Origin of the sequence: Robertmurraya massiliosenegalensis JC6, from assembly GCF_000311725.1 — a bacterium.
Taxonomy (GTDB): domain Bacteria; phylum Bacillota; class Bacilli; order Bacillales; family Cytobacillaceae; genus Robertmurraya; species Robertmurraya massiliosenegalensis.
This window is the reverse complement of sequence record NZ_HE978517.1, coordinates 94532-152202: the sequence shown is the minus strand read 5'-3', so window position 1 is coordinate 152202 and position 57671 is coordinate 94532. Positions and strand designations below refer to the sequence as shown.

At 37.8% G+C, this 57671-nt stretch carries 57 protein-coding genes, 2 pseudogenes and 1 other annotated feature (1 of these 60 cut by a window edge); of the genes and pseudogenes, 46 read left to right on the top strand and 13 right to left on the bottom strand.

All coding sequences use genetic code 11. The features are described from left to right. The 5 genes from BMSHG_RS21600 to BMSHG_RS21580 all read left to right on the top strand — a co-directional run. Window positions 1-459, top strand: partial view of an MFS transporter gene (locus tag BMSHG_RS21600; RefSeq protein ID WP_019156554.1) — the 3' end only. 735 nt of this gene lie to the left of the window's left edge; 459 of the gene's 1194 nt are visible here — the last part of the coding sequence; its start codon lies beyond the left edge, outside the window; its stop codon occupies window positions 457-459. 13 nt (window positions 460-472) lie between these two features. Beyond that, window positions 473-634 (top strand): hypothetical protein, encoded by a 162-nt coding sequence (locus tag BMSHG_RS29425; protein ID WP_316245682.1) that lies wholly within the window; start codon window positions 473-475, stop codon window positions 632-634. Window positions 635-966: 332 nt separating this feature from the next. Then, window positions 967-1824 (top strand): AraC family transcriptional regulator, encoded by an 858-nt coding sequence (locus BMSHG_RS21590; RefSeq protein WP_019156552.1) that lies wholly within the window; start codon window positions 967-969, stop codon window positions 1822-1824. A gap of 40 nt (window positions 1825-1864) precedes the next feature. Beyond that, complete coding sequence (locus BMSHG_RS21585; protein ID WP_019156551.1) at window positions 1865-2221, top strand: VOC family protein; 357 nt, start codon at window positions 1865-1867, stop codon at window positions 2219-2221. Continuing rightward, window positions 2160-2567, top strand: a complete 408-nt coding sequence (locus BMSHG_RS21580) for a hypothetical protein (RefSeq protein WP_161601805.1) — start codon at window positions 2160-2162, stop codon at window positions 2565-2567. The genes BMSHG_RS21585 and BMSHG_RS21580 overlap by 62 nt, the downstream gene beginning before the upstream one ends. A gap of 3 nt (window positions 2568-2570) precedes the next feature. Here the strand turns inward: BMSHG_RS21580 and BMSHG_RS21575 are convergent, their stop codons facing one another. Continuing rightward, window positions 2571-2996 carry a ribosomal maturation YjgA family protein gene (locus BMSHG_RS21575; protein ID WP_019156549.1) on the bottom strand — a complete coding sequence of 142 codons (426 nt, stop codon included), beginning with the start codon at window positions 2994-2996 and terminating at the stop codon, window positions 2571-2573. 151 nt (window positions 2997-3147) lie between these two features. On the opposite strand from BMSHG_RS21575, the gene BMSHG_RS21570 reads away from it, so the two are divergent. The 4 genes from BMSHG_RS21570 to BMSHG_RS21555 all read left to right on the top strand — a co-directional run bounded on the left by BMSHG_RS21570 (window position 3148) and on the right by BMSHG_RS21555 (window position 7163). Further along, window positions 3148-3693: a cupin domain-containing protein gene (locus BMSHG_RS21570; RefSeq protein ID WP_026073582.1), complete on the top strand. Its 546-nt coding sequence runs from the start codon at window positions 3148-3150 to the stop codon at window positions 3691-3693. 190 nt (window positions 3694-3883) lie between these two features. Next, on the top strand, window positions 3884-4744 hold the full coding sequence (locus BMSHG_RS21565) for an AraC family transcriptional regulator (RefSeq protein ID WP_019156547.1): 861 nt from the start codon (window positions 3884-3886) through the stop codon (window positions 4742-4744). A gap of 143 nt (window positions 4745-4887) precedes the next feature. Further along, window positions 4888-6303: a polysaccharide deacetylase family protein gene (locus tag BMSHG_RS27230; protein ID WP_019156546.1), complete on the top strand. Its 1416-nt coding sequence runs from the start codon at window positions 4888-4890 to the stop codon at window positions 6301-6303. A gap of 80 nt (window positions 6304-6383) precedes the next feature. Further along, on the top strand, window positions 6384-7163 hold the full coding sequence (locus BMSHG_RS21555; protein WP_019156545.1) for a serine/threonine protein kinase: 780 nt from the start codon (window positions 6384-6386) through the stop codon (window positions 7161-7163). Window positions 7164-7612: 449 nt separating this feature from the next. On the opposite strand, the pseudogene BMSHG_RS26630 reads toward BMSHG_RS21555, so the two are convergent. Together BMSHG_RS26630 and BMSHG_RS21545 are read right to left on the bottom strand one after the other, a co-directional pair. After that, window positions 7613-8256, bottom strand: a pseudogene (locus tag BMSHG_RS26630) (response regulator). After that, window positions 8256-9083, bottom strand: a complete 828-nt coding sequence (locus BMSHG_RS21545) for a sensor histidine kinase (protein WP_019156544.1) — start codon at window positions 9081-9083, stop codon at window positions 8256-8258. The pseudogene BMSHG_RS26630 and the gene BMSHG_RS21545 overlap by 1 nt, the downstream one beginning before the upstream one ends. A 172-nt stretch (window positions 9084-9255) precedes the next feature. On the opposite strand from BMSHG_RS21545, the gene BMSHG_RS21540 reads away from it, so the two are divergent. Both BMSHG_RS21540 and BMSHG_RS21535 read left to right on the top strand, forming a co-directional pair. Further along, window positions 9256-9819, top strand: a complete 564-nt coding sequence (locus BMSHG_RS21540; protein ID WP_019156543.1) for a copper resistance CopC family protein — start codon at window positions 9256-9258, stop codon at window positions 9817-9819. A 3-nt stretch (window positions 9820-9822) separates the two neighbouring features. Then, window positions 9823-10914 carry a copper resistance D family protein gene (locus tag BMSHG_RS21535; RefSeq protein WP_026073580.1) on the top strand — a complete coding sequence of 364 codons (1092 nt, stop codon included), beginning with the start codon at window positions 9823-9825 and terminating at the stop codon, window positions 10912-10914. A gap of 55 nt (window positions 10915-10969) precedes the next feature. Here the strand turns inward: BMSHG_RS21535 and BMSHG_RS21530 are convergent, their stop codons facing one another. Continuing rightward, window positions 10970-11443 (bottom strand): DUF2062 domain-containing protein, encoded by a 474-nt coding sequence (locus tag BMSHG_RS21530; protein WP_019156541.1) that lies wholly within the window; start codon window positions 11441-11443, stop codon window positions 10970-10972. A 265-nt stretch (window positions 11444-11708) separates the two neighbouring features. Between BMSHG_RS21530 and BMSHG_RS21525 the strand changes: the two genes are divergently transcribed. The 6 genes and pseudogenes from BMSHG_RS21525 (at window position 11709) to rsgA (ending at window position 17021) form a co-directional block, all read left to right on the top strand. Next, window positions 11709-12080: a GntR family transcriptional regulator gene (locus BMSHG_RS21525; protein ID WP_019156540.1), complete on the top strand. Its 372-nt coding sequence runs from the start codon at window positions 11709-11711 to the stop codon at window positions 12078-12080. A gap of 4 nt (window positions 12081-12084) precedes the next feature. Further along, window positions 12085-12914: pseudogene (locus BMSHG_RS26625) on the top strand (ABC transporter ATP-binding protein). After that, on the top strand, window positions 12907-13512 hold the full coding sequence (locus BMSHG_RS21515) for an ABC-2 transporter permease (RefSeq protein ID WP_019156539.1): 606 nt from the start codon (window positions 12907-12909) through the stop codon (window positions 13510-13512). The pseudogene BMSHG_RS26625 and the gene BMSHG_RS21515 overlap by 8 nt, the downstream one beginning before the upstream one ends. Before the next feature lie 202 nt (window positions 13513-13714). Next, complete coding sequence (locus BMSHG_RS21510) at window positions 13715-14386, top strand: ArsR/SmtB family transcription factor (RefSeq protein ID WP_019156538.1); 672 nt, start codon at window positions 13715-13717, stop codon at window positions 14384-14386. A gap of 16 nt (window positions 14387-14402) precedes the next feature. Further along, window positions 14403-15692 (top strand): MFS transporter, encoded by a 1290-nt coding sequence (locus BMSHG_RS21505; RefSeq protein WP_019156537.1) that lies wholly within the window; start codon window positions 14403-14405, stop codon window positions 15690-15692. A 243-nt stretch (window positions 15693-15935) separates the two neighbouring features. Beyond that, the gene (rsgA, locus tag BMSHG_RS21500; protein ID WP_019156536.1) at window positions 15936-17021 is read left to right on the top strand and encodes a ribosome small subunit-dependent GTPase A; all 1086 of its coding nucleotides are present in this window, start codon (window positions 15936-15938) and stop codon (window positions 17019-17021) included. A 222-nt stretch (window positions 17022-17243) separates the two neighbouring features. Here rsgA and BMSHG_RS21495 read toward each other — a convergent pair whose 3' ends face one another. Beyond that, window positions 17244-18080 carry a MerR family transcriptional regulator gene (locus tag BMSHG_RS21495; RefSeq protein WP_019156535.1) on the bottom strand — a complete coding sequence of 279 codons (837 nt, stop codon included), beginning with the start codon at window positions 18078-18080 and terminating at the stop codon, window positions 17244-17246. A gap of 85 nt (window positions 18081-18165) precedes the next feature. Between BMSHG_RS21495 and norA the strand changes: the two genes are divergently transcribed. The 3 genes from norA (at window position 18166) to BMSHG_RS21480 (ending at window position 21015) form a co-directional block, all read left to right on the top strand. Beyond that, window positions 18166-19365: a multidrug efflux MFS transporter NorA gene (gene norA / locus BMSHG_RS21490; protein WP_019156534.1), complete on the top strand. Its 1200-nt coding sequence runs from the start codon at window positions 18166-18168 to the stop codon at window positions 19363-19365. 299 nt (window positions 19366-19664) lie between these two features. Next, window positions 19665-20381: a GNAT family N-acetyltransferase gene (locus BMSHG_RS27225; RefSeq protein WP_019156533.1), complete on the top strand. Its 717-nt coding sequence runs from the start codon at window positions 19665-19667 to the stop codon at window positions 20379-20381. A 16-nt stretch (window positions 20382-20397) separates the two neighbouring features. Then, complete coding sequence (locus tag BMSHG_RS21480; RefSeq protein ID WP_019156532.1) at window positions 20398-21015, top strand: NUDIX hydrolase; 618 nt, start codon at window positions 20398-20400, stop codon at window positions 21013-21015. Window positions 21016-21205: 190 nt separating this feature from the next. Here BMSHG_RS21480 and BMSHG_RS21475 read toward each other — a convergent pair whose 3' ends face one another. Beyond that, window positions 21206-21655: an AraC family transcriptional regulator gene (locus BMSHG_RS21475; RefSeq protein WP_026073579.1), complete on the bottom strand. Its 450-nt coding sequence runs from the start codon at window positions 21653-21655 to the stop codon at window positions 21206-21208. Between the two features lie 195 nt (window positions 21656-21850). Between BMSHG_RS21475 and BMSHG_RS21470 the strand changes: the two genes are divergently transcribed. From BMSHG_RS21470 to BMSHG_RS21460, 3 genes are read left to right on the top strand one after another with little or no spacing between them, the layout of a single operon-like run. Next, entirely contained in the window at window positions 21851-22411 is a 561-nt protein-coding gene (locus tag BMSHG_RS21470; RefSeq protein WP_019156530.1) for a DNA-3-methyladenine glycosylase I, read from the top strand. A 13-nt stretch (window positions 22412-22424) separates the two neighbouring features. Then, entirely contained in the window at window positions 22425-22739 is a 315-nt protein-coding gene (locus BMSHG_RS21465) for a nucleoside triphosphate pyrophosphohydrolase family protein (protein WP_019156529.1), read from the top strand. 27 nt (window positions 22740-22766) lie between these two features. Next, on the top strand, window positions 22767-23681 hold the full coding sequence (locus tag BMSHG_RS21460; protein WP_019156528.1) for a helix-turn-helix transcriptional regulator: 915 nt from the start codon (window positions 22767-22769) through the stop codon (window positions 23679-23681). 139 nt (window positions 23682-23820) lie between these two features. On the opposite strand, the gene BMSHG_RS21455 is transcribed toward BMSHG_RS21460, so the two are convergent. Continuing rightward, complete coding sequence (locus tag BMSHG_RS21455) at window positions 23821-24405, bottom strand: TetR/AcrR family transcriptional regulator (RefSeq protein WP_019156527.1); 585 nt, start codon at window positions 24403-24405, stop codon at window positions 23821-23823. Between the two features lie 145 nt (window positions 24406-24550). On the opposite strand from BMSHG_RS21455, the gene BMSHG_RS21450 reads away from it, so the two are divergent. The 5 genes from BMSHG_RS21450 to BMSHG_RS21430 all read left to right on the top strand — a co-directional run bounded on the left by BMSHG_RS21450 (window position 24551) and on the right by BMSHG_RS21430 (window position 29007). After that, a complete protein-coding gene (locus BMSHG_RS21450) occupies window positions 24551-25465 on the top strand; it encodes an ABC transporter ATP-binding protein (protein ID WP_019156526.1) in 915 nt (304 codons plus the stop codon). Beyond that, window positions 25465-27075 (top strand): ABC transporter permease, encoded by a 1611-nt coding sequence (locus tag BMSHG_RS21445; protein WP_019156525.1) that lies wholly within the window; start codon window positions 25465-25467, stop codon window positions 27073-27075. Before BMSHG_RS21450 ends, BMSHG_RS21445 begins: the two co-directional genes overlap by 1 nt. Window positions 27076-27298: 223 nt before the next feature. Then, entirely contained in the window at window positions 27299-27604 is a 306-nt protein-coding gene (locus BMSHG_RS21440; RefSeq protein ID WP_019156524.1) for a hypothetical protein, read from the top strand. Between the two features lie 3 nt (window positions 27605-27607). Continuing rightward, window positions 27608-28360, top strand: coding sequence for a glycoside hydrolase family 25 protein (locus BMSHG_RS21435; protein ID WP_019156523.1), 753 nt, complete (start codon window positions 27608-27610; stop codon window positions 28358-28360). Continuing rightward, the gene (locus tag BMSHG_RS21430; RefSeq protein WP_019156522.1) at window positions 28357-29007 is read left to right on the top strand and encodes a uridine kinase family protein; all 651 of its coding nucleotides are present in this window, start codon (window positions 28357-28359) and stop codon (window positions 29005-29007) included. The genes BMSHG_RS21435 and BMSHG_RS21430 overlap by 4 nt, the downstream gene beginning before the upstream one ends. Before the next feature lie 318 nt (window positions 29008-29325). On the opposite strand, the gene BMSHG_RS21425 is transcribed toward BMSHG_RS21430, so the two are convergent. Then, on the bottom strand, window positions 29326-30600 hold the full coding sequence (locus tag BMSHG_RS21425; RefSeq protein ID WP_019156521.1) for an MFS transporter: 1275 nt from the start codon (window positions 30598-30600) through the stop codon (window positions 29326-29328). 125 nt (window positions 30601-30725) lie between these two features. After that, window positions 30726-30947, top strand: a binding site (T-box leader). A 37-nt stretch (window positions 30948-30984) separates the two neighbouring features. Between BMSHG_RS21425 and argS the strand changes: the two genes are divergently transcribed. From argS to BMSHG_RS21350, 15 genes are all read left to right on the top strand, one after another. Continuing rightward, a complete protein-coding gene (gene argS, locus BMSHG_RS21420; RefSeq protein ID WP_019156520.1) occupies window positions 30985-32670 on the top strand; it encodes an arginine--tRNA ligase in 1686 nt (561 codons plus the stop codon). Between the two features lie 55 nt (window positions 32671-32725). Beyond that, window positions 32726-33427: a class I SAM-dependent methyltransferase gene (locus BMSHG_RS21415; protein WP_019156519.1), complete on the top strand. Its 702-nt coding sequence runs from the start codon at window positions 32726-32728 to the stop codon at window positions 33425-33427. A gap of 74 nt (window positions 33428-33501) precedes the next feature. Further along, entirely contained in the window at window positions 33502-34023 is a 522-nt protein-coding gene (locus BMSHG_RS21410; protein WP_051030972.1) for a nucleotidyltransferase family protein, read from the top strand. Between the two features lie 26 nt (window positions 34024-34049). After that, window positions 34050-34604 (top strand): GNAT family N-acetyltransferase, encoded by a 555-nt coding sequence (locus BMSHG_RS21405; RefSeq protein WP_019156517.1) that lies wholly within the window; start codon window positions 34050-34052, stop codon window positions 34602-34604. A gap of 78 nt (window positions 34605-34682) precedes the next feature. Continuing rightward, window positions 34683-35843, top strand: a complete 1161-nt coding sequence (locus tag BMSHG_RS21400) for a sensor histidine kinase (RefSeq protein ID WP_019156516.1) — start codon at window positions 34683-34685, stop codon at window positions 35841-35843. Further along, window positions 35821-36453, top strand: coding sequence for a response regulator (locus BMSHG_RS21395; protein WP_019156515.1), 633 nt, complete (start codon window positions 35821-35823; stop codon window positions 36451-36453). Before BMSHG_RS21400 ends, BMSHG_RS21395 begins: the two co-directional genes overlap by 23 nt. Before the next feature lie 126 nt (window positions 36454-36579). After that, window positions 36580-37512 carry a daunorubicin resistance protein DrrA family ABC transporter ATP-binding protein gene (locus BMSHG_RS21390; protein WP_019156514.1) on the top strand — a complete coding sequence of 311 codons (933 nt, stop codon included), beginning with the start codon at window positions 36580-36582 and terminating at the stop codon, window positions 37510-37512. Between the two features lie 16 nt (window positions 37513-37528). Next, window positions 37529-38788: an ABC transporter permease gene (locus tag BMSHG_RS21385; RefSeq protein WP_019156513.1), complete on the top strand. Its 1260-nt coding sequence runs from the start codon at window positions 37529-37531 to the stop codon at window positions 38786-38788. Then, the gene (locus BMSHG_RS21380) at window positions 38788-39888 is read left to right on the top strand and encodes an ABC transporter permease (RefSeq protein ID WP_019156512.1); all 1101 of its coding nucleotides are present in this window, start codon (window positions 38788-38790) and stop codon (window positions 39886-39888) included. The genes BMSHG_RS21385 and BMSHG_RS21380 overlap by 1 nt, the downstream gene beginning before the upstream one ends. Before the next feature lie 112 nt (window positions 39889-40000). Next, window positions 40001-41329: a spore germination protein gene (locus BMSHG_RS21375; RefSeq protein WP_019156511.1), complete on the top strand. Its 1329-nt coding sequence runs from the start codon at window positions 40001-40003 to the stop codon at window positions 41327-41329. Next, entirely contained in the window at window positions 41322-42404 is a 1083-nt protein-coding gene (locus tag BMSHG_RS21370; RefSeq protein WP_019156510.1) for a GerAB/ArcD/ProY family transporter, read from the top strand. The genes BMSHG_RS21375 and BMSHG_RS21370 overlap by 8 nt, the downstream gene beginning before the upstream one ends. Further along, window positions 42385-43446, top strand: coding sequence for a Ger(x)C family spore germination protein (locus tag BMSHG_RS21365; RefSeq protein WP_019156509.1), 1062 nt, complete (start codon window positions 42385-42387; stop codon window positions 43444-43446). The genes BMSHG_RS21370 and BMSHG_RS21365 overlap by 20 nt, the downstream gene beginning before the upstream one ends. Before the next feature lie 217 nt (window positions 43447-43663). After that, window positions 43664-44251: a GNAT family N-acetyltransferase gene (locus BMSHG_RS21360; RefSeq protein ID WP_026073575.1), complete on the top strand. Its 588-nt coding sequence runs from the start codon at window positions 43664-43666 to the stop codon at window positions 44249-44251. A gap of 311 nt (window positions 44252-44562) precedes the next feature. Next, the gene (locus BMSHG_RS21355; RefSeq protein WP_019156507.1) at window positions 44563-45288 is read left to right on the top strand and encodes a hypothetical protein; all 726 of its coding nucleotides are present in this window, start codon (window positions 44563-44565) and stop codon (window positions 45286-45288) included. Beyond that, window positions 45285-46028: a hypothetical protein gene (locus BMSHG_RS21350; RefSeq protein WP_019156506.1), complete on the top strand. Its 744-nt coding sequence runs from the start codon at window positions 45285-45287 to the stop codon at window positions 46026-46028. Before BMSHG_RS21355 ends, BMSHG_RS21350 begins: the two co-directional genes overlap by 4 nt. Window positions 46029-46765: 737 nt before the next feature. Here the strand turns inward: BMSHG_RS21350 and BMSHG_RS21340 are convergent. Both BMSHG_RS21340 and BMSHG_RS21335 read right to left on the bottom strand, forming a co-directional pair. Further along, window positions 46766-47719: a permease prefix domain 1-containing protein gene (locus BMSHG_RS21340; protein WP_019156504.1), complete on the bottom strand. Its 954-nt coding sequence runs from the start codon at window positions 47717-47719 to the stop codon at window positions 46766-46768. Beyond that, window positions 47716-48048, bottom strand: coding sequence for a PadR family transcriptional regulator (locus tag BMSHG_RS21335; protein ID WP_019156503.1), 333 nt, complete (start codon window positions 48046-48048; stop codon window positions 47716-47718). The genes BMSHG_RS21340 and BMSHG_RS21335 overlap by 4 nt, the downstream gene beginning before the upstream one ends. A gap of 268 nt (window positions 48049-48316) precedes the next feature. On the opposite strand from BMSHG_RS21335, the gene asnB reads away from it, so the two are divergent. Then, complete coding sequence (gene asnB, locus BMSHG_RS21330; protein ID WP_019156502.1) at window positions 48317-50200, top strand: asparagine synthase (glutamine-hydrolyzing); 1884 nt, start codon at window positions 48317-48319, stop codon at window positions 50198-50200. Between the two features lie 43 nt (window positions 50201-50243). On the opposite strand, the gene BMSHG_RS21325 is transcribed toward asnB, so the two are convergent. Further along, on the bottom strand, window positions 50244-51269 hold the full coding sequence (locus BMSHG_RS21325) for a FecCD family ABC transporter permease (protein ID WP_019156501.1): 1026 nt from the start codon (window positions 51267-51269) through the stop codon (window positions 50244-50246). Next, entirely contained in the window at window positions 51269-52294 is a 1026-nt protein-coding gene (locus tag BMSHG_RS21320) for a FecCD family ABC transporter permease (protein WP_019156500.1), read from the bottom strand. The genes BMSHG_RS21325 and BMSHG_RS21320 overlap by 1 nt, the downstream gene beginning before the upstream one ends. A gap of 139 nt (window positions 52295-52433) precedes the next feature. Between BMSHG_RS21320 and BMSHG_RS21315 the strand changes: the two genes are divergently transcribed. After that, complete coding sequence (locus BMSHG_RS21315; RefSeq protein WP_019156499.1) at window positions 52434-53429, top strand: iron-hydroxamate ABC transporter substrate-binding protein; 996 nt, start codon at window positions 52434-52436, stop codon at window positions 53427-53429. Window positions 53430-53472: 43 nt separating this feature from the next. Here BMSHG_RS21315 and BMSHG_RS21310 read toward each other — a convergent pair whose 3' ends face one another. Beyond that, window positions 53473-54309 carry a TetR/AcrR family transcriptional regulator gene (locus tag BMSHG_RS21310; protein WP_019156498.1) on the bottom strand — a complete coding sequence of 279 codons (837 nt, stop codon included), beginning with the start codon at window positions 54307-54309 and terminating at the stop codon, window positions 53473-53475. A 98-nt stretch (window positions 54310-54407) separates the two neighbouring features. Here BMSHG_RS21310 and BMSHG_RS21305 point away from each other — a divergent pair, with 98 nt between their 5' ends. Beyond that, entirely contained in the window at window positions 54408-57497 is a 3090-nt protein-coding gene (locus BMSHG_RS21305) for an efflux RND transporter permease subunit (RefSeq protein ID WP_019156497.1), read from the top strand. The last annotated feature ends 174 nt before the right edge of the window (window positions 57498-57671 follow it).

Here is a 57671-nt window from a genome sequence, read left to right as displayed (position 1 = left end):
ACACGCAATTATTTTGAAAAAGGTGTCGTAGAAGCAGGAATTGTGGAGAGTGTTTTTGCAATTGGGTTAATAGTTGGAGGTTCACTAATAGGTGTGTTAGGAGATCGTTTTAATAAAGTGAGCATGATGGCAACAGGGATGTTATTGATGGGGGCAACTTTATTTATATCTGGCTTACTCTCACCATCATACTTCTATATTTTTATTGTGTTGGCCGGTTTAGTCGGGCTGTCGGGCCCATTTTTTTCAGCACCATTTTATGCTCTTATTCAGACAGAAGTTGAACCGCAACTACTTGGGAGAGTATTTAGTTTTGTGACCAGCCTCTCACTACTAGCAACTCCGATTGGGTATCTAGTAGCTGGAGTCTTAATTGAATTTACAAGTGTAGCCATTCTTTTTTCAGTGTCAGGTATATTAATTGTCATTAATTCAGTCATAACATGGAAGGCAAAATAGAGGGGGTTGGGAAATAGAGGATGGGAAAGTAAATGAATATACATGTAACTACTCGGAATACTCCCGCCAAAAAGTGCTTGAGAAAAGGCAACAACAAGAGCAAAATGATAAATATATAAAAGAGAAAACACGTCTGCTCAAAGCTGCAGAGGACAAAAATAAGAAGGGCGGATAGGCAATTCGTTTAGTGTTGTGTCAGCTATTTTTGTAGGAAGGTACAATATATTAGTTTTAGATGAACCAACAAACTTTGAAGATATTTTCTGTATTGAAGCATTGGAATGCTTTTTAAAAGGATATGAAAGAACAGTTCTTCTTGTATCGCATGACCGTCCTTTTGTTGAGAGTGTGGCTGATATGTGTATGCCATAGAAGTACAGAATTTAGTAATCACACTGTTAAGTAAAATATAATTAAACATTAAACCCGACTGATATAAGCATGAAAAGTCGGGGATAAGGTGATTTCTCCTGTTATGTTATAAGTGAAAGGAGTGGAATAAAGGATATGTTAAAAGGGATGAACGAGGCATTAAGCTATATTGAAGATCATTTGGATAGCCATATTGACTTAAAAGAAGTGGCAAAGAGAGCGTATTGTTCTGAGTTTCATTTCAAACGACTCTTTTCCCTTCTATCAGGTATCTCGATATCAGAGTATATTCGTAGACGGCGGTTAACAGTAGCGGCTCTGGAATTGAAGAAGCAGCATGTAAAAGTAATAGATATTGCAATCAAATATGGCTACCAATCTCCAGATGCCTTCTCCAGAGCTTTTCAGAGTTTTCATGGGGTCATTCCAACCTTAGCTAGGAATCCAGAGCAAATCTTGAAAGCACATCCAAGACTGTCCTTTCAATTAACCATTCAAGGAGGGATCGAGATGAAATATCGTATTGTTGAAAGAGAACCGTTTAAAGTCGTGGGGGTGAACTATGCAGTTGAGATGGTAAATGGCATTCTTTCACCAACTTATGAAGATATGATAGCAGGCATTAGTGATACCAGAATGAAAGAATTGGAGTACATCTCTAATAAGGAGCCCTATGGAATTGTTCATGTTTCAGTCAATTATTCGGAAAATATGGAGGGAAAGGCAAATTTCGATCAATATATAGGAGCAGTCACGACGAAGGAAGCAACGGATGAGTATTCAACGTTAGAAATTCCGGGCTATTTGTGGGCAATTTTTGAAGTAGATGGAGACTGGACGCAAGTGGAAGAACATTGGCAACGAATATATTCTGAGTGGCTACCTTCATCTTCGTATGAGCTCGCAGAAGGACCTGAAATGCTAGTTAGTAAAGACCAGAAGAGTGAGATTTGGGTAGCTATCAAGAAAAAAAGATTAATGTCTCAAAGGTAGATGACAACTAAGCAATATATCTTCATTTAGAGGTGGCTATATGAGATTAAAACATTTAAACTTAACTGTAAATGATGTTGATGCTTCAAGGCAGTTCTTAGAAACTTACTTTGGCATGACATGTGTTGGTAGCCGTGGACAAGGATTCTCTGCCATGTTTGATGATGATCAATTTGTACTAACCTTGATGAAAGGAAGGGATGTTCTGTATCCTAAGACCTTTCATATTGGATTTCCGCAAGAGAGTAGAGAAAAAGTTAATCAAATTAACAAACGTTTGAAAAATGATGGTTATGAGGTGGATTCTCCGATCGAATCTCATGGGTATACCTTCTATGTTCAAGCTCCAGGTGAAGAAAGCAGGAGTGCTCTTCTTAACGACATTATTGTTATTTAGTTTAGTGGGTTGTTCAGGAGGATCGTATGCAATAGGTATTGGAGAGGTTGAATTCTCACAGAATAGTGTTGTTGGAGAATATAAGAGCTTTTCAGGGAACTACTTCAAAAAAGGAACGATTGCAGACGGGGAAAACTATACGCTCAACCTTGAAGTCGATACTAAAAGTGGAGAATTAATGGCAAAGGTGATAAATTCTAATGGAGAAACACTCAAAACTTTAGAAAATGGGGATACTTATACGCTCAACGAAGTGGGTACTTATAAGCTGCATGTAGAAGGAGAAAAGCATAGAGGAGGTTTTACATGGTCTTGGGAGTATGCCTGTGAAAAAGAGATAGGGTAATCCCTATCTATTAGACGTATGGTACAGGATGTATATCCTATCCAAGATAGCGGCAGTAATAATTCCAACTGAATATCGAATGAGATCTATGGTGAGAAACCCTTTGCCGAGAATCAATCCTCCGACAACTGTACGACGTATCTGATTAATCCAGGAAGCTTGATACAATTGACTGAATTCAATGCAAAAGCAAAATAAGAAACTAATGACAACCGTTGTGAAAAGATTTTTCTGGATCAGAAGGAAGCGAAATCCAAAATAGATCATCATTGCCCATATCATATCTCCAGCGTTCTCGGCGACAAAAAGTGGAAGCAAGTGAGCAATTTTTCTGGATGCTAGTCCTAATATCATGCAGAGAATAGTGGCAACTATATAGATCAATCTTTTATTCTTTAGTGTTGGGTAAGTTGTTTTGACTAAAGTCATGTGGGATCACTCTTTATAATGGAAATGGGTATCGGTTTCATCTTACCATGAGATAGGCGGTTCATTAAACTTCCACCTCTTATATACATACGTACATTATTCACCCACCAGCATATGATATTCCATCAAACTTGAGAAAGGTGGTTAGTAGATGTACGTTCGTCCTTTTATTTATCCGTTGCATCCCTATTATAGATACAACATGATGAGACACCATGGTTATAGGACTTGGCCCAATGCTACAGAAGATACTGAGAGGTGGTTTAGTTTGCCGACAACGAAAAAAAGCATGAAGTTAAAGGATTATGGCAAACAACCATTTGTTGTAAATATTAATGAAGCTACCAAACAAAATAAGACGTATCGAACTGCCATATGGACAGGAACTCATTTGCAGGTGACATTGATGAGTATTGCTGTGGGTGAGGATATTGGATTAGAAATGCATCCTCATGTCGATCAATTTTTGCGTATCGAACAAGGGCAGGGGGTTGTACAAATGGGGAAAAGTAAAGATCATTTAAGCTTCGAAAGAAAAGTGAATGATGATTTTGCGATGATGATCCCTGCTGGAACATGGCATAACGTAACGAACACTGGGGGCGTCCCTCTTAAACTATACTCCATTTACGCACCACCTAATCATCCATTTGGCACTGTTCATCGAACAAAAGTAGAAGCAGAACGTCTGTTTTGATATGGAACTGAAACCTTTTGAAGCTTCATCCCGTTTTAATGACGGGTATTTTTTATTGCTTTTTTATAGGAAAATAGGTCATTTATCTATATAGTTATGAACATAAAGAAGATCCTGTCATCAAAGAGCACAGATGAACAGGAATCATGATAACCTTATTGATAAAGTGAATGAGGAGAGGAGAGATGAAATGGAGGGGCTTCAAAGAATGTTAGATAGCATTACGTATATCGAGAGTCATCTAGAGGATGAGCTTTCTATTGATAACATTGCTGAAATTGCCTGTATGTCGAAATTTCACTTCCAGCGGATGTTCAGCATGTTAACAGGTTTTTCTGTAAGTGAATATATTCGAAATCGCCGTATTACAGTGGCTACACAAGAGTTGATTCAATCCAATTGTAAGGTCATTGATATTGCGATGAAGTACGGATATGAAAGTCCTGAAGCTTTTACGAAAGCCTTTCGAAGAATTCACGGGATAAGTCCTTCTGTTGCCAAGAAAAACAGTCAATTCTTGAAAGCCTATCCTAAACTCTCCTTTCAAATTCAATTAAAGGGTGATGTGGAAATGGAGTACAAATTGGTAGAAAAAGAGCGTTTTAAGGTTGTCGGAAAAAGCATTCAAACAAGTACGATTGGTGGCGAGAATAATCGAAGAATTGCAGCCTATTGGCAAGAGGCGAATCAGAATGGATTTGCCAAAGAGTTAGCTCAACATGGTGGCCCGCTTGGACTCATGGGAATTTGTTTGGAGTTTGATAAACAGCAAGAGAATTTAACGTATTTAATCGCTGCAGAAAAAATGAATGAAAATGTCCCTTCTGATTGGGAAGAAAGGGAGATTCCTGCTGCAACCTGGGCTGTCTTCCCAGTACATGGTGCCATGCCGGATGCGATGCCAAAAGTTTGGGGGCGGATTTTCTCTGAGTGGTTTCCTGCAACAGGGTATGAGCATGCGGAAGGACCAGAGATGGAAGTGTACGTAAGCGATGGAGATCCTTCTTCAGAAGAATATTATAGTGAGATCTGGATCCCAGTGAAAAAGTAACTAAGACAATACTATTCCGAAGGTGTTTTCATTCGACAAACCTTCGGATTTTTTATGTACAAATCATTGGATGGGCAGACATAGTTTGTATTAGTTTGATACAATTATTTTGGTAGAAAGAAGTATATAAGGAGTTTTTCATCATGAAACCAACGAGATTAACGAAAATCATTTTGGTCATTCTTGGAATGATCGGAATGGCCTGTCTTATTTATTATTATGTTCAAGGAAATGAGGACGAGCATGTAAAGGGTGAACAGACGAAAATGGAGCAATCCAAATACCCTGGAGTCGATATTATCACCGATACGTTCGAAGAAGAGACGTATCATAAAGCCGTTCATTATCCAAAATTCAAGGAACAAGTTTTAAATACTGAAATGAGTAAGTATGTTTCAAAAATGGAACAAAACTTTTATGAGGAATTAGATAAACATGATGTGGATCTTTTAAAGGAACGCCCTGCTCAGTTTTATTTAACGTTTGATATATATCCTGTTACAGACGGGATTTACTCCATCGTATTTTATGAGGAAGCTTATTTTGGAGGTGCAAATGCGCGACTAAATAACAAAGTATTTCTCGTGGATTTAAAGAACAAACGATATATTAAACAAACCGAGATCATCGATGATACGAAAGAAAGCAGGGAAAAGATCTATAATCTTTTACTCAACGCATTTAAGGAGTCTAAAGAATATGGTTCTTTTCTAAATGAAGAATATTTAAAAGAATGGATTGAAAATAAAGATCATGACTTCTCCAATATGTTTTTAACGAAGGAGTCGGTTGTGTTTAAATTTGATAAGTATGAAGTGACAGCAGGTGCAGCTGGAATGCCAGAAATTGCTTTACCTTTTAAAGAAGTAAGAGAGATCCTTTCTGCTGAGTGGGTAGATAAATTAAATGCACAAGATAGCAGTGACGAAAATGAAGAAGCTGAACGAGATGAGCAAAAGGTGAAAGAGGAAGAAAAAGAGATAGAACCAGCAAAAGATACATCCTCTAAAGAGAAAAGAGTGGCTCTAACCTTTGATGATGGTCCACACCCTAAGAATACGATGAAAATTTTGGAGTTGCTAAAGAAGCACGATGCTAAAGCTACTTTTTTCATGCTAGGTAGTAGAGTTGACTTCTACCCTGCTATTGCCAAGGAGATAGCTGAAAATGGTCATGAATTAGGAAATCATACGTGGAATCATAAGGATTTAACAACACTTAGTTCGGAAATGATAAAACAGGAAGTAGAAGAGACAAGCGCAATCATCTTACAGGCAACAGGTCAAGAGCCAACAGTCATGCGACCACCCTATGGTGCCACAAATAAAGAGGTAGAATCTGTTGTCAATTTACCGTCCATCTTATGGACAGTCGATACATTGGATTGGAAAACCCATGATCCACAAGCGGTGTTAGAAGAAGTCAAAAAGAATGTTCGAGATGGTTCGATCATCCTCATGCATGATATACATGAAACAACAGTTAAAGCGGTAGAGCTTGTGTTAGACTATTTGGAGGAAAATGGTTACACATGTGTAACGGTTTCTCAAATTCTATAATTCTTCTTCGTTTTTATCGAGGAGGCTTGCTTGTTTATGACAATGAAAAAAACGATCTGCAGTTGAAGGGGTAAACCGTATTGAAATGGCGTTATATAACTCGTTGGATGTTGGATAGACCACATAAGATCGGTACGCTCTTGAATCAATATAAAGTGGAAAAAACATTAGGATTAGGTGCATATGGAATCATTTATTTGTGCACAGAAACTGGAACGGATAAGCCATATGTAGTGAAACAATTGCGACCGAGTAAAAGGAAAAAAGAGCGAGAAAGGGAACGATTTAAGAGAGAAACTCAATTCTTGAGGAATATCGATCATCCCTCGATTCCTGCACTCGTCGATGAATTTATGATCGAGGGCGGGTTGTATTATGTGATGGAATATGTTGAGGGAGATAATTTAGAAGAACTTTTATTTCTTTATGATCAAGAGTATACGGAATTAGAAGCTTTGAGTATGATGAAGCAACTCCTTTCAATCATAAGTAGCCTTCATCAACAACGCATTTTTCACACAGATATTAGGCCGCCAAACGTGATTATTTGCCAGGAAAAAGTGCATTTACTTGATTTTGGGCTGGCTATTCAAGTAGATGGGGACAATGAGAACGAAATGAATCATTATCGACAAGATGATTACTACGACTTTGGACAGATGATTTTGTTTTTGTTGTATTCTCAATTTCATGGGAAGAGGAGTAGGAAGCTGACATGGTTAGATGAATTGACCTTGCATCCTGCCACGGTTCATCTTCTGAAGAAATTGTTGGGAATTTCCGAACCATACAGCAATATGCGGGAAATAGAAGAAGATTTGCAGAGTGCGATAGCCTTTTTTCAAGGAGAGCCATCATAAAAAAAATCTTGTACGTGAATGTACAAGATTTTTTCGTGTTTATTTAACTGCTGCTATGCTTTCGGCGCTTATAATAATGACTGCCACCGTAAGGATTGCGCTTTCTATGATCGGAACTACTATAGCTGTGGCTTTTGTATTTTCGGTAGCCTCTTCTGTCACTGCTGCTATATTTTTTATAGCTTCTATGACGACGGCTATGACTATGGCTTCCCGAGAATTGTTGTATTTTCTTCATGAATTTTTTAAACACGATATCACCACCTCTGTGTTACATATTTATTTGAGTCGATTTCAAATTTAAAAAACGAACAGTTCTAGCATTATTCATTCAAGCCCAACCTAAAATTCAAAAATGCATTCGTTTTGAAGTTTATTCATTTTATCAAACTATGCAAAAGGAACACCAAAATTCATTAAAAAATAATATGATTGTAATACAGTTGTGTTTAATCCACCAGACCTTGCTTAAAAGCGTAACTTGTTAATTGGACGCGATTTTCTAAATGGAGTTTACTTAATATATTTTTGAGATGGCTTTTGACCGTATTTTCAGAGATAAAAAGTGTTTTTGAAATTTCTTTATTGGATAAGCCTTTGGCGACTAGTTGTAATAGTTCTAATTCCCTCGTCGACAATGGAATATTTTCCTTTGAGATCGATTTTCTTTGCGGAAACTCTTTCAGGATTTGAAAGGCGATTTCCTTTGACATTGGGACTTCATCAAGGGCAAATGCTCTTAAATGCTCGACCCATGTTTCAGATTGAATGTTTTTAAGAAGGTATCCTTGAGCACCTTTTTTCAAGGCATCAAATAAGTCGGTAATATCATCGGAAACGGTAATCATGACAATTTTGACAGATGGAAACCTGAGTTTGATTTGTTTCGTCGCTTCTAGTCCGTCCATTACAGGCATTTTTATATCCATGAGGATATAATATCAGGCAGCAATTCTTCTGTCAATTGTAAGGCCTCTGCCCCATTCTTCGCTTCACCAATAATAAGGAAGTTTTCAAACTCTTCGAGGATTTCTCGAATGCCTTCTCTTGCGTGGGCATGATCATCAACGATAAGTATTCGAAAAGGTTGCATTATGTCCGCTCCTTTTTTAAGGCTATAATCGTTTCATTTTCCATTCTTTTGATTGAAAATTCCCAGCCCATATCCAGGGCCCTGTTTTGAATGATTTGCAGACCGTACCCTTTATTCGATTGAGAGGTTTCATCTGTAAACCCAATCCCTTGGTCCTTAATTTCGCAACTCCAACCATTTTGATCTTCATTAGCCTGTATCCAAATTTGTTCGGTTTTGGCATGCTTAATGACATTGATAACCGATTCTTTTATACATGCAAACAATTCTACTTTCTCTTTCGGTGATAAACGGTTCTCTTGGATATTCCATTGAAGGTGAATATCGATTAAATGATGTTCTTTAATTTCGGCGATATATTGGTAAAGAGTTTCAGTCCAGTTGAATGGTTCATTATTCGGTAAATATCTTAGGTTTGTAATCGCTTGGCGGGTATCTTCATGAACATGCTGTAAGGTTTGTTTGATTTTTTGAAAATCAAGATCCTCTTCTAGTGCATTCCTTTTCCCAAATTTATTCATTTTTACAGACAACAGAAAGAGTGACTGGGCAATTCCATCATGAAGTTCCCTCGCTAACTTCTCTCTCTCGATAAGTGCTGCTTTTTTCGTCTTTTCTATTCGTAATTCCTCTTGCATTCTTTCTAGAATTGTAAAAAGATGACGTAAAAATACGAATGTAATGATAAAAACCAATAGCGGAGACAAATAATTTCCCATTTCCATAGAGATATGAGAGAGAAGAAATTCGTGACGAATGTATTCCCATAAAGCGATCGTTACAGTCGGAGTGATTAAAATAAGCCACTTAATATGGTTATATTTCAAGCTTTCACCTTTTTTCTATCTAAAATGGTGTTTCTATTTTATCACCTATTTATACGTTTTTAATGATTATAATAAAAAATCACTCTTTCGAGGTATTATTTAATCTTGTATTTATATTTATAATAGCATCTAGTACGACTAGAAAACGAATTGTTCTTTGGGAGGTAATATTTTGAAACGGATAGTTATGACAATAGTAGTGCTGTTTCTTGCAGCAATAGGATCGAATAATGCTTTTGCTCATTCGCATTTAGAAGGGTCCAATCCAGCAGATGGAGAAGTGATAACAGAAGCGTTAAGTGAAATTGTTCTAGATTTTGATGGTGAAATTGAACAAGGGAGCTTTATAGATGTCACAACAGCGGATGGACAAGCGGTTGAATTACAAGAGACGGCAATCGTTGAAAACACACTAACTGCGACCGTTGCTGAACCATTTGCAAATGGTGAATACGAAGTAAGTTGGAGTATTATTAGTGCAGACGGTCACGCATTAGAAGGGGAGTTTTCATTTGCTGTGGATGCGCCGGTTTCTGAAAGTACAGAAGAACCTTCAGTAACGTCGGAAGAAAATGATGAAGTGGAAACATCTGAACAGACGACGGAGAATCAAGAATTAGGAGCGTCTGACAATGATGCTGAAGAAGAATCATCATCCGTGACGATCATTTTTGTTGTTCTCATTCTTGTTTTAGCAGCAGGCGGAGTAGTCTATTTTTCTAGAAGAAAGAAATAGTAGATGGAAATGATCACGATCATTAGTCAGGTACTTCTGTACTTGTGTTTCTCGCTTTTAGCAGGGAGCTTTATTTTGCTGCTTGTTCCAAACGAGCATCGCCCTGATATAAGGATTAAAAAATCATCTTTATTTATTAGTGCAGTGGGAGTACCGATTTTTTCATTTGTTCCAATTCTTGAACTTGCGTTGTATCTGGCTCCACGCTTAGGCTTAGTGGAGTCGTTTAAAATGGTGTTAACGAGCTTTACGGTTGGAACAGCTTGGAATTTTACGCTGCTTGGTTCGATTGTATTTGTCCTGTTAATCTTGTTTGCGAAACCAGAAGAACAAGGGATATTTGCTTTGCTAGGAATCGTCCTAACCTTTGGGTTGATTTTAACAGTGGCATGGTCAAGCCATGCTGGCACTGTAAATCTTGTTTTGGGAATCACCAGTGACTTTATCCATTTAACTGCGGTTAGTAGTTGGGTTGGGATTATCCTCGTTATTGGCTGGAGTTCACTCAATGATAAAAATTGGCTCAAGTTTTTAAGATGGTTTTTAATAGTGGCAATGGGCTGTTTCGTTATCACAGCGATTAGTGGTTTGCTCCTCACAACGATTATGGTAGATGATTATACGGATTCTTGGAGAGTTTCGTACGGACAAGGACTATTAATCAAACACCTATTTTTAGTGCCACTGGTTTTTTATGCTTTTGTGAATGGGGTTATCGTGAAGTCTCTTATATTAAAAGATGCTACGTTTAGACCTATTCCTTGGGTTCGCGTAGAAGGCATGATCTTAATGGTGATTTTTACAGTAACAGCTATTTTTTCACAAGCGTCACCACCACATGGTAACTATATGACGAATGAAGGAGTATCACCCTTATTCAGCCTTTTCCACGAGGATATGATTGATGCCAGTAGCATCGTTACTTTTGCGTGGAATCTAAATACGCTTTACTTTCTTATCCTATCCATTATTTTGCTAGGATTGATGGGCTGGACATTTTACAAAAAAGGATCCATTTTGGTTTCTTTTCTTTTGAGTTGCTTCTTTGTGATAAGTAGTTACTTGATGTTAATGGTATCGGTAGTTGTGCGTTAAAAAGACTGGATCCTTTGGGGATTCAGTCTTTTTAGGATATGCAATACCCATCTGTCTATCTAATTTTCTCTAATATGCTTACCCGATATCTTTTGAAAATAAAATAAGCAACAAGATATATAAGGATGGAAAAAACAAAAATGTTTGTGACAGCACCAATTAGAAATGAAAAACCACGAGAATGGCTACCTGTTACTCCTTCAATCGTATGCTGAAGAGCATTGATATAATCGACTTCCTCAAGGCCATCTACTTTTGGTTGCCTGTCTAATAGTAGACTACCGATTTTATAATTAAAAAGAAAAAGCAATGGCCAAATAGGCGTTCCGATGACTCCGCCAACTAATGCGGCCACCTCATTTGAACGTGTTAGCTTTGCTAAACTGACGGAAAGCACAGGACCTAAGCCGAAAGTAGGGAACCAACTTGGCAAGAAGCCCATAGTAAGTCCTGCTGCTACCTGATGAGGACTTTCCTTCAGGCGAAACAAGCGGATAAAATAATATTTAATTCTGCGTTTTATCTTCATCTATTGATCCCCTTCACAACAACTCAACCAAACCATTTTTAAAGAATCATATCTATAACTTTACATCTTCCTTTAAATTCTTACTACAAATTTCACTCTCATGTTGTCGGAAAATTTTATCTTTCAAAATAAAGGGGTTGCGAAAGTTTATTTATGTACATATAATGTATATATAGTATATATACATTATATAATATTAAAGTGAGTGATTAGTCATAGAAGGGGTCAAAAGTTACTGATAAAAAACTCAAAAAGAGGGATTGGCATGAAAATCATTATCTCCAATAGTTCGAAGGAGCCAATATATGAACAAATTACGAGCCAAATTAAAGCATCCATTTTAGCTGGCGAGCTACAGGAAGGAACAACTATACCTTCCATGCGAAAACTTGCACAGGATTTGCAAATTAGTGTGATCACGACAAAACGTGCTTATGAGGAATTGGAGAAAGAAGGTTTCATCTATTCGATTGTCGGAAAAGGGTCTTTTGTTGCTGAGCAAAATTTGGAGGTTATAAGAGAAAAAAAGTTGAAAGCGATTGAAGAGCAAATGAAGGCCGTGATCATAAATAGCAGAGAAATTGGCTTATCACTGGAGGACCTACAACAATTATTGAACATTTTATATGAGGAGTGAATTGATGGAGAATGTGGTTGAACTAAAAACTGTAACGAAGCAATTTAAAGGTTTTTCCGTTGAGGATATTGATTTAGAAGTGAAGCAAGGCTTTGTTACTGGATTCATTGGAGCAAATGGGGCTGGGAAGTCGACCACGATAAAAATGATCATGAATTTATTAAAACCTGATTCTGGTGAAGTGAAGCTTTTTGGATTGGATTACAAGACTCATGAGAAGGAAATTAAGGAACGGATAGGCTTCGTATATGATGGGAATGTATTTTATGAGGGACTAAATTTAAAAGACATTAAGCGAATCGTAGCACCAGCATACAAACGATGGGATGACCACTTATTTAAACAATATGTTGAACAATTTGAGTTACCGCTTCATAAAGCGATCAAAACATTTTCAAAAGGGATGCAAATGAAGGCATCTTTAGCGATCGCTTTGTCCCATCATGCAGAGTTAATTATTATGGATGAGCCGACAGCAGGGTTCAAGAATTAATGATTGATGATCACCGCACCATCTTCTTTTCTACACATATCACAACTGATTTAGATCGCATCGCCGACTATATCGCCTTTATACAAGATGGAAAAATGGTGTTTAATCAATCGATCCACGATGTTGCGGAAAATTATGCTCTTGTTAAAGGTGGCATCGATCTTCTTGATCGAGATACAGAAAAAGCCTTTGTCCATATTCATCGTGCATCGACAGGATTTGAAGCATTAACAGATAATGTGAAAGCAGTGGAAGACATCTTTGGAAATACGGTTGTGGTTGAACAGGCTTCGCTTGAAGATATTATGTATTACATGAAAGGTGGCGTATATCGTGTTTAACTTAATTAAGCGTGATCTCATCCTACAGAAAAAACAACTATTATTCTTTATCCCTTTTATTTTAGTATTTATCATGATGGATAAACATCCTGCACTAACATTTCTTGTCGCAAGCATTTTTATTCCTTTCAACGCATATGCTTACGATGAAAAAGCAGAGTCCAATATATTATTAAATTCCTTGCCCTATACACGTACAGAAATTATTGCATCACGCTACCTTGGTGCGATCGTGTATATGATAAGTGCTTGTGGATTGACAAGTCTTACCTTATTTCTTTTCAATAAATCTTTTACAATGACAGATATGGCCATTGGCAGCGGTTTGTTTTTAATGTTTGCAGCGTTTAGCTTTCCGTTATTTTATATTCTTAAACCAGGCTATATTACTACCGTCTTAATTATTAGTTTTCTCGTATTAACTGCAGTTGGACCCACGATTGCAACGTTTTTAGCTGAACACTTAACAGCAATAACTGATTTTATTGTGAGTTTATCCGTACCAGTACTATACAGTGGAACAGCTCTCCTGATCATCGTACTGTATGCTGCTTCATGGGGAGTTAGCACGACGATTTATCAGAGGAAAGTATTTTAGGAGCCTGAATTTATGTCGAATTTATCAGTTCTTAATCTGAAGATGTACAGCTCAGTACAATCTTCGGATTATTTTTTTTGGAAACAAGGACTTAGTTTCTCTATGTAGTAGCTCTTGTAAGAAGAGTAGTTTTTTGACAAATAATGGTTGTTGGAATATAATTCAACTATTCAATAAAACACTTGAATGATTGGTGGGTAATATGCAGAACGAGAGGACTTTAAAGGATTTATTGTATCAAGAATTTGCAAGAATAGGTAAAAGTCTTTCTAGTCCAAAAAGGTTAGAAATTCTCGATATTTTATCTCAAGGGCCAAAATCTGTGGAAGCTTTATCAAAAGCAACTACGATGTCAGTGGCGAACGTGTCTCAACACTTACAAACCCTTTCAAATTCTCGATTGGTAAAGTTCCAGAAGCAGGGGAATTATGTGATCTATGAATTAGCGGACACCGCTATTTCGGACTTTTTAGCATCCTTACATACATTGTCAGAAAAACAGTTTGTAGAGGTACAGCAAATAAAGCAAGAGTTTTTAAATGCTAACCTTGGTATGGATGGAATTTCTCTTGAAGCTCTTAAGGAACGGATGGAGAATGGTGAAGTTTTACTGTTAGATGTTCGTCCGAAAGAAGAATATGACGTAGCACATATTCCCGGAGCCATTTCAATGCCAATGGAAGATTTGAAAGAAAAATTAGCTTCTTTACCGTCAAACTGTGATGTGGTTGCTTATTGCAGAGGACCTTACTGCTTGATGTCTGTAGAAGCAGTTGAACTATTGAAGGCTCACGGCTTGAATGCTTTTCGGTTTGAAAAAAGTGTCCATGATTGGAATCAATTTGAGAGCCAATTAAGGATAATAAAAGATTAATAGGGGAGGTGTTAACGTGTCTAGTGAATCCAAAGATGTGTCTCAAACTTATATAGAGCACCCTGAGAAAATCAAAAAACTGTATAAACGTACGTTAATCATCGTTGTGATTTCGCAAATATTTGGTGGAGCTGGATTAGCTGCTGGTATAACGGTCGGGGCCTTGTTGGCGCAAGAGATGCTTGGGACAGATGCGGTTGCTGGTCTACCAGTTGCTTTGTTTACGTTAGGATCGGCAGGAGCAGCATTATTTGTAGGAAGACTTTCTCAACATTTTGGTCGTCGTACAGGTCTCGCGACAGGCTTTATAATTGGTGGTCTTGGAGCGATTGGAGTAGTGTTTTCTGCGGTATTCAATAATCCGTTTCTTTTATTTGCATCCCTATTCATTTATGGTGCTGGGACTGCGACGAATTTACAAGCGCGATATGCTGGAACGGATTTAGCAAAGTCTAAGCAAAGGGCAACAGCTGTAAGTATAGCGTTGGTGTCGACAACATTTGGTGCAGTTGCAGGCCCAAATTTAGTAAATGTGATGGGAGATTTTGCTCTTTCAATTGGAGTTCCTTCCTTGGCAGGTCCTTTTATTTTATCGGCAGCAGCATTTATCCTGGCCGGTCTTGTCTTTTTGATATTACTTCGTCCTGATCCATTGCTAATCGCAAGAACAATCGAAGCAGCCAAACAAACGCAGAATGAAAAAGGAATGTCAGGAACTACGAATCAAGAGGAGAACAAAAGAGGTGTTATCGTCGGTGCTACGATTATGGTACTTACACATATTGTCATGGTTGCAATAATGACGATGACACCAGTACATATGAGTGATCATGGCCATGGGTTGGGCGCCGTCGGACTTGTGATTGGATTTCATATAGGAGCCATGTATCTTCCTTCATTGGTGACGGGAGTTCTAGTTGATAAGCTTAGGCGTATAACGATGGCTATTGCTTCTGGGGCAACATTGCTTTTATCAGGTCTTGTTGCAGCGCTTGCACCAGGTGATTCTATGATTCTTCTCATTCTTGCCCTTTCTTTACTTGGCCTAGGGTGGAATTTTGGCTTAATCAGTGGAACGGCTTTGATTATAGATTCAACGAATCCTTCGACACGGGCAAAAACCCAAGGTGCAGTAGATGTTTTAATTGCTCTATCAGGGGCTTCAGGTGGTGCCCTTTCTGGAATGGTCGTTGCAGGCTCAAGTTATCAAGTATTGTCATTAGCTGGTGGGATTTTATCCTTAGCCCTCATACCAGTCGTGATCTGGTCACGTAAAGAAAGGGCAGCGGAAATGACTCAATCGTAAAAATCGGATAAGGATTGTTGTATAGAACACAAAATTCTATAAACAATGGAGATAGGGTCTTGTTTATCATCTCCATTGTTTGAATCTTATGCTATAGTAAGCTTTAGAAAGTATGAAAGGAGATGTTGGTTTATGTTTAACAAGCAAAACTTGGAGATTGTACCAAATGGGGAGGTATGTGCAAAATAAATTTAAGCATAGCACCTCCCAAAAGTTGCATCTAAACTTTAGGAGGAAATGAAAATGAATCATATTAATTTGAAAAATTTAGGACTTACTGATCGATTTATTCAGGAGTCTAAACAATATATAAATCTCTACATTGGTCGGGTTTCGTCTCAATATAAAAATGCATATAAGGTAATCACAGAAAATGGTGAGATTAAAGCTGAGATAACTGGAAAATTTCATTATAATGTAAACGGTTTTTCTGAATTTCCTGCTGTTGGTGACTTTGTCATGGTTGACCGTACGGATACATCCGAAGGAAACGGGATCATTCATCATGTGTTAACACGGAAAAGCGTTTTTGCAAGAAAAGTAGCTGGTTCAAAGGAAGATTTGCAAGTGATCGCAACAAACATTGATACCGTGTTTATTTGTATGTCACTAAATAACGATTTTAATCTTCGTAGACTAGAACGCTATCTTTCTATCGCTTGGGATAGCGGAGCGGTTCCAGTAATTGTCTTGACAAAATCGGATCTCTGTACGGAAATCGAGCAAAGACTTAATGAAGTATCATCTATAGCTATCGGTGTAGAGGTCTATGTTACTTCAAGTGTTTCTGATGGTGGGTATCAATCATTAAAGGGATATTTTTCAAATGGACAGACTGTTGCCTTTATTGGTTCATCTGGTGTTGGAAAATCAACTTTAATTAATCGTTTTCTTGGTCAAAATGTATTAGATACAAGTGAAACTAGAAACGATGATAAAGGGAGACATACTACGACAAGAAGAGAGCTAATCATGCTCCCCGATTCTGGTGTTGTGATTGATACTCCCGGTATGCGTGAACTTGGGATCATAAGTGCTGATTTATCAAAATCGTTTGCAGATATTGAAGAATTGGCAACGGAGTGTAAATTCAATGACTGTTCTCACACGAATGAACCTAAGTGTGCCGTTCAGATGGCCATTAAGGATGGAAGTTTGTCCTTCGAAAGATTAGAAAGTTATCGAAAATTAATAAAGGAAACAAAGTATGAAGGCTTGAATTCTAGGATGATAGAAAGAGAAAAGCTAAATGAGATGTTTAAAGAAATGGGCGGCATGAAAAGTGCAAAAAAGTTTCTAAAAGAACAAAAAAAGAAAAAGCGTAGATAGCTAGCTTAGACTGGATCCAATCAGGATTCAGTCTTTTTTTCGCTCTCCCAATCTAACTTTTCAAATCTTATGAATACAGACTGATTTCTTATTTCCTTGGAGTAGGGGCATAGTGTAAGACTTTATATATGTAATGTGCTCCAAAAAGCTGTTGTTTCAAGGCTGTTAACAAATGGAATAACTCCTAACAGAAGTTATTTCTATAAATTCACAGTTTGGTTATCATTTTTCTTTAGAAAACAGGACATGAATCATAATTTTAGTAACATAATGTTTCTTATCATTTTTTACAACCGTATCATAAATATATTCTTCGAGGGCGTAACTGCCCAATTCTAAATGCAACCGATCCATTTCGGAAAATAGTCGTTTATATGCATAATGGATCGTTTTTTCATCCCCGATGTGGTAGCCGATAAGATAATTTCCTTCAACGGTTTGAAAATACGGATACCCTTCCTTTGGATGGGGCTGTTCCATATATAAATAGCTATAATGAGAGAATTCCCCTTTGAGTAATTGCTCACGCTTTGTTAAAACTCCGATGGGATATCCTGTATCTAAGTGAGAAATGTATAATTCATCGATAAAATCTGAAATAGCCTCAACAAATCCTTCGTCAGCCATATTCTCAATTTTTTCACTTAAATAAAGAGTCATACTTGGTAAGTGTTCAAGTGTAATTTGCGTGAAATCAAGTTGTGAAGCCTCTTTCATTAGCTTGATTTTCGCATCAATGATTTTCTCCTTCATCTCGATCTCTTGTCGTTTTTTGACGATATCATCTTTTTTTTGGTACATCATTGATAAAAAAGTCTCAGGTGATTTATTCTGAGTGTATTGTTGAATGTCGTCTAAAGACATACCAAGTTCCTTTAATAAATCGATGACGAAGAAAAGTTCAATTTGGTGAATGGAGTAAAACCGGTACCCTTTATCATTTTTAAATTGAGGAGAAAAAAGCCCAATCTGGTCGTAATAAAAGAGGGTCTGTTTGTTTATTTTGCAAAGTTGTGCAAATTCTCCTGTCGTTAAATATTTTCCATTTTTTTTATTCATGTACATGTCCCCTCCTTGACTATATAGTTACTATATACATTAGGATGAAAAGAGTAAATATGAAAAATTAGGAGCACAGATCAACATGAAAAGTTATAAAGTGACTTTGGGATTATTATTAATGAATCTATTTATTGCCTTTTTAGGAATTGGTCTCGTTATCCCTGTTTTACCAACCTTGATGAATGAATTGGGAATTACAGGGACAACGGTTGGTTATTTAACAGCAGCCTTTGCTATCGCGCAATTAATTGTTTCTCCATTTGCAGGCAAAGCTACCGATAGATTTGGTCGGAAAATTATGATTGTCATCGGCTTGTTTATTTTTGGTAGTTCAGAATTGCTATTTGGACTTGGAAAAGAAATTGAAGTGTTATTTATTTCGCGCATTCTAGGCGGAATTAGTGCAGCATTTATCATGCCTGCGGTTACAGCATTTATTGCAGATATTACGAATACAGATACTCGTCCGAAAGCTCTTGGCTATATGTCGGCAGCAATTAGTACAGGATTTATTATTGGACCGGGTATTGGTGGATTCTTAGCAGAGTTCGGAACAAGGGTGCCATTCTTTTTTGCAGGAGGTCTAGGAACTACAGCTGCTATCCTATCCATTATATTATTATCTGAACCGAATCGTACGGAGGAACAGACTGAAGAACCCTCAAATAGTCGTTTTGGTTTGCAACGTATTTTGGCTCCAAAATATTTCCTTGCGTTTATATTAATTTTTATCGCTTCCTTTGGTTTAGCGGCGTTTGAATCGTTTTTTAGTCTATTTGTTGATCATAAATTTCAGTTTAAACCATCTGATATCGCCATTGTGATTACAGGTGGTGCCATTTTTGGAGCGATTGCACAGGTCGTATTATTTGATAAACTCACACGAATTTGGGGTGAGATTAAGTTAATTCGCTATAGTTTAATTTTATCGGCAGTACTTGTCTTTCTCATGACGGTTGTTCACTCCTATTTCTCTATTTTGCTTGTTACATTTATTGTCTTTGTCGGCTTTGATTTATTCCGGCCTGCCGTGACTTCTTATCTTTCCAATATTGCTGGGAACGAACAAGGCTTTGTCGGTGGGATGAATTCTATGTTTACCAGTTTAGCGAATATTAGTGGACCAATCATCGGGGGAATATTGTTTGATATCGATATTAACTATCCTTATTACTTTGCTACTGTCATATTAGTAATTGGAATTGTGATGACAATGTTTTGGAAGAAGCAAGCAGAGGGGGCATCTAATCGAGTAAAGATGAACAAAGCGAACTTGAATTAAAAACATTAATGTCTAATTACATTAGATGATCAGATAGAGCTAATCCAAGAAGGATTAACGCTATTTTTTGTGGAAGTAATAAATGAATGCTTGTTACAATTTGAGGGAGGCTTTGCAATGGAATTTACCCACACTAGAATAGGAAAGCTATCGAGCTTTAAAAGGTAAGAGCAGATTTATCACGTTACCCACTGAACAAAAGGATTGGGGGATTAAGGTAGCTCATTTTAGGGATCCAGCTGGGACTTTGATAGAGATTTATGAAAATATTTAAATACCGAAAGGAGGGGAATCCAAAAATGGAAACGATGGCGCTTGGGTATTTAAATAAAAATGTTCTTCATCACATTAATATGATAGAAAGCATTAAACAACATCATGCAAATATTATACGATCAGATATTCACGGTGTTGTATTGTTTGATGTCCCGAGTGAGACCCATATGATTAGCTGTGACAGTTTGGAGGATTATGAGAGAGTGTTACAAGATATTGAAGAAATAAGAGAATGTGAAGTATTTCAAAGTTGGGCTAAATCTTATGTTCAGGAGAAATATCGCTTAATTCATAGAGATACATATTATCAGGCAGCCTTTTTAAAAGAGGATTCTACAGCTAATTCAAATCCCGTATTAAAGATAAGACTTCTTTGTGAAAATGACATTCCTTTAGTAAAAACATTTTATCCTACAAATGATTATTCATACGTGATCCAACGTCTTAAAGAAGGTACTCTTTTTGGTGGATTTTTAAATGATGAAGTGATTGGGTTTATTGGAATTCACGATGAAGGTTCGATAGGCTTACTGGCAGTTGTTGAAAAACACAAAAGAAAAGGATATGGACTTATGCTCATGGACTTCATCATCCAACACTTTTTAGGAAACAATCGAGTTCCATATTCTCAAATTAGTCATACGAATCAAGCTTCTATATTACTTCACCAAAAAGCGGGTATGGAGATATCAAAAGATGTAATCGAGTGGCTAACAATGGAGGAAGTAGCACTGAATTAAAAGTGGGAGGATGATTATGGACATAAAATGGCTCGAATGGGCGAAACAACTACAAGCGATTGCGCAAGCGGGACTAACATACTCAAAAGATGTTTATGATGTGGAACGATTTGAAATGATTCGTGAGATGAGCATTGAAATTATGTCTCAACATACAGAAGTGAATCAAAGGCTTATTCGCGATCTGTTTGCCAATGAAACGGGATATGCCACACCAAAGGTTGATATACGAGCTGTTGTGTTTAAAGACAGCAAAATTTTATTGGTTAAGGAAAAGAGCGATGGCGCTTGGGCATTACCAGGTGGGTGGGGAGATATTGGTCTTTCTCCGAGTGAAGTTGCTGTTAAAGAAGTCAAAGAAGAAGCGGGTTTTGTTGTAAGAGCCGTTAAGCTTTTAGGAGTACTAGATAAAAAGTGTCATCCACATCCACCATCCCCGTATCACATTTATAAAATTTTTATCCAATGTGAAATTGTAGGTGGAGAAGCAACGAAAGGAATCGAAACAAGCGAAGTAGAGTTTTTCTCTGAAGAAGAATTACCCAGATTATCTGTTGAACGAAATACAGAATCTCAAATCAAATGGGCCTTCAAGTTTCTCCATAACCCTCATGAACCGGTATATTTTGATTGAATCATATAGAATATTGCAAAATGGAAGAATTATTTTTAACGTGTTGTGGAATAAACTTAGGAACAAACTTAGGGAAGAATCAAATAAGTACAAATTGTAACAAGGGAGATTCTCTATTGGAATACTCCCTTAATATTTACACAAATTTATCGTAGGATTTTCTGATAAAACTTCGAAGTAAATGCTGGAATTAAATCAAGGGAACGCATAGTTCACAATAATCATGAGAAATCATATCTGCAGTGTATCTTTCTATAATCGGTTTATTGTCCATTTGATAGTTGCTATTTTCTATAATAGTAAAGATGTCTATCCATGCCTGTTGAATCGCATCCTCTGTATGTTTCACTAAAAAAACAGCATATTTCCCTCCAGAAAATTCTGTTTCAGCGATGGAACCGACGTCCAATTTAAAATCATTTGTAATCACGACACATGCGTCATATCTACAATTTTCAGGTAGTGTTATTGTAGGATTATCCTGTGGGATACCGAAAATAAGCGCAGATGACATAAGGTTGTTCCTAGCCGCCCAGTCTTTTAATTGCTCCATTGCTTCCATATTCTCATTTCCATATGGCCCCACCTTCCGGACATAGGCAAGGCGATAATTTGGAAGAGTTTCCACTCGCATTTTCATCTCCATGTTCTCTCCACCTTATTGGTTATTTGTCACTACATTCGAAATGTAACATGTTATAAAAAAATAAACATGAATCTTTTTATAAAAGTATATATGATCAACTAACAGAGAAAATCTATTTTTAATATGACAGACTATTGTCATATTAAGAATGATATAGTGATGAAAAAAAGATCGATGAGGAGTAATAAAATGAAGACATGTTCTTGGCCTGGAGATAACCAACTTATGCAGGTGTATCATGACAAAGAATGGTGTGTACCAAATACAGATGACCGGTATATTTTTGAAATGCTTACTTTGGAAGGAGCACAAGCAGGATTATCTTGGAGTATTGTTTTAGCAAAAAGAGAGGGTTATAAAAAAGCATTTCATAACTTTGATATTAAATATTGCTCGGACCTAACCGATGCAGAATTGGAAAATATTAAAGAACATGAAAATGTAATTAAGCACTTCGCAAAGCTTAAATCTATTCGAGATAATGCCAAAGCGATCATGAAGCTACAAGAGGAATTTGGGAGTTTTTCAAATTTTCTCTGGCAATACGTAGATTTTGAACCAATTATTCATAATTGGGATTCTGAGTCACAAATTCCAGCTGAATCAGAGTTATCAAAACAAATCAGTAAGGATTTAAAGAGACGGGGATTCAAATTTGTAGGTCCAGTAACCATGTATTCTTTTATGCAAGCAATTGGTATGGTCGATGACCATATTAAAACATGTCCCTACCATACTTATAATAAATAATGAGGTGTTAAATATGACTATGCAGGAAGCAATTGAACGATCATTACAGATAAGAAAGGCATATCATCAATTAGAAAAAGAGTATCATGGCACAGAATGGTCTGTAGAGGAGGATGCACTTGCCTTTCTCACGGATGCAGCATTGGTTGGACGTTTAACGATGGCTCAACAAGGAAGATGGCCGACAGGAAGTGAACCAAAAGCAGAACTAATGGATAAGATTGGTGAATCTATCTGGTGGTTGATTATTCTAGCAAACCGAATAGGCATTGATAGCAAGTATGCTTTGGAGAAATTTCTAGAAACAAAAGAAAAACAATTAATGTAAGAATTGTTTCTTTAGGGAGGCTCTCTTATGCCTATCAATCGGCATTTTGAAATTATTTATATGCTATTAGACAGAAAAACCATTACGGCAAAAGAATTGGCAGAGCATTTTGAAGTATCAACTAGAACAATTTATAGAGATGTAGATGTGTTAAGTGGTGCAGGGATACCCATTTATGCGAGTAAAGGAAAGGGAGGAGGAATTTCCCTATTAGAGGGTTATTCCTTTAATACTTCCCTTTTATCAAGCGATGAACAGGAAGATATTTTAATGGGATTACAAACGCTGGAGGTCACTGGTTTTCAATATAGTGACGATATTCTAGAAAAGCTATCACGTTTATTTAAAAAGAATACAACAAATTGGATAGACGTCGATTTTTCCCCTTGGGGAAGTGAGCAGGAAAATAAACAGTTATTTGCTTCATTACGAGGTGCAATTATCCAGAACTTAGTGATCTGTTTTAGCTACTTTAATTCTGAAGGAGTAAAAAGCGAGCGAAATATTGAGCCCCTTCAACTGTTATTCAAGTGGAATGCGTGGTATGTTTCTGGCTATTGTTTAGCGAAAAAGGATTTTCGGATTTTCAAAGTTAGTCGAATGCGAGAGTTGGTTGTTACAAATCAATCATTTAGTCGCGAAGCTCCTTCTAGTGCGATTGGAAATGCGGAAAACCAAGTATCAAACTCATCGATTCCCGTTATGCTAAGAATAGCTTCTAAAGGAGCTTATAGGGTATATGACGAATTTTCTGACCACATGATTACAGTGAATGAAGATGGCTCCTTCACCGTAAACGCTCATTTTCCGATTGGCGCTTGGTTAGATAGTTATTTGCTCTCCTTTGGAACAATGTTAGAGGAAATTAAACCTAAAGAGTTGCGGACAAGATTGATGACCAAAATAGATGAGATTAAACGTAATCTCCATGTTGGTGATTAGAGGGATTTTTCTTTAAACAGTAGCTAAATTGCTAATGTGAGAATCAAAATCATTTTTCTAGTTTTGTTCTACACATAAGAGGGACAGTGAACCTGTCCCTGTGTTCCAGAGGGACAGTGAACCTGTCCCTGTGTTCCATTTAGTCTTTTTTTCCGGCTATGCCATAAAAGAATAGCTTTGTGAGTTCTTCTGCAATGGGGAGTATAGCTTGGGTTGCCTCTTCACGCTGTAGATATAGTTGAAACATTTGCAAATAGAATAATATCGCCTCATTGGATACAGTAGGATCTATGTAACCCTGTAATCTACCTTCGTCAAAAAGTTTAATGAGGAGAGGGAGTGCCTCGTTTACATACACTTCTTCGACATAACTTTGCCCACTAGCATAATCCTTCATAAAGTCTTGAAAAAATCGTGTGCTAATTTGACTAGCATGCATTCCTTTATCAAAAATAATTCCTTTTATTTTTTCATCAAATGGAATGTCGCTTTCTAATGCTAGCTTTTGTTCATTCCATATTTGATCGACAAAGTATTTAAAAACGATACGGACTAAATTATCTTTGTTTTCAAAGTAATTATATATCGTGACTTGAGATACATTTGCCTTATTGGCGATTTCTGCCACAGATACTTTTTGTATTCCAAATTCCATAAAGAGCGCATATGCAGCTTCTATTATTTTTTTTTTCTTTTGCTCTCTCCGTTTTTCAAAACCATCCATTTCTGTCACCTCAATGTTAGTTTAATAAAAAATCTGAAATGTAACAATAAAGATAGTTCATAAATTATTGAGTATTGGATTAATTTTGTATATAATGAACTATAAAGATAAATATATTTCATAATTATCGAGAGGAGTAATATAGATGTCGATATTAAACACAACTAATTTAACAAAAAGATTTGGAAAATTTACGGCATTAGATGGTGTGAATATGGAAGTAAAGGAGGGAGAAGTTTACGGTTTTATAGGTCCGAATGGGGCAGGGAAATCAACCACTATCCGAATATTACTCGGAATGTTAAAGGCGTCCCAAGGTGAGGCCAAAATTTTTGGTAAGGATGCATGGTCGGATGCTGTTGACATTCATAAACGTATTGCATATGTGCCAGGTGATGTGAATCTATGGCCAAATTTGACTGGTGGCGAAGTGATTGATCTCTTTATGAAAATGAATGGAAGCACAAATCAGGAAAGACGAGAAAGTTTAATAAAGAAATTTGATTTTGATCCAACCAAAAAAAGTAGGACGTATTCGAAAGGGAATCGACAAAAGGTGGCGTTAATCGCTGCATTTGCATCGGATGCGGATCTTTATATTTTAGATGAGCCAACATCAGGACTTGATCCGTTGATGGAACATATCTTTCAGGAATGTGTGGTGGAGGCAAAAAAGGCTGGTAAAAGTGTATTATTATCCAGTCACATATTATCAGAGGTCGAAAAATTATGTGATCGGGTAGGCATTATCCGTCAAGGGAAGATCATTGAAACTGGAACATTAGATGAATTAAGACATTTAACTCGTACTCATTTAACAATTAAAACGAAAGAACAAATAGATTCTCTAAACAAACTAAAAGGAATTTACAATTTGAAGGAAATAGATTTAGAGCTTACTTTCCAGGTGGATACAGATGAACTTGATTCAGTCATTCGTTATATTAGTGGGTTTGGGATTTTAAAATTAGAAAGTGCCCCACCAACATTAGAAGATTTATTTATGCGTCATTATCAAGGTACACCACACTCTAACTCTAGGGCAGCGGGGTCGTTATAATGTACGAGAAGTATTTTAAAGGAACCAAGCATTTAACAGCGTTCATTTTCAGACAACAGCGGTTTAAAATTCTTGTTTGGTTAATTAGTTTACTTGGAATTACCTTGTCAGTTGCCGCATTCTACCCAGAAGTTTATGGCGATGATCAGTCCAGGCAAGCTGCATCTATGACAATGGATAATCCAGCGATGGTGGCGATGCTTGGACCAGGATATGAAGTAGAAGCATACGTGCATTCTATCGGTACGATGTTTGCCAATGAAATGTTGCTTTTTACTGCAATTGCCGTAGCGATCATGAGTATACTGCTTGTCGGGCGGGCTACCCGAGGGGAAGAAGAGGATGGACGTGTTGAAATGATTCGTGCACTTGCTGTTGGCCGACTCTCCTATGCTAGTGCGGTCATGATCGTTATCGTATCGACCCATGTATTGCTCGCTTTATTAACAGGGATTGGTTTAGCATCCTTAGGAATAGAAGGCATCCATGCAGAAGGTTCTTTCTTATATGGTTCCATTTTAGGGGCAACAGGTCTATTATTTGCAGCCTTTACCGCGGTCTTTGCTCAGCTTACTGAAACTTCAAGAGGAACGACCATGTTCTCTTTTATGTTGTTGATCATCGCTTATCTTGTTCGAGCAATAGGAGATGTGAGTAGCGATACTTTGTCATGGATATCACCACTTGGCTGGTCCGTCAGAACGGGAGTATTCGTAGAGAATGATTGGTGGCCGGTATTATTATCCATTATCGTTGCCATTTTATTTGGAGCTGCCGCAATTTATTTACATTCTATACGAGATTTAGGGTCTGGTTTTATTGCTGCAAGGAAAGGTAACACACATGCTTCAACTTTTTTACAAACAACATTAGGGCTTACTTTCAGGCTACAACAAACCAATATAATTGCGTGGGCGATTGGATTATTTGCTTTGAGTAGTTCATTTGGAGCCATTTTAGGAGATTTAGAAACATACTTTGCTGACATTGAACTTATGCAAGCATTTGTTGAAGTCGATTCGGATTACACGCTGACGGAGCAATTTATTACATTGCTAATGGCAATTATGTCTTTGATAAGCCTTGTTCCAGCTGTAATGGTCGTTCTAAAATTAAAGGCTGAAGAAACGAAAAACCTCACAGAAAATTTTTACAGTCGTGCAGTATCACGAACTCGTATATTAGCGAGTCACAGCTTCTTAGCGGTTGTTGTAAGCTTTCTCATGCAATCACTTGTTGCCTTAGGGCTATGGTCAGTTAGTGGGACAGTGATGGATGAGGCATTATCATTTAGTACAACTTTTGCTTCAGCATATGTATATTTGCCAGCGATATGGGCTGTTATTGGTTTAGTTATTTTACTAGTCGGGGCATTTCCAAAGTTGACAGGTTTAATATGGCTCTATGTTGTTTATTGTTTTGTTGTTGTCTATCTCAGTGGACTGCTCGATTTTCCAGATTGGATGAATAACATCTCTGTCTTTGAATATGTCCCACAAATTCCAGTAGATGACGGGAATACCATAGTGTTGATAATCTTAACGTTGATTGCGATAGTTTTAATGGTAGTTGGTTTTACAGGCTTTAACAAACGGGACATTGCCGGATAATGGGTTTAGATGCAATACTAGATGAAAGAAAAAAGTATGCGGAAATTGAATAGGAAGTCACAAATTCATGCCTATTTGGTACAATTAACCAAATAGGCATTTTGCTTTCAAAAAGATGAACTAGTTTGAGAGTTACTTTACTATATAAACCTTCCTGCGCAGATGTCAGGATTGAAACTAGAAAAACACTAATAAAAATTGAGATGTGAGGTGGGATTTTTATATGTGGAAATGGATAAAAGTAATTTTATTTTTATTAGGAGCATTCGCCTTGCTGTTGCTAAATCCAATGGAAATTTATACAGAGATGCGAACGAAGGGTGAGGTGGAACGTATGCTTTCTGATCAGACCGTAGTAGAAGATTTGTTTGACGGGGATATAGAAGATTTTGATTATATCGGGGGAAAAGCCTATTCTGTTAAAACAAGTGATGCTAGCTTTGTTGTAATCGTGGAGAAAAAGAATGGCAGAACGCAGCTTGAAACTTTTGTAAAGATAAGCAATGTTAATCAAGGACAAGGATATTAGAGAATGATAAAACATAAATGGATTACTTATTTGATTGGAAGTATTGTATTAGCTACGCTTTTGATAATCATTTTATGGCTTCAAGGAATTTATATTCCGAATCAATCTGCTTCTCAACACTATCCAATAAAAGGGATCGATGTTTCAGCTTATCAAGGAGAGATTGAATGGTCGAGGCTTAAAGAGCAAGATATGAGCTTTGCTTTCATCAAGGCAACTGAAGGTAGTAGTTTTGTCGATAGGTTTTTTGTGGAGAATTGGAAAGAAGCCACTACTACCAATCTGCGAAAGGGGGCTTATCATTTCTTTAGTTATGATAGTGAAGGTAAAACACAAGCAGAGAACTTTATCAAAACGGTTCCTATTGATGAAAATGCATTACCACCAGTCATTGATGTTGAATTTTATGGAGATAAAGAGAAAGATCCCCCTGATCGAGAACAAGTTGAGAGAGAGTTACAAGTTATGGTAGACCTTTTAGAAGAACACTACGGGAAACGAGTGATTCTCTACACTACAAATAAAGCGTATGACTTATACATAAAAGATGGCTTCGAACAATGCGATATTTGGATTCGAGATGTTTTCAATGAACCTTCCTTACCAGACGGAAGAACCTGGACGTTTTGGCAGTATACAGATCGAGAGCAATTAGAAGGCTATAGTGGTGAAGAGAAATTCATCGATGTCAATGTGTTTAATGGTAGTGTTAAAGAGTTTGAGGAGTATGGAAACGAGAAAGGAAAGGTACAATGATCGAGCTTACAAAGGAAATAATCAACTTCGTCAAGGCTAGGGATAAAAAGATCATGATAGGAATATCTGGTCATGGCGCAGCTGGAAAAACAACCTTTGCCAATCAATTGATTCAGGATTTAAACCAAGAGGAAGTAGCTTATCTTAATACGGATCCATACATAATCAATTCAGATATAAGAAAGCATACGATGATTGACTACAGTGATCAAAATGAAAAACATCACTATAAAATGACTGCTTGTCATCCAGCAGCACATCATTTACCATCATTGGAACGAGATGTACAGATGTTAAGAACGGGCTTAGATCTCTATACCATCGATACTCATTATCAAAAAAGCGAACTCCTTTCTGCGAAAAAGAAGGTGACGATCGTTGAAGGGATGAGTGTGGCGTTCTTAGATCCTCGTTTGTTTGATCTGAAAATCTACTTTTACACAGATGGAGAGACAGAACTGAAGAGAAGAACGGACCGTGATATCATAGAAAGAGGAGCCGATGGGGAGTATTTAAGACAATCCCATGCAGAGCGTCGGATTCAGTACGAGTTATTTATGCATCCTTACAGTGAAAATTTTGATGTCATCATCCAAACAAGTCAGCAAGGGATAAAGATTGAGAAGGGGCTTGCTTTTAATAATTAGGACGCTATCCGAGTATAGTTCAAGGTCCTCTACTTATCGAGGTATATGTGGATAAGCCATAATGAACTTATAACTTTACACCGTATAAAAAAGGAAAATCTGAAAAGTCCCGAATATAAAGCAAGAGGGGAAAAATGGCTTATTTTTCTCCTCGCATTCTAAAATTTTGCTCCATTGTTGTAATCGGAAAATCACCTATTTTCACGATATTAGAGCCAATAGGCAGAAATTCTCCGCCTTTATAAGCTGTTTTGCAATTTGTTCATTAAGCGGAAAATTTCCTTCTATTTTCCTTTCTAGCTCGCCGAGTTCTTAACGTCAGATCTGATGAGACGGTCCAATTTCTAGCTCTTTTTCTTGCTTCTTGATAACCATCACAAATAAACAAGCAAGTAGGCAGAAACCGCCAGCCATGAGAAATGCCCAGGAATAGGAGTTAAAAACCTTATATATTATGCCTGCGCCACTCGCCGCAACTGCTGCTCCTACCTGATGGGCCGCAAAAATCCAACCGTAGATGACCACACTTTTTTCTATACCAAAGATTTGCCTTGAAATATTAACAGTTGGAGGAACGGTGGCGATCCAATCAAGTCCATAAAAAATGGAAAAGATGATTAAAAGAGTGACAGATCCATGTGTTAAGGCAAAAGGAAGAATAAGTAGGGATAAACCTCTCAGGCCGTAATACCAGAATAGAAGCCAGCGGTTGTCAAAGCGATCCGAAAGCCATCCAGAAAGAGTCGTTCCGATTAAATCAAACACACCCATTAAGGAAAGCATGGAAGCAGCTGTCACAGCAGTAAATCCAAAACCGATGCAGTACGAAATGAAATGGGTCCCAATTAATCCACTTGTTGAAAGACCGCAAATGAAGAAACTGCCTGCCAATAACCAAAATTCTTTAACTTTAATCGCATCAAAAAGGGTTGAAAAAGCGATCCTGATCGGATTGCGCTTTTGCCTAACATCCACTTCTTCGTGTTGTTCGTCCAGTAGTCCATAAGGGAGAATGCCCATATCCTTTGGTGAACTTTTCATGAATAAGAGAATGATTGCAAACATAACTACGCTCAAAATGAGGATAAGACCAATCGCCCATTGCCATGAATAAGCTTCAACAAGGGCTGCTAATACAGGAAGGAGTACTAACTGTCCTGTTGCTGTACTCGCCGTCAAGATGCCGACAGCTAATCCCCTTTTTTTGACGAACCATCGATTGGCAATATGGGGACTTAAGATCGTTAAAAACAAACTTGAACCAAGTCCAATGATGACTCCCCAGATGAGAATCAACTGCCACACTTCATTCATCCAAAAGGTAAGTCCTAAGCCAGCAATTAGTGTAGCCATCGCTAATAACATCATTTTCTTGAGTCCAATAACATCAACTAAGGCGGCCATGAAAGGTCCGGAAAATCCATAGAGAAATAGACTAATAGCAAAGGCAAAGGAAATGACTGAGCGATCCCAGCCAAAATCTTCTTCAAAAGGGACGATAAATACCCCTGAAGAGGAGCGGGTAATTCCCGCTGCGATAATGGCAAAAAAGGTGATACATAATATAATCCAGCTATAATGAATCCGTTTCAAGCCTTCACCTCGTCACTGTGGAAAATAAAGTTAAATTGATTATAGCCGATCGCTAAGAAATATAATAAATAATTGCTTACAATATTGAAAATTCTAAAAGAATGGATATAATAATGACAATACCTTAAATGTCGATGACAAAGAGAGTAGTTATTTGTGAAGTGAAAAGCGAGTTAGGGAAGGTGAAAGCCTAACATGGAACAAATAATGAAGCGCACTTTGGAGATTCCATCCTGAACATAAGTAGGGAAGGACGGGGACAACCTCGTTAACAAGTTAAAGCGGTTTTTAGGTTTCTAAAAACAACTAGAGTGGTACCACGGGATTACATAACTCTCGTCTCTTTTTATAAGAGGCGGGAGTTTTTTTATGGAGGGGAAAATAATGAATGTCAAACATGATTTTGTTGAGTGCTTATTTTCAGCTTTAAATGGTCAAATAAAGCGGAAACAAATCCTGAAAATGATTGAGAAGCCAAAGTTTGAGCAGTTAGGAGATCTGGCATTTCCTTGTTTTGAGTTAGCTAAAATATATCGTAAATCACCAAATCAAATTGCACTTGAAATCGCAGAAAAGATCGATTTACCACTTTTTGAAAAGGTGGAGGTAGCAAGTGGATATGTAAATGTCTTTTTAAATATGCGAGATGTTTCAAGTAAGATCGTAAAGAAGGTTCTATTGGAAAAAGAACAATACGGGAATCTAGACTTAGGAAAAAACGAAGTAATCACGATCGACTTTTCTTCTCCCAATATTGCCAAACCATTTTCGATGGGGCATTTACGTTCTACCGTTATTGGCCATTCATTAGCACTAATCGCTGAAAAATATGGTTATACTCCCGTTCGAATTAATCATTTAGGTGATTGGGGCACACAGTTTGGTAAGTTAATGGTCGCCTACAAACAATGGGGAGATGAGGAGAAGGTTAAGGAAAACCCGATCAAGGAGCTTTTGACACTGTATGTGAAATTTCATGAAGAAGCAGAAGAAAACCATGATTTAAATGATAAAGGAAGAGCATGGTTCAAAAAATTAGAGGATGAGGACGAAGAGGCGCTTCATTTATGGAAGTGGTTCAGAGATGAATCATTAAAAGAGTTCTCGAAAATCTATCAATTGCTAGGGATTCGCTTTGATTCATATCATGGTGAATCTTTTTACAATGATAAAATGGATCGAGTTGTCCAATTACTGGAGGAACAAAATCTTTTAGAAGAATCAGAAGGGGCAATGGTCGTTCAGTTCGAAACGGAAGAGCTACCGCCTTGTTTAATCAAGAAAAAGGATGGAACAACCCTGTATGCCACTCGAGATTTGGCAGCGGCACGATATCGCAAAGAAACGTATAACTTTGCTCAGTCTTTATATGTAGTCGGTCATGAACAGTCGCTCCATTTCAAGCAGTTATTTACGGTGTTGCAGAAAATGGGCTATTCATGGCATGAAGGGATGGTCCATGTTCCATTTGGGATGATTCTGAAAGATGGAAAGAAAATGTCGACGCGAAAAGGAAAAGTAGTTTTACTAGAAGAGGTGTTAGAGGAAGCGATTCAGCTAGCAAGGGTAGGTATTTTGAAAAAGAATCCGAATTTAAACGCAAAAGAGGAAGTGGCGCATCAAGTTGGAATAGGGGCGATCATTTTCCACGATTTGAACAACTTCCGTCTCCATGACATTGAATTTTCCTTACAGGATATGCTTCGATTTGAAGGTGAAACGGGTCCATATGTTCAATACTCACATGCCCGTGCGGCGTCACTACTGAGAAAAGGGGATTTTCAAGAAGGTCAGGAACGAATCATAGAAGATAAAGAAGCTTGGCCAATTATAACGGCATTAATGTCATTTCCAGATGTAGTGAAGCGTTCCTATGAAGGATATGATCCTTCACAGGTAGCAAAATTTTTAATCGAACTTTCCAAAGCGTTTAATAAATATTACGGTTCTGTCCGTATTCTAGATGATCCTGAGCAAAAACAGGCAAGACTAACGTTGGTTTATTCAGTTAAAATGGTTCTTAAAGAAGGATTAAGATTATTGGGAATGGGAGCACCTGATGAGATGTAAAAAACGAGGAAGGACTTTTGCCTGCTGTTAAAGAAATGTTAAGGGGGGCTTCAGGTTGGAAAAATTGGAGTATATTCGGAATGAAGAAAAGAAATATCATGACTCTTGTTATGAGCATTATAAGTTGTTTGAAGAAGGCTCATGGTTATATAAGCCGGTCAAAACGGTAATCGATGTACTTCCTTTACTTGATAAGGACCAAATCAAAGTTCTAGATTTAGGGTGTGGAGTGGGGAGAAACAGTATCCCGATAGCAGAGGCGATAAAAGATCGAAATGGCAAAATTGTTTGTGTTGACCTATTAGATTCAGCGCTCGAGAAATTGGGGCAATACCGCCAAGAGTTTGATGTTCAACAGGTGATTGAATTAGAAAAAGCGGATATTGGTGACTATCAAATAAAAAAAGCTGATTTTGATTTAATTATTGCCGTGTCTAGTTTAGAGCATGTAGCATCTGAAAAAACATTAGATATTGTCATGAAACGGATGGTGGATGGGACAAAGAAGAAGGGAATGAACTGTTTGATTGTCAATTCTGAAGTGGAAGAAATGGATGTAAAAACGAATAAACAATTAGAGCCACTCATGGAAGTTAATATTCGAACAGCAGACATGTTTAAGAAATTAAAGAAGTTTTATCATGGTTGGGAGATCATAACTCAGCATGTGAAACCATTAAAATATGAAATTGCTCGTAATAATAAACCTGTTATCTTAAAAACAAATGCCATTACGTATGTTGTGAGAAAAATATAATCAGGGATGGAAGGCGTGTAGAAGTGCTCAATAATGAAAAAGATATCATTTCAGCTATCCAAGAGGATGAGTGGATGATGGAAATTTTGAAAGCGGCGAAAACATTGAATTTACCAGATTGGTGGGTGTGTGCGGGTTTTGTTCGATCAAAAGTATGGGATGTACTCCACCATTTTATAGAGAGAACACCTCTTGCAGATGTCGATGTCATCTATTTTGACTCCGCAAATATTGAAGAGTTCTATGAAAAAGAGTTGGAAAAAAAGTTAATAACGATACATCCTGACATCCCTTGGTCTGTGAAAAACCAAGCAAGAATGCACCTTAAAAGTAATACGACTCCTTATCATTCATCTGTTGATGCGATTTCAAAATTTCCTGAAACGGTGACGGCGTTGGGAGTAAAATTAGATGAGAAGGACAATGTGATCTTAACTGCGCCGCATGGAGTTCGAGATGTTCTTCATTTGGAGGTTCATCCAACTCCAGATTATCGTGAAGAAATGGAAAAGGTGCTTGTATATGAAGAGCGGGTCAAAACAAAGAATTGGCCATCTAATTGGGATAAAGTGCAGGTAAACCATCTTTTAAAATGACGAAAAATGCAGAGGAGTTTTTACTTATGACGACATTTCCAGTGCTTGAAACAGAAAGGTTACTATTAAGGAATGTAACGGAAGAAGATGCACCACATATATTGAGTTACCTTTCTGACGAAGAGGTCATGAAATATTATGGGTTAGACCCTTTTCAGACGCTAGAAGAAGCATTAGATGAAATTTCTTGGTATCAATCTATTTTTAAGAATAAAACAGGGATTCGATGGGGCATTACGTTAAAAGAACAAGGAGAAATGATTGGAAGCTGTGGCTTTCACAATAGAGTTCCTCAGCATTATCGCAGTGAGATTGGTTTTGAACTTAGTAAAGCTCATTGGGGGCAGAAAATCGCAGGAGAAGCGATTAACGCCATCGTTCGATACGGATTTGAGCAGATGGAAATTCATAGAATCGAAGCTTTAATTGAACCACTGAATCTACCATCGCAAAAACTTGTAGAAAAACAAGGCTTTGTGCGGGAAGGGTTGTTACGAAACTATGAGTTTACGAGAGGGAAATTTGATGATTTATATATGTACTCGTTGTTGAAAACGGATGTGGAAAATACTGCAATTTGATGATCTACTAGGAATATTCATTGTTAAAAATAAGACGATCGAACGATAATATGAATAACAGAGGGAGGTGGGATGAAGATGTTTTCATATTGGTTATGGCTTTTCTTGAACTTGAGTGTTTGGTTGTTAGGGCTTCATTTTTTCAACGAAGAAATTCTAACGATGACAGGAAGGCTATTTGGAATGGCCTTGTATTTTATTTTATTCTTCATCTTGCCGTTATTCTTAGCGAAGCCCAAAATAGTCAGCACGTTATTATTTACACAGGCAATTATTGCAATGGTTACATTTTTTCCTGAACAACATGGAAGTATTAATCCTTACTTCATTCTCGTTGTTTCTCTAATAACTGGAGAAGGATTTTACCGTCTAAGATTTGCACTTAGTTTGTTACTAGGGATGATTTGTACAGGTGGACTAAGCTTTATAATCTTTCATATGGGACTTGCCCTATCCATGCAGGTTGTCATCGTTATCTACATGGTCATTCTTCTTATTGCGATGACTTTTTACAAAAAAATGACCGATCAAAATCAAGATTTAGAGGCGAGGTACGAGGCTCTTCTTAGTGAGTACCGAAATGTTAAACGGCGTGTTTTTTCTGAGGAAGAAGAGACGAGGCAAGAAGAACGGATGTTAATTGCCCATGAAATTCATGATTCTGTCGGACATAAGCTTTCCGCTCTCATCATTCAGTTAGAGGCCTTTCGTTTAAAGACTTCTGGACAAGATCAAGAACAGGTTCGATTTTTGAAAGAGCTGGCAAACGAGAGTCTAGAAGAAACGAGAAGAGCGGTCAAATCGTTAAAAGTAAATGAAATGGGTGGATTACCAGGTGTCTTGCGATTAATTCGTAAGCTGGAAATGGAAAGCTTTTTGCGAATTCACTTTTCGGTGAAACATGGTGCGTTTACAGCTCCTCTAACTGGAGAGCAGTCTTTCGTTATTTATCGTTCTGTACAAGAGGCTCTCACCAATGTCATGAAACATAGTCAAGCAAGGGAAGCAGAAATTTCATTCGAGGCACCTGGTGGAGGAATTTTTCGATTTGAAGTCAATAATCCCGTTTCCAACGACAGTCATTTTACAGAAGGCTTTGGGCTTACGGAAATGCGAAATCGACTACAAAAGTTAGGTGGGAATTTAGATACATATAAAACAGGAGAAAAGTTTATCGTTCAGGGCTATTTGAAAATTGGATACGGGGGATTAGAGCATGATTCGAATCTTATTGGCTGAGGACCAATTAATGGTCAGGCAAGGATTGAAAATGATGATTGAATCAGATGAAGAAATGGAAGTTGCAGGAGAAGCAAATAATGGTAAAGAAGCGATCCAGATTTGTGAAAAGCAGGCCTTTGACATTGCGATTCTCGATATCAGAATGCCTGAAATGGATGGAATTGAAACAGCGAAGGTGATTCAATCCAGGTGGCCGCAAACGAAAATATTGATGCTTACAACGTTTGATGATAATCAATATGTGCTAGAGGCTTTAAAAATAGGTGTAAGTGGCTATATCTTGAAATCGGGAGATACCGAATCATTGCTCCGCTCTATCCGTAGTGCTTTAGCTGGTGGTCTTGCCATTGAAGATCATGTCGCCGCAAAAGTGATGCCAATCCTTCTAAATCGTGAGCAACAGCAAGAACCAGATCCTTCTTTAACTCCTCGAGAAAGAGATATTTTGACCTGCATCGGAGAAGGTCTTAGTAATGGGGAAATTGCTGAGCGACTGGCGATCTCAGTGGGAACAGTGAAAAATAATACAAGTCAAATTTTGAATAAATTAGGGTTAAGAGATCGGACGCAGTTAGCAATATACGCGATTCGCCATAACCTTGTTTAAATTAAAGTGATGAAAGTAATGGATCAAATTAAAGAGAGTGACTAGAGACAGTGGTAAGACTGTTTCTTTTTTTTTACTCTTAGTAGGAGAAGATAAAGTGACAACCTTTATGAAGGAGTGTAAATGATGCTGGAAACGATAAATTTAAGCAAGACATATAAAGACAAGAAAGCGGTCGATGAGGTTAATTTATATTTAAATGAGGGTGAATCAGTCGGACTCCTTGGTCCAAATGGTGCGGGGAAATCGACGACGATTTCGATGATTTCGTCTTTGTTGAAACCAACATCTGGGGATGTGGTGTTTGAAGAAAAAAGCATAATCAAGAATCCCACGGAGATCCGTAAAGTTCTCGGGGTAGTCCCACAGGAAATTGCTCTATATGAAGAATTATCTGCCTATGAAAACCTGAAGTTTTTTGGTGAGATTTATAAGGTTGATAAGGGTGTGCTTGAGAAACGAATTCAGGAAGTTTTAGAGATGGTTGGCTTGGAAAACCGTCAAAAAGAGGTGATCAAAACGTTTTCGGGTGGGATGAAAAGAAGAATTAATATTGCTGCAGCACTCCTCCATCAACCGAAGATATTGATTCTTGATGAGCCTACAGTCGGCATCGATCCCCAATCAAGAAACCACATTCTCGAGACAGTGCGGAATTTAAATGAACAGTATGGAACGTCTATTCTTTATACGAGTCATTATATGGAGGAAGTAGAGCAGTTGTGTGATCGGGTCTATATTATGGACCACGGCAAAATTGTCGCCTCAGGGAGCAAGTCGGAATTACTCAGCATTCTATCAAATGATGATACGATCCAAGTTCAACTAAGCAAGGAAAGTGAAGAATTATTAAATACGATAAGAATGATGAAGGATGTTCGTCAGGTGGATGAGACAAGTAATGGGCTACGAATCATTGTAAAAAAGGGGAGCCATTTATTAAGTGACGTCGTGCATGCTGCTGAAAAAGTAGGAATTCAAATTACACACTTTCAAATGGAGATCCCAAGTCTCGAAGATGTATTTTTGCACTTAACTGGAAAATCGTTGAGAGATTAGAAGGGGGGCAAAAGAAATGTGGTCATTTTTAAAAAAAGATTTATTGGTATTCTGGCGAGATCGGATAGGACTGCTCATGACTTTGCTCCTTCCAATCGTTTTGATTGCCGTACTGAACTTTGCCTTTGCTGGATTATTTAATGATGAAGGAAATCCGGTGAATATAAATTTAGGAGTCGTTGAGGATGAGGGGACTGCTTCAGGGATGAGAGAGTTTGAAGATTTAGTCGAACAAATGTCTCTTCCTTCGAATGAAAAGGAGGAATTGCTTAGACAAGCGACCTTAAATGAACCAAGAAATATACTTAATCATTTTCTCCAGAGTCCAGAGTTGAAGGAATGGATAAAAGTAGAAGAGTTAACGGAGGAAGAAGCTTCAAGTTTAGTAGTGGACGGAAAGCTTGATGCCTATATTAAAATTCCGAATCGATTTACCGTTGAGGTATTGTCTGCAGTTATGCTAGGAGAGGAGACAGATACATCCTTAACGATACATGCAGAAGAATTTTCGACAGAAGTTCAAGTACTTCAAGAGATGGTCAATCAATTCGTGCACAGTCTTAATTTTCAATTTGCCCTTAATAGTACAGGGGTAACAAGTGGCAACGAACCTGTTCTCCCAGTAGGGGGAATCGAAAAAATTGAGGAAACGAAAACGTACACGATGGTTCAATATTTTACGATCGCGATGAGCACCCTCTTTACGTTATTTATCGCCCAAACGGTTGCGATGAAAACTGTTACAGAAAAAAGGGAGCGAGTATTTAATCGAATTATTTTATCAAATAGTAGTCCTTTAGCATTTCTGATGGGTAAGACGATATCCACCTTTTGTTTTTGTTGGGTTCAAATCATGCTTACGTTAGTAGCCGTTCAGCTTTTATTTGATGTTTTTCCTGATCATTCGGTAGCATTTTGGAAAGGCTTGTTGCTCGTTCTTACCTTTTTTGTCTTGACTGTTTCAGGATTATCGGCGTTATTTACAACGATCACCTTACGATTACAAGATCTCAATGCGGCCAATGGAATTTTCACGGTCATGATCATGTTTTTGGCTGCCCTCGGGGGGAACTTTTTCCCTTTGCAAGGACTTCCTGAAATTTTTCAGAAAATCGGTGATTGGACGCCGAATGGCTTAACCCAATCGATTCTTATTAAATGGATACAAAACGGAGTCTATTCCGATTTATGGCTCCCAATGTCGATACTACTTACTTTCTTTATAGGGTGTATGATAGTTAGTGTGGCACTATTTCCAAGAAAGGAGAGTATGTAATGTTTGCGGTCTTTAAGGCACAATTAAAGAAAGATATCCGAAAACCGTTTACGCTTATTTTATTTATTGCGCTTAGTATTTTAGCAACGTTAATCTTTGGAAATAGTTCATTTGGGAAACCGCCAACCGTATCTGTTTTTAGCACCGGACCGAATGCCAATGCGATCGAAGAAAAATGGATCGATTTGTTGAAAGAAAGTGAAGCTTTTAATTTTGTACTGGCAGAGGAAGATGAAGCGCGGGAAAATGTGTCAGCTGGGAAGAGTAGTGTAGCCCTTCAATTGATGGAAACGGATTACCGTTTAATTGCATCTTCAGACAATTCAACGATCCAGCTTGTTGAGCAAGAAGTGCATAAAATATTTACGGAAGAAGCTCAGCTCCAAGCAGCGATGGGCACTGGGAATACGACGGAAATCAGAAGTGAGGTTGAGCGCTATTTAGAGAATGCTCCAATCAAAGTGCAAACCCAATCCATTAGTGGCGGGGAAATCCCTAAGCATGATATGGGGACGCAGCTATTGTTTACCTTTACCCTGTTTGTGGTTATGTTTACGATTGGTTTCAAAGTGAATGGAATCAATGCTGATAAGGTAAGTGGCATTTGGAATCGATTGATCCTTTCGCCCGTGTCAAAAACGAATATGTATATGGGGCATCTTCTTTATAGTTTTGGCATTGGATTCTTCCAAGTTATGGCCGTCTTGCTTTTATTTAAATATGTATTGAACTTTGAATTCGGGGACTTCCGCTTAATTGTTATGATCGCTGTGGTCTATACGTTAAGCATGGTTAGTTTAGCGATGTTTATAAGCGGATTTTTGAGGACGCCTGAAAAATTTAATTCGGTTTTTGCTTCAGTTATCCCGATGATTCCAGTCGTAAGTGGGTTATACATGCCACCAGGGACAATTAGCAACCCGGTTTTATTATTTATCGCCGATCTCTTCCCGCTAAAGCATGCGGTGGATGCAATGTTAAATGTTACGTTATATAGTGCTAGTTGGAATGATATTTCTTTTTCGATAGCAATTCTTTTGCTCATCTTTGTGATTTATATGGGATTAGGTATTAATATGGTGGAGCGGAGAAGAGGATAGATAGATGAAAACTCTCAGAGGGATCTGGGGGTTTTTTATCGTTTATCAAAATTACATATAATCGATCTGTTTTTGGGATACTATACCATATTTATACAAAGGGGATCCCATAATGGAGGAAACTTGGCAGAGAGTTTGGGAAGCTTTTCAATCAAATGGTGATTTTTTTAAAACTGAAATGCATTATGATAAACTTCAATTTTTCTTTTTTGGATTACATTCATTAATGGATTTCCCTTCAACCATGAAAGAAGTTGAAAGGGGCATTATTAATCAAGTAGATGTTCAAGAAATACCTGAAATGCTCATATCTTTGGGGCAAAAAATAGAGAAGATGGAGCAAGTCCAAACGGAAATCTTAAAAGGGAATCTTGTTAGTTATATCCCAGCGAAGAAGATTTTTATAAGTATTAAAGCGAAGCAACGCAATCTGGACAGGGCAATTGAGTCACCTTCTAATGAAAGTATACTAAGTGGACCTAGAAATGCCTTTAATGAGGACTTATCTACGAATCTCGGATTGATAAGGAAGGAGTTGGTGACAACAGGATTGATCGTAAACAACAATAGGATTGGCGGAGAACACAAAAAAGAAATCTCACTTCTTTATGTAAAAGAGAAAGCAAGTCCCCAGTTAGTTGAATCAATTGTAAAGCATTTAAAGAATAAGAAACAGAAAAATGTAGAGACGATTCAAGATTTGATGAAAATACTTGGCATCTCAACATGGTCGCTTATTCCCCAATTTCATATTACAGAACTGCCTCAGGAGGTTAGTAGGGCGTTATTGAAAGGGAAGGTAGCTTTTATTATTGATAGAATTCCTTTTGCTTTAGTGTTGCCAAGCCATCTCTCAGACTTGTTTTTTTCAGAAAATGATCGAAATTTTTTGTATCCTATGATGTTGATGATTCGGGGACTACGTATGATCGGAATATTTGTTGCGGTCCTTGCTCCAGGATTATATATCGCCCTTGTGTCCGTAAATCCAGAGGTTTTAAGAATCGAACTGGCTTTGTCGATCGCCCAGAGTAGAGAAGGGGTTCCTTATCCTGCTTTGCTCGAGGTCTTACTAATGCTGTTAGTATTAGAACTTATTCTTGAAGCAAGTGTCCGTCTACCGAAAAGTATTGGACCAACTATTACAATGGTTGGAGGAATTATTCTTGGACAAGCAGTGGTAGACGCAAAATTAGTTAGTAATTTGTTGATTATTGTGTTAGCGGCAACATTGATTACTAACTCAACAATTATTGGATTTCAAAATTCGCTATCTATTCGTTTTTTTAAGTATATTGTTGTTTTTTTTGCAGCCATTTATGGAATACTTGGAATTTTCGCCGGCCTTTTTATCATTTGTTCTTATTTATCTAGTGTTAGAGCATTTGATCGTCCTTACATTAACTTTAAGGAAGAAGAGGGGGATGTGACAAGTGGGTAAAAATATTCAGGTACCCGTCCTATATTTTCTTATCCACTTAGGCTTAATCTTTTTTATGTATCCGAGAAATATTATCGAAAGTACAGACAGCAGTCATTGGATTCCTATCCTTATAGCAGTGGTGTTCCACTTTATTTTGTTGCTTCTTTATATGAAAGGCTTAAGCTATTTTCCCGGTCATTCTGTTATTACCATTTTTTCGAAGGCGGGAAAGGTGTATTCATTATTGTTTCTGCTGCCTTTATGTGTTTATTTCTTCATGGCCATCGTTATAACCGTGAGAGCTTATTCTGAAGTAATTATTATTATCTTTTTAACTAATACACCTTTGTGGTGTGTCATGTTATTATTGCTTTTACTCTCGGCTTACTTGGCGTTATTAGGGATTCGTTCTATCTTTCGAGCATCCATGTTATATGCGTTAATTTTTATCCCATCTATTTTTGTGGTGCTAGTATTCTCTTTACAGAATGTGGATTGGTACTATGTATTACCTATTTGGAGTAATGATTTTCATTTTATTACGAATCCATCGTATTTTAAAAGTTTCTTTGCTGTTGGAGGAGGATTTCTTTTTTTAGGGTTTACGCAGCCTGCATTGTCCTATCGAAAAAAAGATATCATCATCGCTGCAGTATGTATCGCTCCATTCTTTTTTATTTCAGTTTATATTCCGGTTCTTACGTTTGGTCAAGAGACGGCTTCGACAATGATGTTTCCATTCGCTGTGGCAACGGATGCAGTTAACATTAATTGGCTTGCCTTTGATCGCATCACAGTTTTCTTTTTGCTGTGTTCTATAACGTTTTTGATGTTGTTTTTATCCATGGCTATTTTTACGACGGCAAAAATTTTGAATCATTATGTCTCTTTCATCCATTTTCAATATTTGCTTGCGTTTATCGTTATTCTCACATTCATTTTTTGTTTGTATATTCCAAATTGGTCTGAAGTAGAAAAGATTTTTGGATGGAATACAGGGCTACGGTTTTATGTTTTTTTTATAACTCCGCTAGCACTACTGTTTATTTCAAAAAAGAATGGAGGACAGCTCCATGAGTCAAAGAATACTTAAGGTTTTTGCAATGATCATCTCTGTTGGACTATTAAGTGGATGCTGGGACAATAAGGATATCAATCATCGTGTGATGCCCGTTGTTTTGGGGATTGCCAAAATAGAGGATGAAATTCAATTATATTTACAAATACCCAATCCGGCAATCAAAGGAATTGAAACTAAAATCGTGAAGGAACGAGGGAAAAGTATCAATGAAATTATTAATAAAATAAGTACCAACATGGAGAGTCAGGTTGATTTATTACATATTAAAGTCATTGTCATCGATGAACAAATAGCAAATGGAGGTATCGATAAAATCGTATCTGCTTTTTTGCGTTCAAGAGATATTCCTACGAAAGCGTTATTTACCATTTGTGAGGAAGATTTAGATGATTTTTTTTCAAAAATGGAGGGGAGTTCCAGGCCTGAAGGAACTCTTCTACTGGACTATTTTGAAAAGAATGCAGGTTGGACTCCACAAGTGGCACTTACGAGAGTTTGGCATATTTATCGAAGTATGAATTCATTGACCCATGATGTAGCAGTGCCCATATTAAAAACAGGAAAGACGATGGCTGTCGAGCAAACAGGATCTGCTGTAATAAGAGAAGGAAAAATGGTTAGTAAGATTGATCCGAAGGAGACATTATTGTATAACGCCTTTAATGGAGAAAGTACACAAGGAATTATTGAGGTGCTGGATATTGCTACAGTCAAAATATTAGATAATTCAATTAGGCATTACTCTCGTATGGTAAAAGCTACCCCAGAGCTTGCCACAACTGTTTTTTTAAAGGTAACCATTCTCGAAGCGGAAAATAAGGCTTCAGAAACGATGATCAAAAAACAATTAAGTAAGCTATTGGAAAATCGATTTAATCATATGTTTACCAATCTGCAACAAGTAGAATCAGATATTTTAGGAATTGGCCAATTATTTAGGGATCAATTGTCCCGGGAAGAACTTAAAAAATGGCGTTCGAAATATTACCCTCGTGTTAAAACAACAATTGATTTTGAAGTTGATATTCAAAATAGCGGAATTCTAAAACTGTGAGTGGTAGGTAGAATAATATTTTATTTTTTCGGGAAATTTGCTATATTGGAGTTATATGATAAAGAGGAGGGGATTAACATGAAACCAATAAACTTGATAGCTAATGTGAAACACGATGGTTCTTGTCCCTTCGATAAACCCTTAAATATTTAAAGTATGAATTCTATGAGGACCTTCGTTTATACACGAGGGTCTTTTTTGATGGAAAAAGGAGACGATTAATATGGAAATTAGACGATATCATCCGAATGATGAAATGGGCTGGGTTCGTTGTAGAGTTCTTTCATTTCTAGATACAGCTTATTTTGATCATGTTTTGCAGGAGAAAGAAAAATATGAGTATCCTTCCATTGAACTGGTTGCGGTACATGAAGGTCAAATCATAGGGATACTGGATGTTGAGTATGAACTAAAAGAAAAAACCGTGTGTTCACGAGGGAGTGGAATAGGAGGGATGATTTGGCATATAGCGGTTCATCCTGATTTTCGAAGAGAAGGAGTAGGCAAGCGGCTACTGGAAACTGCAGAACAAATGGCAAAGGACAAGAATCTTAACCGTTTAGAAGCGTGGACAAGAGACGATCAGTGGGTTCAGGATTGGTATGAAAAGAATCATTTTCTTAAAGTGGATTCTTATTTGCATGTGTATCTAGAGAATGATGAGGTTAATGAATCCCTTAGAAGTGAAGTTGCAAGATTGAAGCCGATCCATGCTTTTACTCATTATGTAGGTGAGGAAAAAGAGTTCGTGAAAAGTAAATTTAAGCGAGTACATGAATGTGTGTGCTATGAGAAAATGCTTTGAAAAATGGAGTCATATTTTTTGAGAGAAAGCTGACTTTTGAGTTGTCGTCAAGAGGTTGTCTTTTTAAGTAAAAGTATGTTTGTTTTTTAGAAAACGATTTTTGGCTCATTTTGTGAGAAACTTTGACTTCTCACACCTATGCTGAAATAATTGAGCCAAAATCAACTTTGTATAAAAAGCATTCCCAATATTTTGGAATCATTTGCTAAATTTGTGCTATGATTTTTTATATGGGTGCTGCATAACTTTGAATAAGTAGTATTCCTTTTGTGAAGCATCATGAGGAGTTTTCACTTCAGGAGGTGGTCGTCATGAATTTGGAACCAAACTTTCAGATAGATATTATTGGAATTACGATGAGTATTTTAGCTTGGTGTCTCATCGGATATTTCGTATATCGAATTCGCAAGAAGCAGTCAGAAAGAATACCAGTTTGGAAGATTGTTATTGTTGTTTTAGTCGGTTTACTGTCTTTCTCCTTTAATTTGGATGTGTTTGATACGCCGATCAGGTTGTCGATCTTGCCCCTTGGGGTTTGGATCATGTATTTGTTTAAAGGGAATATAGAAAGATGGCAGAAGTACCGCCTCTTTGCCTGGTTAGGATTTTGGGCCAATTTTCTCTTCTTGCTTTTTGCTTTTGTTGCGATCCCTATTCATCATGGGTTTTACCCGAAGAATGAGCCAGCAACATACATTGGAAATATTGAAAAGGCATCTATCATCAATATTCATCCCTCTGGAGAAGAACTAGCACTTAGTAAAGAAAATCTGTTGAATCAGCTAACTCAATTAAAGCAAGACACGGTTTATAGTGAAGAGTGGTACGAAGATACTTATATGAATAAAGAGTCAAATGAAGGGAAGGAACGATTCCCGTATCAACTAATGGGGATTTCAGCAAAATGGGGAAGTGGACTTCATCCAATTATTTATATAGAAGAAGACGGAAAAGGGATTTTGATTACTACATCAAGGGAACAGTTATATTTCCGTTCTGAGGTCTCTATGCTGTTAAGGAAAGGGGAATTAAAGTGAGAAAGAAGCTGACATGGATTGGTGCGGGGGTCGTTGTAATGTCCGCCATTTTCATTTATTCATTTTTCTTATCAAAGCCTACTCCTTTTCCCGCAAGTGAGGTGTTGATCGAAGAGCTCAATCAATTTTTCCCTGAAGCAAATGCTGAAGAAATCCAAGATTCAATCCAGATAGATGAACGACATACATTCGTTCCTTTTATTTCAGAGACTGGAGACTACGGTCTAAGCTATTGGGTTTGGAAAAAGAGAAGCTGGAATGTTGACCGAATTGATACAAAAGGTGGTCCGATGGTTTGGGAGATTAATAGCAGAAAGCCATCCTCCTATTATTTTGTATGGAATTTATCTCCGAATAATTTTTTGGATTCTATGGATTTTTACATGATAAGAGATAGAGGATATCAAGTCATCGACGGAAAAGAGACCTATTATCCAAGAGTGCAGTTGGAGACAAATGTCTCTCTTCAAGAAAAAACGTATGGAGTACTTCAATTACCAGAGGATTGGGCTGCAGTGAGGGAATCCTTTATTAAAATGGGATCTGCTCAAGAGACCGATCTAGATTTACTATTTAATCAAATGTTTCCGGATCCGTATTTGTCATTTGGATGGAGGGCCTATGATCGTCTAGGGAATGAAAGCTTTCCTGAGGAGACGAATGGAAACAGCTTCTCGAACGGAAAGTTAACAATCGACTATGTCATGATATTGAATGGAGAGGAACTAGAACAGCCTTAAAACTTTTAAAATGTTCTTTTCGCAAACATTGTTGCTTTGGGAAAGTAATAAAAAACAAATTTCTGATTTAGGGAGCGAAAAGTGCCGTCGTACATTTCGTGTATAGCCATAACCATGATATAAGGGTAAAAACCGGCTTCTCGGTTTTTACAAATAACCACAATCTATACGGAAACAGCGTAACTAGCTTCAAATCATGAGAAAGGTGAATTTGAGGGTATTCAAATTCACCTTTCTTTATTTTTGTATGAACCAAGCTACCGCACAATCAACCGATTTCATGCTCAACCAGAAGTGCAAGGTTTAATTCTCGCTGTCAAGCCAACTACTTCATACGGATACTGTCTTTAATAAGGCCTTCATTTTATGTTGCGAAAGTGTAGGCTGGGCAGGACTGAGGTTTGTCTAAATTTCTACTTTAAGATCCTATTTGCCTTACCCTTAAGCGGAATTTTTCCTGTTATCTCCTCAAGGGAGTCCCTTTTAGGGGAAATAACGGAAGATTTTCCGCTTATGGAGGGCAAAAGTGGTTATTTTAACATTTTTTGAGGGAATAGCAGGAATTTCTCCTGTTATTTCGGCTCATTTTCATCATGCTTGCTCATTAAGCGGAATTTTTCCTGTTATTTTTTCATAGCGATACGCCAACTGTCTATACGTACACTTTATCCTCATGTCGAGGGGATTTATACATGCCAAACTAGACCGACTTTTTGACCCAGCCCCCTCGTTCCACGTTATTTCTTTTCTTTTAGGATGTTGTAGGCGCCGCTGAACATACCGAAGAGGATTCCCGTGATCGGGAAGATAATCCAGTTGATATGCCATTGTTCGTATATTAAGCCTGTGACGAGGAAGATACAGACTGCCAGTGGCCAGACAATGATTGCGACAGCACCAACTACTTTGTTTTCCTCTTTTTGACGCACGGAGTATTCACCTATCTTCAATAATCGATCGTAGCTGTCTTTAGTGCCACCATAATAGATAAAGATATTAATTGCGATTGCGACCATAAGAAGTAAGGCAACAACACCGTACGAGGTGGAATCTTCATTTATCGCCAATGTAATAAAAAGTGAGACAGGTGAAAGGATACATAGGATAACACCGAAAATGATGGATAGTGTAAATGTTGGTTGATAGGCTCTTGCTTTGTTCTCAAGTATTTGTCTAGCATTGAATGAAAGGGAGAACTCACCTTTTTCTTCGATGAATTTATATTTTTCCTTCATCATCGCAGCGTATATGAAAAGACCAACGGCGATTGCGACGAGGACAAGTAATACGGTAACGCCGATCGATGTAGCAGCGACCTCAGATAAATTGGGAAGCTGTAAGAATAAGATTAGCAAGGCAGCTCCAAGCATACAGAGAGTCACGCCAAAGCCAATCAATTTATGCGATTTTTTACTTGTCTGTAAAAAGGTTTCTACTTCTTCCTCAGACAATAAAGGGAAATGATCTTTCTTCTCCTCTAATTCTATTTCCAGTTCACTCAAAAGCTCGTCAATATTTCCAAACTCCGAAATCACGATTCCGATCGCTTCATTTTCTGATTTCCCAGATCGTTTTAATTCGTTGTATTTGTCCTCCATATTAGACAGCATTTCTTCTTTAATCGTTTCTAATTGCTCCGTTTTCGGTAATGTGGCAAAAAGATTATTTACATAATCAATAATGGTATTCACGTAAAATCCTCCCTAATAAATCGATTTATAACTTCCTTCGTTAACTCCCACTCTTGACATTTTTCCTTGTAGTAGTTGATTCCAGCTTCGGTAATTTTATAATAGGTGCGTCTTTTCCCAAATGTTTCATCCTTATAAAAGGATTCAATATATCCATTTTTTAGTAGGCGATTAAAAGCTGAATAAAGCGTCGTTTCTTTAATGGTGTATTTCTCATTTGATAATTCTTTAATTTGTTTGGATATTTCATAGCCATAAGACTCATTTTCTAAAAGCAAATAAAGAATAATCGTATCATTATATCCACGGATAACATCACTGCTTATCAAAAGAAGTCTCCTTTCTAACGGTTTTCTGATGAAAATTACTTCGTCTGTCGTACTTCATCTATCGTAGTAATTTGAGAATAACATAATTACTACGATAGGTAAAGTAATATTTAAAAAAACATAAAATGAGGCTGTTCAAAATCAAATTTTTTCATTTTTAACAAACTTATGAAGACCTTTACAGGTATTAAAGGGTGAATGGACAAAATGATTTCCAGACATAAGCCCAATAAAAATAGATGATTTTTTTAGAAGGGAGTGGAAGTACATGTGTGGTTTTATCGGATATATGGGAGAAAGACGTGGGGAGTTCAATCGGATTATTCGTGATATGTCGTCTGTCATCATCCACCGTGGGCCAGACGATGTAGGATATTATGGTGATGATGATATTCAGTTGGGATTTAGAAGATTAAGCATTATCGATATCGAAAGCGGTCATCAACCTCTTTCGTTTGAGGAGCGTTATTGGATTACTTTTAACGGGGAAATTTACAATTATATCGAGTTAAGAGAAGATTTAATGAGAAGTGGTTATACGTTCCGAACGGATTCAGATACGGAGGTAATCGTGGCATTATACAGCCATATTGGTAAAAGGGTTGTGCATAAGTTGCGTGGAATGTTTAGCTTTGTCATCTGGGATTCCGAGAAAAAAGAGTTATTCGGGGCAAGAGATCATTTTGGAATTAAGCCATTCTTTTATTTTGAAGACGAAGATGATGTCTATTTTGCTTCCGAGAAGAAAAGCATTCTTTTAGCATTGAAAGATCAGAGTGAACTAAATCTACAATCATTGCATCATTATTTAACGTATCAATACGTTCCTGAGCCAGCCAGTTTATCTATGGAGATTAAACGGTTAGAACCAGGGAGATTTTTCACGAAAAAGGTAGGACAACCGATCAAAATAGAATCTTATTTCAAACCTGCATTTTGTTCCACAGAGGGTTCGTTTCAGCAAATGATTAATAAAGTTCAATATGTTTTAAGAGATTCCGTTTTTATGCATATGCGAAGTGATGTCCCAGTAGGTGCGTTTCTATCAGGTGGAATTGATTCTACGAGTATTGTTGCGATGGCGAAGGAGCTGCATCCAGGTATCAAGACATTTACAGTCGGCTTTGAGCGGGAAGGTTTTAGCGAAATCGAGTTGGCTCAAGAGACGGCTGAAGAACTGGGGGTTGAAAATATCAGCTATGTGGTGAATGTTGATGAATTTATACGGGAGCTTCCTCGAATCGTCTGGCATTTAGACGATCCGGTTGCAGACCCAGCGTTAGTCCCATTATATTTTATTGCCCGTGAAGCAAGTAAACATGTGAAAGTGGTGTTATCAGGTGAAGGGGCAGATGAACTGTTTGGTGGCTATAATATTTATCGTGAACCTCATGCTTTAAAGTATTTTCGCTATTTGCCGCCGTTTCTAAAAAAAGAGTGTAAAGCGTTTGCCAGACGGTTACCGGATGGGGTAAGAGGAAAAAGCTTTCTTGAGCGAGGCACAACAAGTATAGAAAAGCGCTATATTGGAAATGCAAAAATTTTTCATGAAGAGGAAAAGGAAAAACTATTACAATCCTATCAAGCACAATGGCAGTATCACAATGTGACGAAGCCATTCTATCAACAAGTTCCCCATTTGCATGATGTACAAAAGATGCAATATATTGATCTTCATACTTGGCTACCTGGAGATATTCTCGTAAAAGCAGATCGCATGACGATGGCGCATTCTTTAGAGCTTCGTGTGCCATTTCTTGATAAAGAAGTCTATCAAGTAGCGTCAGAACTCGATCATTCCATCACAGTCACGAATCATCAAACGAAGTACATTTTGAGAAAAGCAATGGAAGGAATTGTACCAGCATCTGTTTTTAATCGGAAAAAGCTTGGTTTTCCTGTTCCGATTCGCCATTGGTTACGAAATGAACTGTATGATTGGGCTTATCAATTAATGATGGAGAGTCCGATCGAGTACTTATTTGATAAGAATTACCTGCGACAACTCTTATCTGAACACCAAAAGGGAATAAAAGATAATAGTCGCAAATTATGGACTGTCATTATTTTCATGATTTGGCATCAGGTTTATGTCGAAGGAAAATATTCATTCGAAAGCTTGGAGAAAGAGCCAGAATTGCAGCTTATCTAAAAGAAAGGGGATACGCTAGTACATAGTTCGTATCCCCAATTAATTAAACGGTCTTAATCAATAAGTAAATGAAATACGGTGCACCAAGAATGGAAACGACAAGACCTACAGGTAATTCCATTGGTGCCATAATGACTCGTCCTAATGTGTCTGCTGTTAGCAGCAGGAGACCGCCGATTAAAGCAGTGGCCGGCAGGATTTTAGCATGTCTTGCGCCAATTAGTCGCCGGGCAATATGTGGTGCGATTAATCCTAAAAAGGTAATGCCTCCTCCAACAGACACACATGCTCCAGCAAGGGCAACGGATACAATGAGTAAAATCCGTCGCTCTCTCTCGATATTTACACCCACACTAATAGCGACAGGGTCACTGAGCCGTAATACATCTAAATATCTCGATTTATAAATGGCAAATGGAATAAGGAGAAAAATCCATGGAAGTAACGCAAGGACGAATGTCCAGTTCGTTCCCCAAATCGTTCCTGACAGCCAAATGATCGCCTTCATAAAATCGATGGGCTCCATTTTCATTTGAAAAATAATCAGTCCTGCTCCAAAAGCGGAGTTGATTCCAATTCCGACTAGCAGTAAACGGACAGGGGTGACACGGCCCTTTTTCCACGAAATCGAATAAATTAAAATCGCTGCAGCAAATGCCCCGATAAGTGCAGAAATGGGCATAATAAAGACTGATAATGCTCCTGTTAGAAAAGTCGATCCTTGGAAGAAAAACATATAAAGAACAACCGCAAAGCCAGCCCCTGAATTAATTCCTAAAATTCCAGGATCGGCGAGTGGGTTTTGTGAAATTCCTTGTAGGATCGCTCCAGATATCGATATGCCCATCCCGACTAAAAGGGCAAGAATAATTCGCGGCAAACGAAAGCTAAAAATCGTTAGCGCATTTTGCTCTGTCCCTTGTCCTAGTAAAGTATCTACCACTTCGTTCAAAGGAATTGGAATAAATCCTGCGTTAATACTTAGAAAAAAAACAAGAAGGATCAGTATACTGGTGGTTATGATCAAAAATTTAAATTTATGCTTGTCCTTAGTTAATGAATGATTCATTATAGTTCTCTCCCTTCTTTACGAGCTAAGTAAAGGAAGAAAGGTACTCCAATAATCGCCGTAACTGCTCCAACTGGCGTTTCAAATGGAGCGTTGATTAAGCGGCTTGCGATATCAGCAATCAGTAATAACAGCCCACCTAAAACGGCGGAACAAGGGATTATCCAGCGATAGTCTACCCCGACTAAGAAGCGAGTTATATGTGGTACGACGAGTCCAACGAAGCCGATCATTCCTGCAATTGAGACGGCTGCCCCTGTTAAAAAAAGGACGGTGATGGTTCCGAGAAATTTAATAAGACCTGTGTTTTGTCCTAGTCCTTTGGCAATATCCTCACCTAAACTAAGAAGTGAAATGGAACGGGATAAAATAATCGCAAGTACGAGCCCGACTAGCACAAAAGGGATCACGTAGGCTAGTTGTTCCATTTGTACAGCAGAAACGCCTCCTGCGTACCAATAACTGATATCCTTCGAGACATTAAAGCGAATTCCTATCGCTGTTGAGAGCGAACTAAGTAAAGATGTGATAGCTGATCCTGCAAGGGCAAGCTTGACGGGAGTGATCCCACCTTTTGATAAGGAAGATACGCCAAATACTAAAATCGTTCCAAGGGCTGCTCCTAAAAATGAAAAGGAAATGAGCCCAGTATAAGAAATCGCCGGAAATATAGCGAAAGCAATCGCGATTAAAAAGGAAGACCCAGCGGTCACACCCATAATAGATGGGGAAGCAAGTGGGTTCCGTGTCATTCCTTGCATAATGGCTCCAGCAACAGCAAGAGCTGCCCCAACTGTAACGGCAGCAAGTGCCCTCGGAAGTCTTAACTCTCGTACAATCACATGAGAAGAGTCGTCACCATTATAGGAAAAAATCGCTTCCCAAACTGCTTTGAAACTTAAATCGGCTGCCCCAAAATGGATCGAAGAAATGATCGTAAAAAAAAGAATAATGCCCCCCATAATTAAAATCGTTGTTCCAACTAAATGATTGCTATGTAATTCGTTTTCAGCATCTTTTGACATGGTTCAAAACTACTTTCTTCAAAAAATAGACATAATTATTTGAAATTTCATATTGACTTTAGCCTATTTTTGTATTTTAATTGAAATCGATAATCATTATCAATTGTGTATATTTTACCATATTCCTAGGAGGATTCCAATGATAAATATGTTAACAAAAAAGAAACTAATGCAACTTCTTGGAGCAGGTCTTCTTGTTGTTTCTCTAGCTGCTTGTGGAGATACCGAAGATGAGCAAGCCGAGCCACAACAAAATGATCAAGCAGGACAAGAGACAAATGACGAAACGGCAAGTGAACGTGTTTTAACAGATGCGATGGGTCATGAAGTGACAATCCCTGCTAATCCAGAACGAGTGATTGCTTCATACCTTGAAGATAATTTAGTTGCTCTTGGAATTACTCCGGTTGCGCAGTGGAGTGTTAATGACGGAGCAAGCATTCAAGGCTATTTACAAGGTGAGTTAGAAGGCGTTCCGACGATCCCCCATGACTTGCCGTTCGAAGCGGTGCAACAATTATCTCCTGATTTAATCATTATGGATTCAGCGAGCATGGTAGAAGGCGGAAAATATGACCAATATAATAAAATCGCTCCTACATATGTGATCGGAACTGAGGTTAATAATGACTGGCGCGATGAACTGCTACGTGTAGGAGAAGTGTTTGGAAAAGAAGATGAAGCGAAAAAAGTGTTAGAAGAGTATGAAACTAAGGCAAAAGAAGCAAAAGCACAAATAGAAAGTGCAGTTGGAAATCCGTCAGCTGCAGCGATTTGGCTAGTAGGTGGAAGCTTCTTTGTGGTCAGTGATACCTTATCAAGTGGTGCTGTTATGTACCAAGATTTAGGCTTAGAAGTTCCAAAGGTTGTCCAAGAAATTTCAGCTAGTGCAGAGAGTAACTGGAACGCAATTTCACTAGAGAAACTAGTTGAACTTGATGCCGACTACTTATTCCTAATCAACAGTGATTCAGAAAGTGGTTCTACAGCTCTAAATGAAGCGCTGTGGAAGAACATCCCTGCAGTAAAAGCAGGCAATGTGTTCGAATTTACCCCTGATGAAAGCTGGCTCTACACGGGTGCTATTGCGAACGGACAAATCATCGACAATATTATAAAAAGTATTGTGAAATAAGGTTTGAAAAAAAGAGTAAGAGGTCACCTATAAAGGTGGCCTCTTACTCTTTTTCTGTCGCAAAATATTTTCTAAGTAAATAGGCGACCCACTTACAATGGGGGTGATTTTGAATATTTTCTAATAAACCTGCCACGATTGCAGAATGATAAGAAGGGTTGATAATCTCCTCCTTTAGTAAAAGTAATGACTCTTTTTCAAGCGATTCTTCAAGTTCCTTGATTTTTTGCTCGATTGCATCGAGAATTTCCTCTTTTGAAACCTCTTTTTTAATAGGATGTTGTTTAATAAACATGGACACTTCTTTTGTGATAAAAGGAATGGTCGAATGTTCAGCAAGTATCTTTGTTTTTTCTGAAAGTGATCGAGCAAGGACATCTAATTCAAAAGGGATGTTGTGGAATATTAATAAACCGGTATATACATTCATTAACCCTCTTATTGAATAGATCAAATCATATTTTGTAAGGGCGTCACCAAATATGCGCTCAATTAATGATAAGATGAGCTTTTCTAATAGTTGATCGTAATATTGCATTTTAATTAGAAGCTCTCCATTAAATGTCTGGGCTTGTTCTTTGATTAATAATTTGGCGAAATTTGAATGCTCATGTAAAGAATGAAATGCCGTGTAGTAAAAGGAATATAAAAGGCTTTCATTTTTTGAATTTTTGACCGTATAGTCAATGTCGGCGATGTATTGCTCCATAAAATGATCCAGCAAGGCAAGGATCAATTCATCCTTGGACTTAAATGCTAGGTAGAAGGCGCCTTTTGAGATTCCGCAGTATTCTGTTATCTGTTGAACGGATGTAGCTTCGAATCCTTGCTTTGCGAAGAGTTCGAGTGCTTTTTCCATAATGAGTTGTTTTTTAGCCATCTATTTTTTCGCTCCTAGAGTTATTTGTTGACAAATGACCGCTTAGTCATTATTATAAGTAATTGAGTTTCATAAGTCAATTTAGGGCAGGTGTAACAGTGAAAAATCTAGTCAATTTTGTATTGAAAAATAAGCTGGCAGTTTGGTTGCTAACCATTATTATAACTGCTTCAGGTATCTATTCTGGAACAAGAATGAACATGGAGACTATTCCAGATATCTCCATTCCATACTTAATGGTCATGGATGTGTACCCAGGTGCTACTCCTGAACAGGTGATGGAAGATGTATCCATCCCTTTGGAACGGGCCATTGAAAATTTAGAGGATGTAAAATCAGTTTACTCCAACTCATATTCTAACATGTCAAATATTCAAGTAGAGTATGATTATGGCATAGATATGGATGAAGCAAAACGTGCACTCCAATCTGCTCTTGATACAGTAGAATTACCAGAAGGTGCACAAGAACCAGCGATTACAGCGATTAGCATGAATATGATGCCTGTTGTAGCGTTGAGTGTGAGTAGCGAAACAGAAGATATTGTAGAATTAACTTCTACTGTGGAAGATGTTTTACTTCCAAAGATTGAAAAGATTGAAGGAATAGCTTCTGCTACCATTACTGGTCAGCATATAGAAGAAGTAGAGCTTACCTATGATGAAGGGAAAATGGCTGAGTTTGGTTTGACTGAAGATGATGTCAAACAAATGATTCAAGCAAGTGACTTAGCGGTTTCATTAGGTCTCTTCGAATTTGAAGAAGGTGAGCAAGCAGTCTCTGTGGACGGGAAGTTCATGACAGAAGATGAATTGAAAGAAATGTTAATCCCTGTCACACCATCTGAGACACAACCACTTCCATTTGTAAAATTAGGTGATATTGCCACTATTGAGTTAGTGGGTAAGGTACAATCTGTTTCTCGTACAAACGGAGAAGATGCGATTGCGATACAGATTATAAAAGGCCAGCAGGCAAACACAGTTGATGTAGTTGATGCGGTAAAAGACCTAGTGGACGAAGAGATGAAAAACATTGATGGTCTTGTTATCGATGTATCACTAGACCAAGGTGAACCGATTAAGGATTCTGTCATTACAATGGTGGAGAAAGCATTATTCGGTGGTTTGATTGCTGTTCTAATCATTCTCTTGTTCTTGAGAGATTTCAAATCAACGATTATTTCCATTGTTTCCATACCAGTTTCGATTTTCATGGCATTAATGATCCTAAATTGGATGGATATTACGCTTAATATTATGACCCTCGGGGCTATTACCGTTGCGATCGGTCGTGTTATCGATGACTCAATCGTCGTCGTGGAAAATATATATCGTCGTCTCCATTTAAAAGGTGAAAAACTATCAGGTCGAGCTTTAGTACGAGAATCGACGATTGAAATGTTTAAACCAATTCTTTCATCAACATTAGTAACCGTAGCGGTGTTTGCACCACTTGTGTTTGTTGGGGGAATGGTCGGCGAACTATTTGTACCATTTGCTTTAACGATGTCATTTGCATTAGGTGCTTCATTGCTTGTTGCGATTACCATTGTTCCGGCACTTTCTCACTTCTTATTTAAGAAGAAATTATACGGTGAAAAAACAGAAAGCAGCCATAAAGATTCTGGCAAGTTATCTAATTGGTATAAAAAAGTACTCGAAAAATCGTTAAACCATAAGATTATTACATCGATCATCGCGATTGTTTTATTAGGTGGAAGCTTAGCATTAACCCCGTTAATCGGCTTTAGCTTTATGGGAAGCGAAGAAGAAAAAGTGATGTACTTAACGTATACACCTGAAACAGGTGAGCTTTTAGATGATACGTTAGCGAATGTAGAAGAGGTTGAACAAGAGTTATTAAAGCGTGAAGACATCGATATTTTACAAGTCTCTGTTACAGATAGCGACAGTGCAGATATGATGACAGCCATGATGGGTGGCGGAGCTGGTGGTGCGTTAATGTACCTCATCTTTGACCCTGATATGGAGGACTTTCCAGAAGCGCGTGAAGAAGTTGAAGATTATGTATTCAATATCGGACAAAGCGGTGAGTGGAAGAGCCAAGATTTCGCATCTATGAATATGTCTACCAATGAGGTAAGCTACACATTCTATAGTGAGGATTTAGCTCGCTTGAATGAAGCGGTGAAAATGGTTGAAGACGTCATGAACGAAAATGACGGTCTTGAAGATGTTTCTTCTTCGGCAGAGGATGCATATGTGGAACATACTTTCAAGGTAGAACAAGATGAATTACTTCAATACGGATTAACAGCAGGACAAATTGTTATGATGCTAAGCCCCGATCATACAAAAGAAGTATTAACTACGATTGAAAAGGATGGAAACACCCTAGAGGTAATCGTCCAACATGAGCAAGCAGACCAGCCTAAATCAATTGAAGAAATGCTTGATCAAGAAGTTCCAACAGCACTTGGTACTACAATGCCACTTTCTGAGCTTGTAACGGTTGAAGAAGGTACCACTCTTAATACACTTGCACGTAGTAAAGGAGAGTACTATGCTTCAGTATCTGGTACAATCCTTGATAAAGATATCTCTAAAACAACAGCAGAAGTAGATGAGGCAATTGATGAATTAGATTTACCTAAAGGGGTAAGAGTTGATGTTGCCGGTGTTGCTGCTGACATGACGGAAACATTTACACAGCTTGGTATCGCCATGATCGCAGCAATTGCGATTGTATACTTCATTCTGGTAGTTACATTTGGTGAGGGATTGGCACCATTTGCGATCCTATTCTCCTTACCGTTTGCCGTTATCGGTTCATTTGTTGGATTATTAATTGCAGGAGAAACCATTTCTGTATCCGTAATGATGGGTCTATTGATGTTAATCGGGATTGTTGTGACAAATGCTATCGTATTGGTTGACCGGATCATCCATATGGAACGAGATGGTATGCCGATGCGTGAAGCGATTCTTGAAGCGGGAGCGACTCGTCTACGTCCAATCTTGATGACAGCAATTGCTACAATAGGTGCTTTAATTCCGTTAGCATTTGGAACTGGCGGCGGAGGCTTAATCTCGAAAGGCCTAGCAGTAACCGTAATAGGTGGTTTAACGAGCTCCACATTATTAACACTGATTGTTGTTCCAATTGTTTACGAAATTTTATCAAGAATGTTTAAGAAAAACCGTAAAGAAATCGAAGAAAACTAATCGTTTGTTTTAAACCGAAGGGCTTAAATGGTCCCTTCGGTTTTTTGTGATCTAGCAATTTTAAATTCCCTCGATTTGTGGATAAACTCTTCGTATAAACAATGGGAGTATCGGTATGAAAAAATAACAGGAAAAATTCCGCTTAATAAGCAAACATCATGAAAAAGAGCCGAC

Bases quoted from the DNA above. Each gene is read 5' to 3' on its own strand.
- BMSHG_RS21590 (WP_019156552.1), top strand. From the start codon at position 967: ATGTTAAAAGGGATGAACGAGGCATTAAGCTATATTGAAGATCATTTG.
- BMSHG_RS21585 (WP_019156551.1), top strand. From the start codon at position 1,865: ATGAGATTAAAACATTTAAACTTAACTGTAAATGATGTTGATGCTTCA.
- BMSHG_RS21580 (WP_161601805.1), top strand. From the start codon at position 2,160: ATGTTCAAGCTCCAGGTGAAGAAAGCAGGAGTGCTCTTCTTAACGACA.
- BMSHG_RS21575 (WP_019156549.1), bottom strand. From the start codon at position 2,996: ATGACTTTAGTCAAAACAACTTACCCAACACTAAAGAATAAAAGATTG.
- BMSHG_RS21570 (WP_026073582.1), top strand. From the start codon at position 3,148: ATGTACGTTCGTCCTTTTATTTATCCGTTGCATCCCTATTATAGATAC.
- BMSHG_RS21565 (WP_019156547.1), top strand. From the start codon at position 3,884: ATGGAGGGGCTTCAAAGAATGTTAGATAGCATTACGTATATCGAGAGT.
- BMSHG_RS27230 (WP_019156546.1), top strand. From the start codon at position 4,888: ATGAAACCAACGAGATTAACGAAAATCATTTTGGTCATTCTTGGAATG.
- BMSHG_RS21535 (WP_026073580.1), top strand. From the start codon at position 9,823: ATGGAAATGATCACGATCATTAGTCAGGTACTTCTGTACTTGTGTTTC.
- BMSHG_RS21530 (WP_019156541.1), bottom strand. From the start codon at position 11,443: ATGAAGATAAAACGCAGAATTAAATATTATTTTATCCGCTTGTTTCGC.
- BMSHG_RS21525 (WP_019156540.1), top strand. From the start codon at position 11,709: ATGAAAATCATTATCTCCAATAGTTCGAAGGAGCCAATATATGAACAA.
- BMSHG_RS21510 (WP_019156538.1), top strand. From the start codon at position 13,715: ATGCAGAACGAGAGGACTTTAAAGGATTTATTGTATCAAGAATTTGCA.
- rsgA (WP_019156536.1), top strand. From the start codon at position 15,936: ATGAATCATATTAATTTGAAAAATTTAGGACTTACTGATCGATTTATT.
- BMSHG_RS21495 (WP_019156535.1), bottom strand. From the start codon at position 18,080: ATGAATAAAAAAAATGGAAAATATTTAACGACAGGAGAATTTGCACAA.
- norA (WP_019156534.1), top strand. From the start codon at position 18,166: ATGAAAAGTTATAAAGTGACTTTGGGATTATTATTAATGAATCTATTT.
- BMSHG_RS27225 (WP_019156533.1), top strand. From the start codon at position 19,665: ATGGAAACGATGGCGCTTGGGTATTTAAATAAAAATGTTCTTCATCAC.
- BMSHG_RS21480 (WP_019156532.1), top strand. From the start codon at position 20,398: ATGGACATAAAATGGCTCGAATGGGCGAAACAACTACAAGCGATTGCG.
- BMSHG_RS21475 (WP_026073579.1), bottom strand. From the start codon at position 21,655: ATGAAAATGCGAGTGGAAACTCTTCCAAATTATCGCCTTGCCTATGTC.
- BMSHG_RS21470 (WP_019156530.1), top strand. From the start codon at position 21,851: ATGAAGACATGTTCTTGGCCTGGAGATAACCAACTTATGCAGGTGTAT.
- BMSHG_RS21465 (WP_019156529.1), top strand. From the start codon at position 22,425: ATGACTATGCAGGAAGCAATTGAACGATCATTACAGATAAGAAAGGCA.
- BMSHG_RS21460 (WP_019156528.1), top strand. From the start codon at position 22,767: ATGCCTATCAATCGGCATTTTGAAATTATTTATATGCTATTAGACAGA.
- BMSHG_RS21455 (WP_019156527.1), bottom strand. From the start codon at position 24,405: ATGGATGGTTTTGAAAAACGGAGAGAGCAAAAGAAAAAAAAAATAATA.
- BMSHG_RS21450 (WP_019156526.1), top strand. From the start codon at position 24,551: ATGTCGATATTAAACACAACTAATTTAACAAAAAGATTTGGAAAATTT.
- BMSHG_RS21445 (WP_019156525.1), top strand. From the start codon at position 25,465: ATGTACGAGAAGTATTTTAAAGGAACCAAGCATTTAACAGCGTTCATT.
- BMSHG_RS21440 (WP_019156524.1), top strand. From the start codon at position 27,299: ATGTGGAAATGGATAAAAGTAATTTTATTTTTATTAGGAGCATTCGCC.
- BMSHG_RS21435 (WP_019156523.1), top strand. From the start codon at position 27,608: ATGATAAAACATAAATGGATTACTTATTTGATTGGAAGTATTGTATTA.
- BMSHG_RS21430 (WP_019156522.1), top strand. From the start codon at position 28,357: ATGATCGAGCTTACAAAGGAAATAATCAACTTCGTCAAGGCTAGGGAT.
- argS (WP_019156520.1), top strand. From the start codon at position 30,985: ATGAATGTCAAACATGATTTTGTTGAGTGCTTATTTTCAGCTTTAAAT.
- BMSHG_RS21410 (WP_051030972.1), top strand. From the start codon at position 33,502: ATGATGGAAATTTTGAAAGCGGCGAAAACATTGAATTTACCAGATTGG.
- BMSHG_RS21405 (WP_019156517.1), top strand. From the start codon at position 34,050: ATGACGACATTTCCAGTGCTTGAAACAGAAAGGTTACTATTAAGGAAT.
- BMSHG_RS21400 (WP_019156516.1), top strand. From the start codon at position 34,683: ATGTTTTCATATTGGTTATGGCTTTTCTTGAACTTGAGTGTTTGGTTG.
- BMSHG_RS21395 (WP_019156515.1), top strand. From the start codon at position 35,821: ATGATTCGAATCTTATTGGCTGAGGACCAATTAATGGTCAGGCAAGGA.
- BMSHG_RS21390 (WP_019156514.1), top strand. From the start codon at position 36,580: ATGCTGGAAACGATAAATTTAAGCAAGACATATAAAGACAAGAAAGCG.
- BMSHG_RS21385 (WP_019156513.1), top strand. From the start codon at position 37,529: ATGTGGTCATTTTTAAAAAAAGATTTATTGGTATTCTGGCGAGATCGG.
- BMSHG_RS21380 (WP_019156512.1), top strand. From the start codon at position 38,788: ATGTTTGCGGTCTTTAAGGCACAATTAAAGAAAGATATCCGAAAACCG.
- BMSHG_RS21375 (WP_019156511.1), top strand. From the start codon at position 40,001: ATGGAGGAAACTTGGCAGAGAGTTTGGGAAGCTTTTCAATCAAATGGT.
- BMSHG_RS21365 (WP_019156509.1), top strand. From the start codon at position 42,385: ATGAGTCAAAGAATACTTAAGGTTTTTGCAATGATCATCTCTGTTGGA.
- BMSHG_RS21355 (WP_019156507.1), top strand. From the start codon at position 44,563: ATGAATTTGGAACCAAACTTTCAGATAGATATTATTGGAATTACGATG.
- asnB (WP_019156502.1), top strand. From the start codon at position 48,317: ATGTGTGGTTTTATCGGATATATGGGAGAAAGACGTGGGGAGTTCAAT.
- BMSHG_RS21325 (WP_019156501.1), bottom strand. From the start codon at position 51,269: ATGAATCATTCATTAACTAAGGACAAGCATAAATTTAAATTTTTGATC.
- BMSHG_RS21320 (WP_019156500.1), bottom strand. From the start codon at position 52,294: ATGTCAAAAGATGCTGAAAACGAATTACATAGCAATCATTTAGTTGGA.
- BMSHG_RS21315 (WP_019156499.1), top strand. From the start codon at position 52,434: ATGATAAATATGTTAACAAAAAAGAAACTAATGCAACTTCTTGGAGCA.
- BMSHG_RS21310 (WP_019156498.1), bottom strand. From the start codon at position 54,309: ATGGCTAAAAAACAACTCATTATGGAAAAAGCACTCGAACTCTTCGCA.